The sequence below is a fragment of the Streptomyces sp. NPDC006339 genome (genome assembly GCF_040612775.1).
GTDB lineage: Bacteria > Actinomycetota > Actinomycetes > Streptomycetales > Streptomycetaceae > Streptomyces.
On record NZ_JBEXQW010000012.1, the window covers coordinates 1 to 57,671 of the forward strand.

Below are 57,671 nucleotides of genomic sequence, written 5' to 3' on the forward strand. Positions count from 1 at the left end.
GGTGCGGGCAGGTGCAGGTGCGGAACGCGCCCGCATGGGCGCCGTCCCGTGTGCCCACCCGTCCCGCCCCAGCGGGACGATTGCCCACACGGGCGCGGGGGCGGCGCCCCTCGGGCGGAGAGACCGGTTCGGCCTACCGTGGGCGCATGGGAAACGCCGTACGGTTGTCACCGCCCGCCTGGCTCACCGCCGGTCTCCGCCCCCAGCCCACCCCCATCCCCTGGCCCGCCGTCGCCCGCGCCGCCATCGCGCTCGCCGCGCCGCTCGCCGTCGGGCTGGCCGCCGGGCAGCCGGCGTACGGCGCGCTCGTGTCGATGGGCGCCCTCTCCGGCGTCATCGGCGACACCGCCGACGCGTACCGCATGCGGATCTTCAACATCGCCGTGCCCCAGCTCTTCGGCGCCCTCGGCGTCACCCTCGGCACCCTCGTCTTCGGCCAGGGCTGGCCCGCCGTCGCCGCGCTCACCCTCATCGCGCTCGTCTCGGGGATGATCTCCTCGATCGGCGCCGTCGCCTCCGTCTCCGGCCTGCTGCTCCTCCTCAACGCCGTCGTCGGCGCCGGCCTGCCGATGCCCGACCCGTGGTGGAAGGCCCCGCTCCTGCTCACCCTCGGCGGGGTCGTCGTCCTCGTCCTCACCCTGCTCGGCTGGCCCCTGCGCGGCGGCCGGCCGGAGCGCGCCGCGGTCGCCGGCACGTACCGGGCGCTCGCCGAGCTCTTCGAGGCCGCCGGCAGCGACGCGTACGACGACAGGCGGCAGGCGGTCACCGCCTCGCTCAACCAGGCGTACGACCTCGTGCTCGCCCGCCGCGCCCGCCAGCACGGCCGCGCACCGACCCTCGTGCGGCTGCTCGCCCAACTGAACGTGCTGATCCCGCTCCTGGAGGCCGCGCCCGCCGCCCACTTCGCGGCCCGCCGCTTCCACCGGCCGCTGCCGCCGGAGATCCCCGCCGCCGTACGCGCCCTCGCCGACGCGGTCGAGGAGGGCCGCACCGGCACCCCCGAGCTGAGCCTGCCCGAGGCCCACCGCCCCTCGGAGAAGGCCGTCGACGAGGCCCTGCGGTACGCGGCGACCGTCGTCCACAAGGCCGAGCCGCTCCCGTACAACGTCGACGACCGGCTCGGCCGGCCCGCCGCCCTGCGCGTACGGATGCGCCGCACCGCCCGCAACGTGCTGCTGTCCGGGGCCTCCTGGCGCTACGGCCTGCGGCTCGCCCTGTGCATCGGCCTCTCGCAGGCCCTGGTGTCGCTGATCGCCGTGCCCCGCTCGTACTGGATCGCGCTCACCGTCACGTTCGTCCTGAAGCCGGACTTCGGCTCGGTGTTCTCGCGGGCGGTGCTGCGCGCGTTCGGCACCGCCGCCGGACTCCTCGTGGCCGCGCCCGTCCTCGCCGCGGTGCCCCGGGGCTGGTGGGACGTGCCGGTGATGCTGGCGTTGGCCGCGCTGATCCCGGCGTTCTCGGCGAAGGGGTACGCCTTCCAGACCGCCGCCATCACGCCGGTGATCCTGCTCCTGTCCGACCTGCTCAACCACCAGGGCTTCCACCTGGTGCTGCCGCGCCTGTACGACTCGCTCATCGGCTGCGGCATCGCGCTGATCGCCGGATACCTGCTGTGGCCGGAGTCCTGGCACACCCGGGTCGCGGACCGGCTCGCCGACGCGGTCGCGGACACCGCCGCGTACGTCCGCCTGGCCTTCGCCCCGGAGGCGGACGGCGGTGACGCGGGCGGCGGTGACGCGGGCGCCCGGCACCGGGCCCGCCGCAAGCTGTACCGGGACATGTCCACCGTACGGTCGGAGTTCCAGCGCGCCCTGACCGAGCCGCCGCCCGCCGGCGACCTGGCCGCCGCCTGGTGGCCGCTGGCCATCGCCGTCGAGCGGATCGTGGACGCGACGACCGCCGCCCGGATCCGCGTCGACCACGGCGCCCCGGCCCCCGACCCGGCCGAGGTCGCCGCCGTGGAGGGGCAGTTGCGGGAACTCGCCGAGGGACTGCGCTCCAGCGACGTCCTGGTGGAGGTGCGGGCGGACCTCGGCGGCGACGAGAACGGCGTGCTGGCCGCCCTGCGCCAGGAGGTACGGGCGGCACGCGCCATCGCGACCCCCGACCGCGACCGGGAGCGAGAACGGGAGCGGGACCGCGACCGGCAGCGGGACCGGGACCGCGCGTCGGAGCCGTAAACCTCGCCAAAGGGGCGTACCGAAGCCCTTACCGGCGGTTGCGGAATCCAACCCTCCCACCGCCGTTACCGGATCCCACGCGTACGACTACGATGCGCTCGAATTCACCGTGATCCACGCCCCTCCCCCCGCCCCGAGCGACCTGGTGGCACGGTCACTTCACCCTGCGCCGTCCCTCCCCTCCCCCCTCCTCCCCCCTCCTCCCCACCTCGCCCCCACCCCTCCCGCGCCCCGAGGACACCGCCATGCGCACCACCCCCGGCAGAGGTCTCCAGCCCAATGCCCTCGGCACCTTCGACACCATCGTGATGGCCGTGGCGGGCAGCGCTCCCGCGTACTCGCTCGCCGCCACCACCGCCGTCCTCTTCGGCGCGGTCGGACTCGCCGGGCCCGCGGCGCTGCTGTACTGCGCGATACCCATGCTCGGCATCGTCCTCGCCTACGCCCGCCTCGGCCGGATCGACGTCAACGCGGGCGCCGGCTACTCCTGGGTGGGCCGCACCCTCCACCCGTTCCTCGGCTTCCTCTCCGGCTGGGCCCTGGTCTTCGCCGCCACCGTCTTCATGGTCGCGGGCTCGCTGCCCGCCGGCTCCCTCACGCTCTCCCTCTTCGACCCGGCCCTCGCCGAGAACACCGCGCTGTCCTGCGCGGTCGGCGCCGGCTGGTTCCTGATGATGCTGTGCGTCGTCCTCGGCGGCGCGCGCCTCACCGTCCGGGCCCAACTCCTCATGACCGGCGTGGAGATGCTGATCCTGGTCGTCTTCGTGCTGGCGGCGCTGCTGCACCGCGGACACGCCACCGCCTTCGACTGGTCGTGGTTCGGCCTCGGCCACTTCGGCGGCGCCTCCGGCTTCGCGTCCGGCGCGCTGATCGCCGCCTTCTACTACTGGGGCTGGGACGTCACCAGCAACCTCAGCGAGGAGACCCGGGACAGCCGCCGCACCGCCGGTCTCGCCGCCCTCGTCGGCATCGGCGTGGTCTTCCTCCTCTTCGAGGCGTTCACCGTCGCCGTCAACGTGCTGCTGACCGCCGAGCAGATCGAGCGGGGCGGCGCGAACGTGCTCGCCGTGCTCGGGCACGAGATCTGGCCGGGCGTCGGCGGCAAGCTGCTGATCCTGGCGGTGCTCCTGTCGACGGTCGCCACCCTGGAGACCACCCTCATCCAGGTCACCCGCTCCCTCTTCGCGATGGGCCGCGACCGCGCGCTGCCGGCGGCGCTCGGCACCGTCCACCGCCGCTGGAACACCCCCTGGGTGGCGATCGTGGTCGTCGGCGCCGCCGCGCTCGTGATGTTCGCGGCCGCTGCCGCCGCCGGCTCCGTCGAGCAGATCCTCGGCGACGCGGTGAACGCCATCGGGCTGCAGATCGCGTTCTACTACGCCCTCGCGGGGATCGCCGCCGTCGTCGCGTACAAGGGGCTGCTGCTGACCTCCGTACGGGACTTCGTCCTGGGCGGCGTGTGGCCGCTGCTCGGCTCGGCGTTCATGCTGTGGGCGTTCGTCGAGTCCCTCGGCGAGCTCACCACGGCCTCGCTCGTGATCGGTCTTGGCGGTCTGGCCGCCGGAGTCGTCCCGATGCTCGTGTACTGGCGCAAGGGCAGCGCCTACTACCGCCCGGCCCGGCTCGACGCGGCCCGGGTGCTGGCCGCCGCCGAGACCTTCGCCTCGCCCGACTCGCCGCGCGCGCGACGGGTCGACGAGTCGCTCGCGACCGACTTCTGACCCCACCCCTACGCGTCGTGCGCGGTGCCCCCGGCCGCTTAACCCGCCGACACCCGCCGACACCCGCTGACACCCGCTGACACCCGCTTCTGACGGTCACCACCGCACCTGAGGGAGGTACCCGGATGGCCGCGCTGCGCCGCCCGTCCCGCTCCGCCCGCTCGAACCGACAGGGCCGGTTCACGCCGGACTTCGACCCGGACTTCGGCGACCGGGCCCTCACCGAGGCCCGGCACGACATGGTCATCGGCCGCTGGCAGGGCGTACGGGACCTGCTGAAGGCGACCGGTGAGGACTGGCCACGCCGTACCCACCGGCTGCGGCTGCTCTCGCACGCCGCCGCCGGCAGCTCCACCGTCGAGGCGTGGCGGGCGGCCGAGCCGGGGAACCCGGACATGGCGGTGCTGCGGGCGGCGACCGAGGTGGTACGGGTCTTCGACGCGGCCATCGCGGCCGGCCGGGGCGCCGCGCTCGACCGGGGCAGGATCGACGCCTCCGTCGACGCCTGTCTCGCCGCGGCGGCGGCCGCGCCCGCCGACCCGATGCCGTGGGTGTCGCTGCTGTCGGTCGCCCGGCTGTACGAGGGCGGGGTGCCGCGCCGCCAGTTGCGCCACTGGTTCGACGAGCTGCGGCGCCGCGACCCGTACAACACCGAGGGCCACACGCAGGTCCTGCGCTACTGGTCGGCCCGGTGGCACGGCACGCACGGCGCGATGTACGACTTCGCGCGGGACGCGGCGGGCGTGGCGCCGCCCGGCTCGCCGCTGCCGATCCTGGTGCAGATCGCGCGGGTCGAGGAGTACCGCTACATCGCGGACGGGGCCCTGGGCCGGGGCCCGGTGCGCGGCTTCGACCAGCACTGGAAGCACGAGCTCGCGGTGACCGAGCTGCGCCGCACCCACGCCCGCTGGATCGGCGGCCGGGAGCCGGGTGCGCCGGTGCGCCCGGAGGAGGTGGCCGAGCTGAACTACCTGGCGCACGCCGCCTGTCACGCCGGCGAGGCCGGGGTGGCGCGGGATGTCCTCGGGCTGCTCGGGGACCGGGCGGCGTGGGTGCCGTGGGTGTACACGGGCGCGCCGGAGGAGCAGTTCACGCGGTTCAGCGAGGGACTGGGTGCAGGTGCGGGGGCGGGTACGGGGGCGGGTTCGGGGGCGGGTTCGGACGCGGGGGCGGCGGGCCCCGGGACGGGCCCGGGGGCGGGCTGAGGCCCGCCCCCGAAGACCCCGCGCGGGCGGGTCAGACGCCGATGTCGCGGCCGTCGGCGCGCCAGACGGCGACGACGGCCGGGCGGACGATCTTCCCCGGCCCGTCGGGCCAGGTGGAGGCCGGCTTCTCGACGGAGGCGCCGTCGATCTCGCCCGGGTGCTGCACGGCGACGACCACACGGCGGTCCTGGATGATCGGGCCGCAGGTCTCGGCGCCCCTCGGCACCGTCAGGAACTGCTTCAGCTCACCGCGCCGCTCACCGCGGGTGGCCACGCCGAACAGGCCGTCGTGCGAGCCGAGCTGGTTGCCGTCGGTGGAGATCCACAGGTTGCCGTGCGGGTCGAAGGCCACGTTGTCCGGGCAGGAGATGGGGCTGACGTTCTCCTTGGGGAAGCCCGCGAAGTAGGTGGCCGGGTCGTTCGGGTCGCCGGCGACGAGGAAGAGCCGCCAGGCGAAGCCGTCGCTCGCCGGGTCGTCCCAGTGCTCGGCGAGCTCCAGGACCTGGCCGTGCTTGTTGAGGTTACGCGGGTTGGCCTCGTCGGCGCCCGGGTTGGTGCCCTTGCCGCGGTTGGAGTTGTTGGTGAGAGCCACGTAGACGCGACCGGTGCGCGGGGACGGCTCGACGTCCTCGGGGCGGTCCATCTTGGTGGCGCCGACCTTGTCACCGGCGATCCGGGTGAAGACGAACACCTCCTCGGCGGTCATGCCTGGCACGTGCGAGACGGCCCCGTCGGGGCCGGCGGTGGCGAGCGGGATCCAGGTGCCGCTGCCGTCGAACTCGCCGTCGTTCGGGAGCTTGCCGGTGCCGTCGATGTCCTGGGGGCTGTCCCCCGTCAGCCTGGCGACGTAGAGGGTGCCCTCGTCGAGCAGGGTGAGGTTGTGCTCCCGGGCCTTGCGGGAGGAGCCCTTCATCATCCGCTTCGAAGAGACGAACTTGTAGAAGTAGTCGAAGCGCTCGTCGTCGCCCATGTAGACGACGGGACGGCCGTCGGCGGTCAGGCGCGGCTGCGCGGCCTCGTGCTTGAAGCGGCCGAGGGCGGTGCGCTTCCTGGGGGTGGAGTCGGGGTCGTACGGGTCGAGCTCGACGACCCAGCCGAAGCGGTGGACCTCGTTGGGCTCCTGCTTCAGGTCGAAGCGCTTGTCGAACCGCTCCCACTTGCGCTCGGAGGCGCCGGTGCCGACGCCGTACCGCTTGTCGGTCGCGCTCGACCCGTTGGCGAAGTACTGGTTGAAGTTCTCCTCGCCGTGGAGGGTGGTGCCCCACGGGGTGGTGCCGCCCGCGCAGTTGTTGAGGGTGCCGAGGACGGTGCGTCCGGCCGGGTCGGCCGAGGTCCTCACGAGCGCGCCGCCGGCGGCCGGGCCGGTCAGCTCGAACGCGCTGGTGGTGTGCAGGCGCCGGTTGAGGTGGTGCCGGGTGACGGGCGTCAGGCGGCCGGTGCGGTGCTCCTCCTGGACCACGACGACCGACAGGCCGTGCGCGGCCCAGGCGATCTCGACCTGCTCGCGGGTCGGGTTCTCCGCGTCGTAACCGCGGAACATCAGGACCTCGTCGGTGTACTCGTGGTTGGCCACGAGCACCTGACGGTGCGGCTCGCCGCGCAGCGGGAGGAGCGAGAGGAAGTCGTTGTTGTAGCCGAACTGCCCGGCCTGGGCGCGGGCGGTCTGGTTCTCCGGGTCGAAGGCCGGCGCGCCGCGCAGGATGGGCTCGCCCCAGCGGATGACGACGTTCTGGACGTAGCCGGAGGGGACGGTGACCTGGTCGGCGGTGTTGGGCGCGACGGCCTCGAAGCGCAGGCCGCGGGCGCCGGTGGGCTTGTGCGCGGGGTGGCCGGGGTGGCCGGGGTGCGCCTCGGCGGCGGGCGCGCTGCCGAGCACGGCGGCCCCGCCGGCGGCGGAGGCGACGGTCACGACGGCGGCGGCCCGCATCACGGAACGGCGCGAGAGCGCCCCGGCTATGACGTCGCCGACGTACGCGTTGTCACTGGTGTTGGGCACCTCCTGGAAGCAGGCGTCCCCGCACCGGAACCGGCAGGTCATGGCGGAACGGCCGCCTCCGTGTGAGTGGTTGCTCAGCATCGGCAGCAGTTTGCGCACTTCGTCCTCCATGGCTTCGGCTTTCGTCCGGCGGCGACGTTATGTGCGCTCATCTGCACGGTGGCGGCGATGGAGTGAACGCACGATGAATGCACGGCGTCCGGGGGCGCCCGGGTCGTAGGGCCGGGGGAGGGTGGCCGCTAACCTTACGTGTCCGCCCTGGCCAGGGATGAAGGACGCATACGCACCCAACTCATGCGAAGGGGTTCGCCCATGGGTATTCGGAGTTTGCTGCGCAAGGTATTCGGCCGCGACCGCGCGAACATCGCCGAACCGGACGTCCCGGCAACCTCCGTCCCGCCCCAGGCCGACGCCCCGGCGCCGGAATCGACGACGAGCGAGACGGTCTCGGCGGGCGCGGCGGCAGCGACGGAACGCCCGGCGGGAACCTCCTCCCCGGAGTCCCCCTCCGACCCCGCCGCGTCGGCGGCCGAACGCGCGGCGGCCGACCTGGTCGCGGCGGCCTTCGACAACCCGAAGATCCCACCGGCCCGCAGGGCGTCGTCGGCGGCTGAGCGGGGGGCGACGGCTGAGGGTGAGGCTGACGGGAAGGCCGAGCCCGCCGCTGGCGGCACGGCGGACGCCGAGGCTGAGGCGAAGGGCGAGCCCGTCGCCGACGGCGCGGCAGACGCCGGAGCTGACGCTGAGGTCGGGGCCGAGGTCAAGGCCCAGGACGAGGCTGGTGCGACGGAGGCGCAGGCCGAGCCCGCCGCCGATGGCACGGCGGACGCCGAGGCGGAGGCGGCCGCGGCGGCCGAGACCAAGGCTGAGGCGAAGGCCGAGCCCGCCGCCGATGGCACGGCGGACGCCGAGGCGGAGGCGGAGGCGGAGGCGGCTGCGGAGGCGGCTGCGGCTGCGGAGGCCGAGCCCGCCACCGACGCCAAGGCGGACGCCGAAGTCGAAGCGACTTCGGAGACCGAGGCAGAGGCCGCGGAGACGGTCACCGCCGACACCGCTGCGGAGGCCGAGGCGGCGGACGCCGACGAGACCTCGACCCGCGCCGCCGACGCGCCGGAGGCGGAAAGCGCCGCCGAAGCGAAGCCCGCTCCCGCCGCCCTGGAGGAGTCCGACGGCACGGTCGAGGAGTCGTCGGCCGTCGCCGCTGACGCGGAAGCCGCAGACGACGCGCCCGAGCCGTCGGCCGCCCAGAGCGCCGAGGCCGACGCGCGTGCGGACGCCTCCTCGGCGAAGGAGCCACGCTCCGAGACCGCAGAGGGAGACGACGCCGACGCGTCCGAGGACACGCCCCCGGCAGAGCCGCAGGCCGACGCTGACACGTCGGAGGACACCACCCCGGCGGAGCCGACGGCTGAGTCGGCCGCCCCGGCGAAGGCGGACGCGGACGCGGCCACCGCCGCCGACGACACCGCTGCCCAGCCCGCCCCGGCCGCGACGGGCGAGCCCGACGACGTCACCCAGCCGGAGCCCGCCCTGGCGGCATCCGCCGACGAGCCCGCTGCCGTGGCCGCCGAAGCGGACACCCCGGAGCCGGAGGCCACCGAGCCGGCCGCCGCCCAGAGCGGCGAGGCCGAGGCCGAGGCGCATGCGGACGCGTCCCCGGCGGGGAAGCCGCGCTCCGAGACCGCCGCCGACGCCGACGCCTCGGAGGACACCACTACGGCAGACGCGGACGCGCACGCGGATGACACCGCTGCGCAGCCGGAGCCCGCCCTGGCCGCGTCCGCGTCCGCGTCTGCCGGGCCGGGCGACTCCGCCGGCCCCGCCCTCACCCTCCCCCGCCTGAAGGCGGACGCACCCCACCTCGTCGACGCCTACAAGGCCGCCGGCGCGGTGCTCAAGAAGCAGGGGCTCACGGGGGCCCGTGCGGCCGTGTATCTCGTGGTGGACCGGTCGGGGTCGATGCGGTCGTACTTCAAGGACGGTTCCGTGCAGCGGCTCGCCGAGCAGACCGTGGCGCTCGCCGCGCACCTGTCGGAGGACGCCGCCGTCACCGCCGTCTTCTTCTCAACGGAGATCGACGGCACCGCCGAGCTCCGTCCCGCCACCACCACGCCCGACCGCGTCGAGACGATCAACGCGGGCCTCGGCCGGATGGGCCGCACGAACTACCAGTGCGCGGTCGAGGAGGTCCTCGCCCTGCACGAGAAGTCGGCGGACCCGACCCGGCCCGCCCTCGTCGTGTTCCAGACGGACGGCGCGCCGGAGTCGAAGACGGCCGCGACGCAGGCGCTGACGGACGCGGCGGACCGCCCGTACGCGACGCACTGGCGGTTCACGGTGTGGGGCGAGGAGGACACCAAGGCGTTCGACTACCTCCGTAAGCTCGCCACTCCCCGTACGGGTGTCCACTTCGCCGGCCCGGCCCCGGTCGAGACCCCGCACGCCGCGTTCTACCGGGGCCTGCTCGCCGACTGGTCCCTCTGACCGCACGCACCGCACGCACCGCACCGCACCGGGCCCCGGCGGGCTGACCGCCGGGGCCCCGGCTTTTAACCGTGTGAGGAGCGCTCCTCCCGGCCGTTAAAATTCGCACCATGGCGGCCACTGGATCAGAGAAGCAGGGAACGAAGGCGTTCTACGTCTCGACCCCCATCTACTACGTCAACGACGCTCCTCACCTGGGCCACGCCTACACGACCGTCGCAGGCGACGTGCTCACCCGCTGGCACCGCCAGCGGGGCGAGAAGGTGTGGTACCTCACCGGCACGGACGAGCACGGTCAGAAGATCATGCGCACCGCGGAGGCGAACGGGGTCACCCCGCAGGAGTGGTGCGACAAGCTCGTCGAGGAGGCGTGGAAGCCCCTCTGGGAGCACCTGAACATCGCGAACGACGACTTCATCCGCACCACCCAGAAGCGTCACACCGACCGCGTCCAGGAGTTCGTGCAGGACCTGTACGACAAGGGCGAGATCTACAAGGGCGGCTACGAGGGCCCGTACTGCGTGGGCTGCGAGGAGTACAAGCTCCCCGGCGATCTCATCGAGGCCGAGGACGGCACGAAGCTGTGCCCCGTCCACAAGAAGCCGGTGGAGATCCTCAAGGAGGAGAACTACTTCTTCAAGCTGTCCGCGTACGGCCCGAAGCTGCTGGAGTTCTACGAGGCGAACCCGGGCTTCATCCAGCCGGAGTCGGCCCGCAACGAGGTCGTGAACTTCGTCAAGCAGGGCCTGGACGACCTGTCGATCTCCCGCTCGACCTTCGACTGGGGCGTCCCGGTGCCGTGGGACGACAAGCACGTCATCTACGTGTGGATCGACGCGCTCCTGAACTACGCGACGGCGGTCGGCTACAACGAGAACCCGGAGAAGTTCGAGGAGACCTTCCCGGCGAACGTCCACCTCATCGGCAAGGACATCCTCCGCTTCCACGCGGTGATCTGGCCGGCGATGCTGATGGCGCAGGGCCTGCCGGTCCCGGGCCGGGTCGCGGCGAACGGCTGGCTGATGGTCGGCGGCGAGAAGATGTCGAAGTCGAACCTGACCGGCATCAAGCCGCAGGACCTGACCTCGCACTTCGGCGTGGACGCGTACCGCTGGTACTTCCTGCGGGCGATCGCGTTCGGCCAGGACGGCTCCTTCTCGTGGGAGGACTTCTCCGCCCGCTACACCTCCGAGCTGGCCAACGACTACGGCAACCTCGCCTCGCGGGTGGCGGCGATGGTCGGCAAGTACTTCGGCGGCGCGCTGCCGGCGTCGGCGGCCGACGGCGACGCGGAGAAGGCGATCCAGGAGGGCCTGGCGAAGGCCGTCGCGGTCGCCGACCGGAAGATCGGCGAGGAGCTCGACTTCCAGGCCGGCATCCTGGCGATCTTCGACTTCGTGAAGCAGGTCAACGGCTACATCACGGAGCAGGAGCCCTGGAAGGTCGCGAAGGACGAGTCGGAGGAGGGCCGGGCCCGCCTGGCGACCATCCTCTACACGGCCGCCGAGTCCCTCCGCGCGGTCGCGGTCCTGCTGAACCCGGTCATGCCGGAGACCTCCCAGAAGCTCTGGGACTCCCTGGGTGCCGAGGCCGCCCTGGGCGCCCTCGCCACCCAGCCCGTCCAGTCCGCCGCCACCTGGGGCCGGCTCCCGGCCGGCGCGACGGTCACGAAGGGCGCGGTGCTCTTCCCGCGTCTGGAGGACCCGAAGAAGGACTGACCCCCTCGGTCCCACCGACAACCGAAGGCCGCCGCCCCCACCGGGGACGGCGGCCTTCGCCGTCCCCGGCGACCTGACAGACAACCGTTCCTCCGTTGCGACCGGAAACGCCGCCCTGTCAGCATCGTGAGCTCACACATCCGTGGGCGAGCGGGGGGACGGGGACGCGCGTGCGGACAGAAGAGACGACGACGTCGGAACGGACGGCAGCGGAAGCCCGGCACGACTTCGCTGTGCTGCTCGGAGAGTTCCGGCGCACAGCAGTGCTGGTGCCCGAGGATCCGCACGGAGCCCTCTGGTCGGCCGAGCACGGCGGCGTGCGCTGGATCTGCGCGTTCTCGAACGAGGAGACCCTCGCACGCTTCGCACACGCACAGGCCGAGCCCGGCCGCGAGTGGACCTACCACACCGTCCTCGGTGCCCGGCTGCTCGACGTCCTCGTACCGAAGCTGGCGGCGCTGGGAACGCCGGCGGGCGTGGCCCTGGACGCGGGCAGTGCGGACGGGGCGTTGTTCCCGCCGGTCGAGGGGATCGTGCCCGACGCGGCGGTCGTGGATCTCGGGGGGAGTGAGCGATGAGCGGTGACGATCCGGATCTCCAGGCGTCCGACGACGCGCTGGCACAGATCGCGAAGGGGATCGACAAGGCGCACGGGGAACTGAAGGGCCTGTCGATCGGCCAGGTGGCCGTCACCGGCCGCGGCTTCTCGAGGCTCGCCCTGAGCGGCGTGCAGCTCGGACATCAGGGGCTGGCCGAACAACTGCAGACGTTCTGCGAGCGGTGGGGCTGGGGAGTGCGGGACCTCATGCAGAAGGCGAACGGGTTCACGGCGGCGCTGGGGCTGTCCGCCGGAGCCTTCGGCGAGCAGGAGCGGTACGTCGAGGACACGTTCAAGATCGTCATGAACGCGGGCAACGGCAACCCTCATCTCTCCGAGGACGAGGTCAAGAAGAAGAGCTGGGACGAGCTCGAGCGGCAGTCCCCGTTCGACGGCGCCGACTGGAGCCCGGAGTCCTTCTCCCAGGCGCAGGGCAACGTCGAGCAGACCTGGCGCGACACCGCGTACGACGTCCGGGACGGGATCCTCGGCCCGCGGGTGGAGGCGCGCATGCGCGAGCAACCGGCACCCGCGGAGGAAGCGGACGGCCGGGCACAGGAACCGAACCGGGGGGATCGCTGACCGATGCCGGACTGGGGAGGGCTGTTCGACAAGGGTGCCGATGCCGTCGGCGACGGCATCGACTGGGGCAAGCGCAAGATCGGCGAGGGCGTCGACGCGGCGACGGACATGGCCGGTGACGGCCTGGAACGCGTGGGCGCCGAGGGCTGGGCGGACAAGGTCGAGGACTGGGGTGACGGCGCCGCGTCGTACCTCGGGGCGGGAGTGAGCGAGGCCGAACTCGGGCAGACCGACGACCCGGACGAGCTGATCCACGGCAAGCCCGGGGACATCACCGCCACGGTGACGAACCTCCGTGACTTCCAGTCCGCCTTCGACAGCGTCGGCAAGGGCCTCAAGGGGCTGGACTCCGACCGCTGGAAGGGCGAGGCGGCGCGGGCCTTCCAAGAGGAGTTCCGGGCCCTGCCGCCCGACTGGCTGCGCGCGGCGGACGCCTTCGGCGCCGCGGCCGGTGCGCTGGAGGCGTACGCGCACACGGTGACCTGGGCCCAGAGCAAGGCGCGCGAGGCGATCGAGCTCCACAGGGACGGTGACGACGCGACTCGGGCGGCCGCCGCCGCGTACGAGAAGAAGTACGACGCCTACCGGGCCGCCTTCCACAGCGACCGTCCGCTGCCGGAACCCGCCCCCTACACCGACCCGGGCGAAGCCCACCGTGCTCGCGCCCGCGACCTGCTCGCCGACGCACGACGCCAGCGCGACGAAGCCGCGGAGCGGGCGAAGTCGGCCCTGGCCTCCGCCCTGGCCTCCGCCCTGGCCCACGCCCCGGCGGAGCCGTCCGCGGCGGACCGCCTCGGCATGGACGTCGCGGACCACGCCCTGGGCATGAGCACGGAGCTGCTCCATGTCGCGGGCGGCGTCACGAAGGGCGTCGTCGGCCTCTCGAACTACCTCCGGGCGACCAACCCGCTGGACCCGTACAACGTGACGCACCCGGCCGAGTTCTACCAGAACGCCACCATGACGCTGGCCGGTCTCGCGTCCACCGCCGCCCACCCGGACCGGGCCCTGAAGAACGCCTGGGAGACGGCGAAGGGTGACCCGAGCGAGTTCGTGGGCCGCCTGATACCGGAACTCGTCGGCGCGAAGGGCGCGGGGGGTCTGAAGAGCCTCACCCGGCTGAGGGACGTCGACGGACCTTCGTCCGGCGGAGGCAAGGGGACGGCCCGCGCCCAGCAGTCGGAGGCGCCGGAGCCCACCTCGCGCCAGGGGAACGAGAGGCCGGAGTGCAACGACCCCGTCGACATGGCCACCGGCCGGGTCACCCTCCCCCAGACGGACCTCGCCCTGCCCGGCGCACTGCCGCTGGTCCTCACCCGCTACTTCGAGTCCTCCTTCCGCGCGGGCCGCTGGTTCGGACCCGCGTGGGCGAGCACGCTCGACCAGCGCCTGGAGATCGACGCCCAGGGTGTGGTGGAGCTGTGCGAGGACGGCAGCATCCTCGCCTACCCGCATCCGGCGCCCGGCGTCCCGGTGCTGCCGACGCACGGCATCCGCCGCTGGGCACTCGACCGGAGCCCCACCGGCGACACGTACACGGTGACCGACCCGGAGACGGGCGTCGTCCGCCGTTTCGCCACCACCGCCGAAGGGGACGAGGCCGTCCTCGTCCAGATCGACGACCGCAACGGCAACTGGATCACCTTCGGGTACGACGCGGAGGGCGCACCCACGGAGGTCGTGCACCACGGCGGGTACCGGCTCCGTCTGACCACGGCCGGGGGCCGGGTCACGGCCCTGCACCTGGGCGAGCAGGAGGTCCGCCGCTACGGCTACACCGACGGCCATCTGACCTCCGTGGCCGACTCCGCGGGCCGGCCGCTGTGCTTCGGCTACGACGAGCAGGGCCGGATGACGTCGTGGACGGACAGCAACGGCCACCGCTACGACTACGTCTACGACGAGCGCGACCGCTGCGTCTTCCAGTCCGGTCGCGACGGAGTCCTGGCCGGCCGCTTCACCTGGGGCGACGGCGAGACGACCTTCACGGACGCTCTCGGCCGCACCACCCGCTTCGAGGTGGACCACCGCGGCAGGGTGACCGCCGAGACGGGACCCGACGGCGGGGTCACCCGCTTCACGCACGACGCCCGGGGCAGGCTGCTCTCCCGGACGGACCCGCTGGGGCACACCACCGTCTTCGCCTATGACGAGGAGGGCCGGCTCACCTCCGTCACCCGCCCCGACGGGCGGACCACGTCGGCGGAGTACGACGGTCTCGGGCTTCCGGTCCGGGTGCGGCGGGCGGACGGCACGACGATCCGCCAGACGTACGACGAGCGGGGCAACCGGACGTCGGTGACGTCTCCCTCGGGCGGGCGCACCGTGTTCTCGTACGACGACCGTGGGCGTCTCACCTCCGTCACGGACCCCCTGGGCGCCGTCACCCGCGTCCGCACGGACGAGCGTGGCCTGCCGGTCGAGGTGACGGACCCGCTGGGTGCGACGACGACGTACGCACGCGACGCCTTCGGCCGTACGGTCCGGATCACGGACGCGATGGGGGCGCAGACCCGACTGGAGTGGACGCCCGAGGGCCGCCTCACCCGCCGGACCCACCCGGACGGGGCGGTCGAGTCCTGGACGTACGACGGCGAGGGCAACTGTCTGACCCACACCGACCGCATGGGCGGCACCACGGTCTACACGTACGGCGACTTCGACGTCCTCGCCTCCCGCACCGACCCGGACGGGACGCGCTACTCCTTCACCCACGACGCCGCACTGCAACTGGTCCGGGTCACCAATCCCCAGGGCCTGACCTGGGACTACACCTACGACCCCGCGGGCCGTCCGGCCACGGAAACGGATTTCGACGCGCGGACCCTCACCTACGCGTACGACGGGGCGGGCCGTCTGGTGGCCCGTACGAACGCGCTCGGGCAGCGGGTGGCCTTCGAGCGGAACGAGCTCGGTCAGGTCGTCCGCAAGGACGCGGACGGCACGGTCACCACGTACGAGTACGACGTCTTCGACGAGCTGGCGGTCGCGGTGAGCCCGGACGCGACGCTCACCCGGCTGCGCGACCGGTACGGTCGGCTCCTCTCGGAGACCGTCAACGGCCGCACCGTCGCCTTCACCCACGACTCCGTGGGGCGCCGGACGGGTCGCACGACACCGGGCGGCGCGGTCAGCGCGTGGTCGTACGACGCGGCCGGCCGCCGCACCGAGCTCACCACGTCCGGCAGGACGCTGTCGTTCGCGCACGATGCGGTGGGCCGCGAAATCGCCCGTGCCGTCGGCGACTTCACCACGCTGACGTCGGCCTTCGACGAGGCGGGCCGGCTGACCGCGCACGAGGTCGCGAGCCGGGGCCGCCGGCTGCAGCACCGGGCGTACCACTACCGCGCCGACGGGAACCTGATCGGCATCGACGACCAGCTCGCCGGCCCGCGCCGCTTCGACCTGGACGCGGCCGGCCGGGTGACCGCCGTGCACGCCGACCGCTGGACGGAGCGGTACGCCTACGACGAGGCCGGCAACCAGACGTCGGCCGACTGGCCCCGCGACCCGGACGCGACGGGCCCCCGCGCGTACACCGGCACCCGCATCACCCGGGCGGGCTCGATCCGCTACGAGCACGACGCACAGGGCCGGGTCACGCTCCGGCAGAAGCCCCGCCTGTCGAAGAAGCCGGACACCTGGCGCTACACCTGGGACGCGGAAGACCGCCTGACGTCGGTCACCACTCCCGACGGCACGGAGTGGCGGTACGTGTACGACCCCCTGGGCCGCCGCATCACCAAGCACTCGGAGACGGAGACCGTCCACTTCACCTGGGACGGCACCACCCTGTGCGAGCAGTCCACCGAGACCCTCACCCTCACCTGGGACCACGACGGCCTGCGCCCCCTCGCCCAGACGGAACGCCGCCGCGACACCGACGAGTCCCGCTTCTTCGCCATCGTCACCGACCTGATCGGCACCCCGACCGAACTCGTCGACGAGTCCGGCGACCTGGCCTGGCGCGCCCGCACCACCCTCTGGGGCACCACGTCCTGGACCCGCACCGCCACGGCCTACACCCCGCTCCGCTTCCCGGGCCAGTACTTCGACCCGGAGTCCGGCCTCCACTACAACTACTTCCGCTACTACGACCCGGCGTCGGCACGGTATGTGAGCCAAGACCCCCTGGGCCTGACCCCGGCCCCGAACCCGGCGACGTATGTGGACAACCCGCATACGTGGGCGGACCCGCTGGGGTTGTCACCCGATGAGTGCCCGAAGAAGGGAGACAAGGGAGGGAAGAAGTCCCGCGAAATCCACCAGGTCTTCGACACCTACACGGACGCACGTCGGCACGCCAAGGAGATGGCTGGCCTCGGAGATGACCAAGTGCCCTTCGTACAGGAAATCGGCCCTCACGCCGGAAGAGTGACCGGTATGCAAAGCCCGGACGGAACGCGCGGGTGGCGAATCGATTTTGATGAAGAAAAGCCTGAGAAGGGATTTCACATCAACTGGTGGGTACGGATCGGAAGGAAAAGGAGTGATCTATGGAGGACTGGAGCGAATACAATCGACGGAGGAACCGAGGACGATTACCTTGCCATCCTTGAACATTACCCGCACACATGAGGATCAGGCGAACCGCATGCACACAAGAGCAGAGCACATCATCGAATGGCTAGCTGCCCACAAACATTGGGTCCTCGACGCAGAACGGTCCGGGGAGTTCAATCACCTCCTCAGCACATTCCCCTGGACGACCAGCCACATCAGGTGGTCGAGCGTGCCCCACACGCGGATCGAGCTCTCGGATGACGCTGCTTCGGAGACCTTCTGGGAGCAATTTCGGACGACGCCCGTAGGGCGGCACCAGTACGTCTTCCTCATGTACGCCGCGCACGAACCCGGCATTGTGTGCAGCGCGCGCGACGCCCTCCCCGATCTGGATCTCCTCTATTCGGGCGCCCCGGGCCCGCGATACTTCTGCGGTGCAGACCTCCAAGACGGTCACCCGAAGCTCCGCTTCACGGATTTCGCCGAGTACGACGGACTAGACCTCGTCAGGGCCTACGTTCCCGGCGTGTGAGCTCCTTCCCGTAATGCATTCAGAACAGCCCCCTTGATGACTGCGGCTGTCGAGGAAGCGGACCGAGCGTGGCCACAATGACGGCTGCGTGGTCGACGTCCTCCTCGGCCGGGTCGGCGCCGGGGTGGAGCTGGACGTGCGGTCGGACGGGGTGCGGCTGCGGGCGGTCGCGGAGATCGCGTACCTCGCGCGGATCTCCGCCTACGCGTCCGTCGGGTGAAGCAGCACGGCGAAGGGCCCGGAACCGTACGGGATACGGCTCCGGGCCCTCCTCACATGCGTGGGCTGATTACCGCGCCGCGTCCGGGTGGACCGCTTCCGTCACCGGGCGGGTGCCCTCGACGACCTTGGTCTCGGCCGGCTTGCGCAGGGCGATGTGGAGCTCCTTCAGGCGGGACTCGTCCAGCTCCGTCGGCGCGCCCATCATCAGGTCCTGGGCGTTGCCGTTGAGCGGGAAGGCGATGGTCTCGCGGATGTTGGGCTCGTCGGCGAGGAGCATGACGATGCGGTCGACGCCCGGGGCGATGCCGCCGTGCGGGGGGGCGCCGAAGCGGAAGGCGCGGAGCATGCCCGCGAACTCCTGCTCCACGGTGTCGCGGTCGTAGCCCGCGATCTCGAAGGCCCGCAGCATGATCTCGGGCTCGTGGTTCCGGATCGCGCCGGAGGACAGCTCCACGCCGTTGCAGACGATGTCGTACTGCCAGGCCAGGATGTCCAGCGGGTCCTTCTCCTCCAGGTCCTTCATGCCGCCCTGCGGCATGGAGAACGGGTTGTGGGAGAAGTCGATCTTGCCGGTTTCCTCGTCCTTCTCGTACATCGGGAAGTCGACGATCCAGCAGAAGCGGAACACGCCCTCCTCGAAGTGGCCGGCGCGCTTGGCGGCCTCGACGCGGACGGCGCCCATGATCTTGGAGACCTCGTCGAAGTCACCCGCGCCGAAGAAAATGGCGTGGCCGGGCTTCAGGCCGAGGCGCTCGACGAGGGCCTTGACGTTGTCCTCGGTGAGGAACTTGGCGATGGGGCCGGTCAGCGCGTTCTCCTCGCCGACGCGCACCCACGCCAGGCCCTTCGCGCCCTGCTCGACCGCGAAGTCGCCCATGGAGTCGAAGAACTTGCGCGGCTGGTCGCCCGTGTCCGGCACCGCCAGGGCGCGCACGTGCTTGCCGGCGAACGCCTTGAACTCGGAGCCCTCGAAGACGTCGGTGACGTCGACGAGCTCCAGCTTGGCGCGCAGGTCGGGCTTGTCGGAGCCGTACTTGAGCATGGCCTCGCGGAACGGGATCCGCGGGAAGGGGGAGGTGACCGGGCGGCCGCCGCCGAACTCCTCGAACAGCTCCGTCATCAGTTTCTCGATCGGCTGGAAGACGTCCTCCTGCTCGACGAAGCTCATCTCGACGTCGAGCTGGTAGAACTCACCCGGCGAGCGGTCGGCGCGGGCGTCCTCGTCACGGAAGCAGGGCGCGATCTGGAAGTAGCGGTCGAAGCCCGAGATCATCAGGAGCTGCTTGAACTGCTGCGGGGCCTGCGGCAGCGCGTAGAACTTGCCCGGGTTCAGGCGGGACGGGACGACGAAGTCACGGGCGCCCTCGGGGGAGGTCGCGGTGAGGATCGGGGTCGCCATCTCGTTGAAGCCGAGGGCCACCATCTTCTGGCGGATCGCGGCGATGACGGCCGAGCGCAGCATGATGTTGCGGTGCATGCGCTCGCGGCGCAGGTCGAGGAAGCGGTACTCGAGCCGCCGCTCCTCGTTCACGCCGTCGTCGGTGTTGATGGTGAAGGGGATCTGCTGGGCCGCGCCGAGCACCTCGACCTCGGCGGCCTCGATCTCGATCTCGCCGGTGGCGAGGTCGGGGTTGACGTTCTCGGCGCCACGGGAGACGACCTTGCCGTCGACGCGGACGACGGTCTCCTTGGTCAGCTTGTCGAGGACCTCGGCCGCCGGGGTGCCGGGGCGGGCGACGAGCTGGGTGATGCCGTAGTGGTCGCGCAGATCGATGAAGAGGATGCCGCCCAGGTCGCGCCGATTGTGCAGCCAGCCGCTCAGCCGGACGTCGGTGCCGACGTCAGAGGCGCGGAGCTCGCCGCAGGTGTGGGACCTGTACCGATGCATCGTCGTTCATCCAGTCTTCGGGATCAGGGGAAAACTCTTGACGGAGTCAAGGGTTTCCAAGCCTACCGGGCCACCCAAGATCGCGATTCGAATACTCTCGGTGGCGACCTGCTGTCCGATATTCATAAAGTAGGGCAATGCGCACCGAGGACGTCCTGGCCGCGATCGCGACCGGCCTGTGGCGCTGGGACAACGCGTCCGGGATCGTCACCCTCGACGCCGAGGCGGCCCGGCTCCTCGGGCTGCCCGCCGAACCCGTGCGGCTCACCGAGGCGGCGGTGCGGTCCCGCTTTCATCCGGTCGACTGGAACGAGATCGACGGCGTGGTCAACCTCGCCGTCGCCGAGGGCACCCTCGCCGAGGCCCGGCTGCGGATCATGGACGGGCAGGGCCGGGTGCTCCGTACCGTACGGAGCAGGTCGAAGCCGCTGATCGAGGGAGACGACTACCAGCTCGTCGGCACCCTCCAGGAGGTCGCCGAGCCGCAGCCCGGCACCGCCGCCCGCACCCCCGTCACGGGTGACTGGCGCCGCTCCCGCGAGGCATTCCTCCTCGACGCGGGCCGGGCGCTCGCCGAGGCCCGGTCGACGGCGGAGGTGCTGCGGGTCGCGGCGTCGCTGTCGATGCCCGGCTTCTCGCCGGACGGGCTCGCCGTCTTCGGCATGTCGGGCGACCGGCTCACCGTCATCGGCCACCACGGGCACGGCGACGGCGACGAGGGCCCCTTCACGTCGATGACCCTGGACACCGACTATCCGGCCGCCGAGGTGGTGCGGACCGGGCGGGCGCTCTACCTGCCGACGCCCGAGGAGTACGCGCGCCGCTTCCCGATGACCTGGCCGCTGGCCCAGCGCTTCGGCCGCCGCTCCTGGGCCTTCGTGCCGCTGGTCGTGGCCGGCCGGACGATGGGCGCGTGGATGGCGGCGTTCAAGCATCCGGTGGCGTTCACGCCCGACGAGCGCTCCGTCCTGACGACGGTCGCCCGGATGCTGGCGCAGGCCCTCGCCCGCGCCGGGGTCGCCGAGTCGGAGCGGGAGCTGTCGCTCGGCCTCCAGCGGACGATGATGCCGGTGCTCGGCCCCGGCATCCCGGGCATCCGGGTGGCCGCGCGCTACGTCCCCACGGGCGGCGGTCTCCAGGTGGGCGGCGACTGGTACGACATGATCCGGCTGCCCGGCGGGGCGGGCGCCGGCCGGATCGCCCTGGTCATCGGCGACGTGCAGGGCCACGACGTGCGGGCGGCCGGGCTGATGGGGCAGTTGCGGATCGCGCTGCGGGCGTACGCCTCCGAGGGGCACGGCCCGGACGCGGTGCTCTCGCGCGCCTCCCGCTTCCTCCACGGGGTCAACGACGGTGCCGACATGGGCGCCGGCGCCGAGGAGGACGGGGGCGGGCCCCGGTTCGCGACCTGCCTCTACCTGGAGGTCGACCTGGGCACGGGCACGGTGGAGATCGCCCGGGCCGGGCATCCCGATCCGGCGGTCCGGATGACCGACGGAACGGTTCTCCTGCGGCCCACGGCCGGCGGGCTGCCCCTCGGCATCGACCCGGACAGCGACTACCCCACCACCCGGCTCACCCTCGAACCCGGCGAGACCCTGATGATCTGCACCGACGGACTCCTGGAGACCGGCGGCCACGACCTCGACAGCGGCTGGGAACGGGTCAGGAAGCTCCTGGAGGCCGACGACGGCGAGGACCTGGAGGCGCTCGCCGACCGGCTCGTGGAGGCCGTCCACGGACCCGGCTCGCACCACACCACGGGCCCGCTCGCCGACCGCCGCGAGGACGACATCGCCGTCGTGCTGCTCTCCCGCCAGGGCAGCGCCGTACGCGAGGCCCCGCGCCGCACGATGATGACCGTCGCCCAGGCCGAGCCGGAACGCATCGCCGCCGCCCGCGAACAGGTCCGCCAGCTCCTGCACGACTGGAAGGACGACGACCAGGTCGACTCCGCGGTCCTGATGGTCTCCGAGATGGTCACCAACGTCCTGGTCCACACGGACGGCGACGCCCTGCTCGTGGCCGAGGTGGTCTGCCTGGAGGACGCGCGCCGGCTGCGCGTCGAGGTGGCCGACACCAGCGACGACCTGCCGCACCGGCGGCACCCGGGCGAGATGGCGTCCAGCGGGCGCGGGCTGATCCTCATGGAGATGCTGGCGCACGCGTGGGGCGTGGACCCGCGCGGCGAGGGCAAGGCGATCTGGTTCGAACTGCACGAGCCGCCGTCGGGGCAGGGGTGCGGCACGTAGCGCCGCCCTGCCGGGTCGCCCGGCCCTGCTGAGCCGCTCGGCCTTCGGGGTGCCGCACGCAGCGCCCTGCCGCGCGCGGGCACGAGCCGGGGCGCAGACTGGTGACGTACGGCCGCCGGGGGGACCACGGAGCTCGTCATGGACACCCACAAGGTCGGCAGCGACACCACCGTCATCGCCGACAGCCTCGAAATACCGGGCATGGGCCACATCCCCGTCAACGCCTACGTCCTCACCGCCCGCGAACCCGTCGTCGTCGACACCGGGCTCTCCCTCTCCGACCGCGACTTCGTCGCCACGATCGGCGAGGTCGTCGACCCCGCCGACATCCTCTGGATCTGGCTCACCCACCCCGACCGTGACCACACGGGCGGCATCTTCGACCTGCTCGTCGCGGCGCCCAGGGCGCGGGTGGTGACCACGTTCATCGGCGCCGGGATCATGACCACCGAGCGCCCGCTGCCGATGGACCGCGTGTACTTCCTCAACCCCGGCCAGTCCCTCGACGTCGGCGACCGTTCGCTCCACGCCTTCCGGCCGCCGCTGTTCGACAGTCCGGCCACGGTCGGCTTCTACGACGACCGGACCCGGATCTGCTTCAGCTCCGACTGCTTCGGCGGACCGGTGCCGACCGCCGAGCTCGCCGAGAGCGGGCACGCGAGCGACCTCAAGCCGGACGAGCTGCGGGCGGCGCAGCTTCTGTGGGCGACGCTGGACAGCCCGTGGGTGCACGTGGTGGACCCGCTGAAGTACGGCATGTGGGTGGACCAGTTCCGGGAGATGAACCCGGAGATCGTGCTGAGCACCCATCTCCCGCCCGCCGTGCGGATGGTGGACCGGATGATCGAGACGCTCACGATGGCGCCGGACGCGGACCCGTTCATCGGCCCCGACCAGGCCGCCCTGGAAGAGATGCTGAGGTCCTTCCAGCCCGGAGGCATGCCGGCCGCGACGACCTGAGGGGTCAGGGCCCGGCCCGGGGACCGGGCCCGGCCGCCCCGGTGCCGCCCTCGGCCCCGGCGGCGCCCGCCCCGTCCCCGTACCGCGCCCGCAGCTCGCCGATCACCCCGAACACGGCCGCCGTCAGCGGCACGGCGAGCAGCATGCCCAGGATGCCGGCGACCGACGCCCCGGCCGTGATGGCGATCATCACCACGGCCGGGTGCATCTGCACGGTCCGGCTCTGGATGACCGGCTGGAGGACGTGGCCCTCCAGGACCTGCACGGCGAGGACGACGCCGAGCGCCCACAGCGCGATGACGAAGCCGCGGTCGGCGAGGGCGACGAGGACGGCGACGGCGCCGGAGAGGACGGCGCCGAGGTACGGGATGTAGGCGCCCACGAAGACCAGGGCGCCGAGCCCGACCGCGCCGGGCACGCGCAGGATCAGCAGCCCCACGGTGATGAAGGTGGCGTCGATGAGGGCGATGAGCGTCGTGCCGCGCATGAAGCCCTCGACGGCCTCGAACGCCCGCCGGCCCATCGCCTCGACCGTGTCACCGGTGGACGCCGGGGCGAGGGAGCGCAGCGCGCCGACCGCCCGGTCGGAGTCGCGCAGGAAGAAGAAGACCAGGAGCAGCGCGAGGACGGCGGTGGCCATCATCTCGCCGACCACGCTGAGCCCGGAGATCACCCCGGAGGCGGCGGTGCCGCCGAACCTCTGGAGCAGCTCCTTGGAGTTCGCGGCGAGGTCGTCGAGCGAGGTGCCGGCCGCGCCGAGGTGCTCGGCGATGTCCTGGGCCGCCCGGCGCACGGAGGAGACGATCTGGTCGCCGGTCTCCAGGAGCGCGGCGACCACGATGTACGTGGCGCCGCCGACGACCAGCAGGACGGCGAGGACGGTGAGCCCGGCGGCGACCGACCTCCGCACCTTCATGCGCAGCAGCCGCCGGTGGAGCGGGCCGAGCAGCGCGGTGCCGAGGAGCGCGAGCAGGACGGGGGTGACGGCTGTCTTGAAGGTGACGCACAGCCAGACGAGCACCGCGGCGACCCCGGTGACGAGCAGGGCGACGGCGCACCAGGCGGCGGTGCGCAGCACCCCGTCCGGAAGCAGCGGCCGGGGCGGTCGAGGCGGTCGTTCGGTGGGCACGCGTCCACCGGACCACGCCGTGCGGCGTGGCGTCGCGCGCTGGACGCCGTACGGGTGACGCGGCGTCAGCCCGTACGGCTCCGGCTCCCGTACCGGACGGTCCCGCTCCCGCTCCCGCTCCCGCTCCCGGCGAACGGTCCCGTACGGCTCCGGGCTCGCGCGGCCCGGTCCCGTACCGTACGGCCCCGGCCCCGGCCCAGGTCCCGGCCCCGGACTACTCGCCCATGCCGTGCACGGCCGGGATCGTGCCGAGGCGGCCCGCCTGGAAGTCCTCGAACGCCTGGCGGAGTTCGGCCTGGGTGTTCATGACGAACGGGCCGTAGTGCGCCATCGGCTCGCGGATCGGACGCCCGCCGAGGAGGACGACCTCCAGGTCCGGGGTGTTGCCGTCCTGCTTGTCGTCGGCGCGGACGGTGAGCCGGCCTCCCTTGCCGAAGACGGCGGTCTGGCCCGTGTGGACCGGGCGCCGCTCCTCGCCGACCGTGCCGCGGCCGGCCAGCACGTACGCGAGGCCGTTGAAGTCCTCGCGCCACGGCAGGGCGATCTCGGCGCCGGGCCGCAGGGTGGCGTGGATCATCGTGATGGGGGTGTGGGTGATGCCCGGGCCCTGGTGGCCGTCGAGCTCGCCGGCGATGACGCGCAGCAGCGCGCCGCCGTCGGGCGAGGTCAGGAGCTGGACCTGGCCGCCGCGGATGTCCTGGTAGCGGGGCGCCATCATCTTGTCGGCGGCCGGCAGGTTGACCCACAACTGGAGGCCGTGGAAGAGGCCGCCGCTGACGACGAGGTGCTCCGGCGGGGCCTCGATGTGGAGGAGGCCGGCACCGGCGGTCATCCACTGGGTGTCGCCGTTGGTGATGGTGCCGCCACCGCCGTTGGAGTCCTGGTGGTCGAAGACGCCGTCGATGATGTAGGTGACGGTCTCGAAGCCGCGGTGCGGGTGCCAGGGCGTGCCCTTGGGCTCGCCGGGGGCGTACTCCACCTCGCCCATCTGGTCCATCATGATGAACGGGTCGAGGTACTGGTAGTTGATGCCGGCGAAGGCGCGGCGCACCGGGAAGCCCTCGCCCTCGAAGCCCGAGGGTGCCGTGGTGACGGCGAGCACGGGGCGGGCGGCGGCGTCCGCGGGGGCGGCGACGCGGGGCAGGGTGAGCGGGTTCTCGACAGTCACGGCAGGCATGACGGACCTCCTAGTGCGACCTTGTACGACCACTTTAGTTGAACGATGAACTTCCTGCCACCCGGAACGCGGAACGCCCGGGAGGAATTCCTCCCGGGCGCTCTCTCCGCCACGTCACGAGCCCCGCTCAGCCGTACATGCGGCGCATCGCGTAGTCGACCATCTGCTCCACGGCCTTGGCGTCGAAGACCATCCGGTGGTCGCCCTCCATGTCGAGGACGAAGCCGTAGCCGGTCGGCAGCAGGTCGATCACCTCGGCACCGGTGATCACGAAGTACTTGGACTCCTTGCCCGCGTAGCGCCGCAGCTCCTTGAGCGAGGTGAACATGGGGATCACCGGCTGCTGGGTGTTGTGCAGGGCCAGGAAACCGGGGTTGTCGCCGCGCGGGCAGTAGACCTTCGAGGTCGCGAAGATCTGCTGGAAGTCCTCGGCGGAGAGCGTCCCGGTGGTGAAGGCCCGCACCGCGTCCGCGAGCGAGGGCGGCGAGGGCTCCGGGTACAGCGGCGGCTGCTGCTGTCCGTAGCCGCCGCCCTGCATGCCCTGCATGCCCTGCATGCCCGGCTGCCCCTGCGCCGCGTAAGGCTGCTGCGGAGGCTGACCGTACTGCGCTTGCGCACCCGGGGTCTGCTCGTAGCCGTACATGCGGGCCAGCCTATCGACCGCCGGGGGTCCGCCGGGACCCCTCCCCGCCCGCTACCGCGGCGTGACCTCACGCGTCAGGCGCGAGGTCCAGGGGCAGTAGACGAGCCCGGGCAGGAAGGCGCCGCCCGCCTCGTCGAGGTGGTCCTCGACGTACGGGAGGGTCGCGTCGCAGACCTCGATGGCGACATCGAAGAAGTCCACCGTCTCCGGGCGGAAGTGGAAGCTCCAGCGCGGGTTGTACGCGGCCTGGGACTTGGCGATCCGGCCGACGAGGTGCGGCCGCTCCGTCGTCTCGCCGTTCACGAGCGCCCGGGCGTGGGCGATCTTCTCCGGGTCGTCGAGCCGCACCACCGCCCGCTCCCGCGTGATGTCCGTGAACTCGAAGTAGGCCGGGTCGGCCGCCTCGGCCGTCACCGGAGCGGAGGTGGCCGCCCCGGTCACCGCCATCAGCAGACCCGCGGCAAGGGCACCGAGCTTCGCGAACGAACGTCGCATCACAACACCTTCCGTGAACAAGAACGACACGTCGATCACGGAATGTAGCCCTCCGGTTACGCGACACACGGAGGGTGACGGCGAGGTGTCCCCGGAACGACCGAGCGCCGTCGATTCGGGTTGACGCACGTGATTGACGCACGCAGATGACGCACGCGATTGACGTCACAGATGTCCCGATAGGGGTTGCCCTTATTACCGGTGGGTAGCATCATCGTAGAGAGCGTGGGCTACTCACGGGTAGCCACCGGTTAGACATCCGCCTCCCCGAGCCTTTACGGAGCCGTCGCCATGGGGCACTACAAGTCGAATCTCCGCGACATCGAGTTCAACCTCTTCGAGGTGCTCGGCCGCGACAAGGTGTACGGCACCGGTCCGTTCGAGGAGATGGACGTCGAGACCGCCAAGAGCATCCTGGACGAGATCCGCCGCCTCGCCGAGAACGAGCTCGCGGAGTCCTTCGCCGACGCCGACCGCAACCCGCCGGTCTTCGACCCGGAGACCAACACGGCCCCGGTCCCGGCGTCCTTCAAGAACTCCTACAACGCCTTCATGGAGTCCGAGTACTGGCGCCTGGGCATCCCCGAGGAGATCGGCGGCACCGTCTCCCCGCGCTCGCTCATCTGGGCCTACGCGGAGCTGCTGCTCGGCTCGAACCCGGCCATCTGGATGTACTCCTCCGGCCCGGCCTTCGCCGGCATCCTCTACACCGAGGGCAACGAGGCGCAGAAGAAGATCGCCAAGATCGCCGTCGAGAAGCGCTGGGGCTCCACCATGGTGCTCACCGAGCCCGACGCGGGCTCGGACGTCGGCGCCGGCCGCACCAAGGCCATCCAGCAGGAGGACGGCTCCTGGCACATCGAGGGCGTCAAGCGCTTCATCACCTCCGGTGAGCACGACATGGAGGAGAACATCCTCCACTACGTCCTCGCCCGCCCCGAAGGCGCCGGCCCCGGCACCAAGGGCCTCTCCCTCTTCCTCGTCCCCAAGTACGAGTTCGACTGGGAGACCGGCGAGCTCGGCGCCCGCAACGGCGTCTACGCCACCAACGTCGAGCACAAGATGGGCCTCAAGGCGTCCAACACGTGCGAGATGACCTTCGGCGACAAGCACCCCGCCAAGGGCTGGCTCATCGGCGACAAGCACGACGGCATCCGCCAGATGTTCCTCATCATCGAGTTCGCCCGCATGATGGTCGGCACGAAGGCGATCTCCACCCTCTCCACGGGCTACCTCAACGCCCTGGAGTACGCCAAGGAGCGCGTCCAGGGCACCGACCTGGCGAACTTCATGGACAAGACCGCCCCCAAGGTCACCATCACGCACCACCCCGACGTCCGCCGCTCGCTCATGACGCAGAAGGCGTACGCCGAGGGCATGCGCTCCCTCGTCCTCTACACCGCCACCATCCAGGACGAGATCGCGATCAAGGAGGCGGCCGGCGAGGACGCCAAGGCGCTCCACGGCCTGAACGACCTGCTCCTGCCGATCGTGAAGGGCTACGGCTCCGAGAAGGGCTACGAGCAGCTCGCCCAGTCGCTGCAGACCTTCGGCGGCTCCGGCTTCCTGCAGGAGTACCCGATCGAGCAGTACATCCGGGACGCCAAGATCGACACCCTCTACGAGGGCACCACGGCCATCCAGGGCCAGGACTTCTTCTTCCGCAAGATCGTCCGCGACCAGGGCGCGTCCCTGAACGCCCTGGCCGAGGAGATCAAGAAGTTCCTCGCCCTCGGCACCGGCGGCGACGAGCTCGCCGGCGCCCGCGACGCGCTCGCCAAGGCGGCCGTCGACCTCGAGGGCATCGTCGGCGCCATGCTGACCGACCTCACCGCCACCGGCGAGGATGTCAAGAACATCTACAAGGTCGGCCTCAACACCACCCGCCTGCTCATGGCCTCCGGCGACGTCGTCGTCGGCTACCTGCTGCTGCGCGGTGCCGCCGTCGCCGCCGAGAAGCTCGCGGCCGGCGCGTCCGGCAAGGACGTCGCCTTCTACCAGGGCAAGATCGCGGCCGCGAAGTTCTTCGCCGCCAACGTCCTGCCCGGCGTCTCCACCGAGCGCGTCCTCGCCGAGAGCGTCGACGGCTCCCTGATGGACCTGGACGAGGCCGCGTTCTAGTACCGCACAGGTACGCGACATCGTCCGCGCGAGGAACGGCTCGCTCCCGGGGAGGGGAGCGGGCCGTTCCGGTTTTTTGTGGCTCGGTTCACCTCCGGGGCGCTTGAGCCGGACTCACAGCCCCGTACGTGCTCGCCCCGCTCGTTCCTCGCGGGGCTGCGCGCGTTCGGGACTGTTCCCCCGGCGCGCCCCTTCGGCTCACTCGCCGAGGCGGTCGGGGGCGCCGCCGGGCCCTCGGGGTCATCGCCCGTCTGCCGAATCATCGGCCCGGCTCGGGGCAGCGCCAGAGGTGCTCGGGGTCATCGCCCCGTCCTCCGTTCGTCCGGAGACGGATACCCCCCGTCCGCATGGCGGTACCTGCGTAAGGTGAACGGCATGAGTAGCGCACCCTCCCGCTTCGACCGCGGCCACACCGATGACCTCATGACCTTCCTCGCGGCCTCGCCCTCGCCGTACCACGTCGTGGCGAACACCGCGGAGCGGCTGGAGAAGGCCGGCTTCCGCAAGGTCGAGGAGACCGATGCCTGGGACGGGACGACCGGCGGCAGGTACGTGGTCCGCGGCGGCGCGATCATCGCCTGGTACGTGCCCGAGGGCGCCGCCCCGCACACCCCGTTCCGGATCGTCGGCGCCCACACCGACTCCCCGAACCTGCGGGTCAAGCCGCAGCCGGACTTCGGTCGCGAGGGCTGGCGGCAGGTCGCCGTCGAGATCTACGGCGGACCGCTGCTCAATAGCTGGCTGGACCGCGACCTGGGCCTGGCCGGCCGGCTCACGCTGCGGGACGGGAGCCACGCGCTGGTGAACGTCGACCGGCCGCTGCTGCGCGTGCCGCAGCTCGCCATCCACCTGGACCGGCAGGTCAACGAGGGCATGAAGCTGGAGCGCCAGCGCCACATGCAGCCGATCTGGGGCATGGGCGAGGTGCGCGAGGGCGACCTGATCGCGTACGTCGCCGAGGAGGCGGGCGTGGACGCGGAGGACGTGGCCGGGTGGGACCTCATGGTCCACGCCGTCGAGGCCCCGGCCTACCTCGGCCGCGACCGCGAGCTCGTCGCCGGCCCGCGCATGGACAACCTCATCTCCGTGCACGCCTGCGCCGCCGCCCTGGCCGCCGTCGCCGCGCACGGCGACGACCTGCCGTACATCCCGGTCCTCGCCGCCTTCGACCACGAGGAGAACGGCTCCGAGGCCGACACCGGCGCCCACGGCCCGCTGCTCGGCACCGTCCTGGAGCGCTCGGTCTACGCCCGCGGCGGCGGTTACGAGGACAAGGCCCGCGCCCTCGCCGGCTCGATCTGCCTGTCCTCCGACGTCGGCCACGCCGTGCACCCCAACTACAGCGAGCGCCACGACCCGACGCACCACCCGCGCCCCAACGGCGGCCCCATCCTCAAGGTCAACGTCAACCAGCGCTACGCCACCGACGGCAGCGGCCGGGCCGTCTTCGCCGCCGCCTGCGAGAAGGCGGGCGTGCCGTGGCAGTCGTTCGTCTCCAACAACGACATGCCGTGCGGGACGACGATCGGCCCGATCACCGCCGCCCGGCACGGCATCTCCACGGTCGACATCGGCGTCGCCTGCCTGTCGATGCACAGCGCCCGCGAACTCTGCGGCTCCGACGACCCCCACCACCTCGCCAACGCGCTGGTGGCCTTCCTGGAGGGCTGAGCCGGCGGAGGGTCAGCCGTCCATGCCCGCCAGGATCAGCGGGAGGCGGGCGGTGCCGGTCGAGGTGACGCGGACCGGGACGCCCCAGTCCTGCTGGTGGACGTGGCAGGCCGGGTACTCGTTGGCCGGGTCGTCGTCGCAGGAGGCGGCCATCGCGGAGACGTGCAGGACGCCCTCGGTGACGGACGGGTTCAGGTCGAGCTCGCGGAACAGGTCCGTGCCCGTGCCCTCGCCCGCGAGCAGGAGCTCCGGCGGGGTGGAGGAGACCAGGAGCCGGGTCGAGGGGCCGTAGCGCTCGTCCAGCTTCTGGCCCTTCGGGGCCTGGAAGACCACGTCGAGGCGGAGCCGGCCCGGCGCGACCTCGGTGGGCTCGCGGCGGGTGCGGTGGGCGACCGACTCGACCTGGACGGCCTCCTCGGGCAGCCGCAGCCGGGTGAGCCGGTGGCGGGCCGACTCGACGACCACGACGTCCTCGCCGACGACGACCGCGTCGCTGGGCTCGCGCAGATCCGTGGCGAGGGTGGTGACCTCGCCGCTCGCCGGGTCGAAGCGGCGCAGCGCGTGGTTGTACGTGTCGGAGACGGCGACCGAGCCGTCCGGCAGGGCGGTCACGCCGAGCGGGTGCTGGAAGAGCGCCTGCTCGGCGGCGCCGTCGCGGTGGCCGAAGTCGAAGAGACCGGTGCCGACGGCGGTGTGGACGTGCCCGTCCGTGTCGATGAAGCGCAGCGCGCTGGTCTCCGAGTCGGCGATCCACAGCCGGTCGGGGGTGGCCGCGAGGCCGGACGGCTGGGCGAACCACGCCTCGGCGGCGGGCCCGTCGACCAGGCCCTCGTTGGTGGTGCCGGCGGCGACCCCGACGGTCCTCGTCTCCGGGTCGTACGTCCAGATCTGGTGGACGCCCGCCATGGCGATCCACACCTTGCCCTGCCACCAGGCCACGTCCCACGGCGAGGACAGGTCGACCTCCAGGGCGGGCCCGGAGGTGGGGGAGCCCTGCCACCACTGGCGGCCGGTGCCGGCGATCCGCTCGATCGCGCCGGTCTCCGGGTCGAGCAGCTTCAGCGCGTGGTTCACGGTGTCGGCGACGACGACCTTCCCGTCGGGCAGCAGCGCGAGGCCCTGCGGCTCGCGGAACTCGCCCTCGCCGCCGATCCGCCGCACCACGCTCTCGCCGTCCGCCGCCAGCTCGACGAGCTGGTGCCGGGTGGTGTCGGAGACCAGGAAGGTGCCGGCCGGCAGCAGGACCGCCTTGCCGGGGAAGCGCAGGTCGGTCGCGACCGGCTCCGGCGGCACATAGGGCCCGTCGCCGCGGCGCAGCGTGCCCTTCGCCTCGTGCTCGGCCTCCAGCTCCTCGACGAGCGTGCGGATCGCGTTGGCGTGGCCCTCACCGGCGTGCTGGGCGACGACATAACCCTCCGGGTCGATCACGACGAGGGTCGGCCAGGCCCGTACGGCGTACTGCTTCCAGGTCGCGAGCTCCGGGTCGTCGAGGACGGGGTGGTGGACCTCGTACCGCTCGACGGCGTCGACGACGGCCTGGTGCTCGGCCTCGTGGACGAACTTGGGCGAGTGCACCCCGATGATCACCAGGGTGTCGCGGTGCTTCTCCTCCAGCTCGCGCAGCTCGTCGAGGACGTGCAGGCAGTTGATGCAGCAGAAGGTCCAGAAGTCGAGCAGAACGATCTTTCCCCTCAGATCGGTGAGGGTCAGATCGTCTCCGCCGGTGTTGAGCCAGCCGCCCTTGCCGATGAGCTCGGGGGCGCGGACACGAGCGCGGCGGGTCGCGGGCGCGGGCGCGGAGTCGTCGTTCATGGCTCAAGGGTGCCGCACGGATCGGCGGACGGGTGAAAGAGGGGTCCGGGCGGGGTGGGTGACGCGTGTCCTGCCCAGGGCATGTGCGAGTGGCATGGCGAGCATGGCATGCGGACCGATCATCGGACTTTTCGGCCATCCCGGCCGCCCGGCCCGCCGACCGTACGACAGTGACCGTGCCGTACGGCCGCCGCCCGAACGCCAGGAGGTGCCCGTCATGCGGCTGCGGCACACCCCGCTGTTACTGCTGCTGCTCCTGCCCTCGCTCCTGCCCGGGGCGGCACCGACCGCGCGGGCCGGCGGTGCGGGGGACGGCGCCCTGGAGATGGCGGTCACCGTGAACACCGTCCCCGGGACGGGGGTTCCGGTGCGGGCCGGGGCGGTGGTCGTGAAGCGCTACCGCCTGGCCAACCGGGGCGAGGCCGACCTCCACCGGGTGCGGGTCACCGACCCGGGCGTGCCGGGCGGCCGGGTCCGCTGCCCGGCGCCGCCGCTCGGTGCCCTCCGGTCGGTCCAGTGCACGGCTCGTTTCCGGGCCCTGCCCGGCCACCACACCGGGACGGCCCGCGCGACCGGCGAGATTCCCTCCCTCGCCCGGCACCTCACCGCGACCGCCCGTTCCGGGTACGAGGGCGTCGCCGGCGCCCTCGCCCTGACGGAGGCGGTACGGGTGACCGGCCCCGGGCAGGCGGTGGTGCGGTACACCGTCGCCAACCCGGGCAACCGGCCGGTCCACGGCGTCCGGCTCACCGATCCGCCCCTCGGCTCCGTGCCGGGCGGCATCGTCTGCGGGACGCGGCGGTCCCCCACCCTCCCGCTGCTCGCCCCGGGCGCCTCCGCCGACTGCACGGCGACCGTACGGCGACCGCCCGGGACCTATCGCAGTGCGGGGCTGGCCTCCGGCAGCGACCGGGTCACGACGGTCGGCGAGCGCGGCGAGCGCCTCCCCGCCCCGCTCCTCACCGCCCGCGCCTCGGCCGCCTTCCGGCTGGACGCCGTGCCGCGGGCCCTGCCGACGAGACCGGGGGGCGCGGCGGGGGCACCGGGTACGGCTGGTGTGGCAGGTGCGCCGGGTGTGGCGGGGGTGGCGGGGGCTCCAGGGGTGGGGGGTGCTGGTGCCGCTGCCAGGACTGCGGGGGCGGCGGGTGCGGCTGGGGCGGCTGGGGCCGCGGCGGCGGGGGCGGCGGGTGTTCCGGGGGCCGCAGCGGCGGGGGCCGCCGCCGGAGCCGCCGGCGTCGCCCCCGGACCGGCCGCCCCGCCCGCTTCGCCGGCCGCAGCGGCCGCAGCGGAAGCGGCGGAAGCGGCAGCGGTGGCGGAAGCCGTGGCCGCGGCTGCTGCCGCACTGGTGGAGGCCGCCCTCGAAGCCGCGGCGGCCGTCACGGATCCGGGCGCGGCCCCGCCGCCGGGCGCCCGGCCACCCGGAGCCGTACCGCCACCCGGTGCCGTGCAGCCGCCTCCCGCCGTACGGCCGCCTCCCGCCGTACGGCCGCCCGCCGCCGTACAGCCGCCCCGTGCCGTACAGCCGCCTCCCGCCGTCGGCGAGGTGCCGGGCCGGACGCCTGCCGAGGTAGCGCCCCAGGTACCCGCCGAGGTGCCGGCCGCACGGCGGCCCGAGGCGGTGGCCGGGGAGGAGGGGCTCCTGCCCCGCCTGCACCGCCGCTACCGCGAACTCCCCGAACTCGGCATCGTCCTGACGCTGCTGCTGATCCTCATCCCCGCCGCGGTCGCCGCGGCCCTGCTCGGCTCCCGCCGCCACTGAGAAAGCCTGCTGAGAGATCACATGGTCCTGCTGGAAACCCTCGTCGTGGTCTTCGCCGTCGCCGTGGTCGCCGCGCTCGCCGTCATCGTCAAGACCAAGCTCTTCCCGCGGCGGGAGGGCGATCTGCCGCGCGAGGACGTCGCCGAGTACATCTCGATGATGGTGTCGGTCTTCTACGCGCTCGTACTCGGCCTCTGCCTCGTCTCCGTCTGGGACAACCGTGCCACCGCCGACGACCGGGTCCAGACCGAGGCCAGCGCCCTGCACCAGACCTACCTCCTGGCCGAGGCGCTGCCCGCCGGTCAGCGGCAGCCGGTGCGGGACGCGGCCCGCGCGTACGCCGCCCACGTCGTCGGCGTCGAATGGCCCCGGATGGCCGAGCGCGAACCCCTCGGGCCGGAGGGCTGGGTGCTGCTCGACCGGCTGCGCACCGCCGGTGAGCTCACCGGGCGCGGCACCATGGCCCAGCAGATCGCCGCCCAGGAGATGCTGGCCCAGATCGGCTACGTCGACGACGCGCGCCGGGGCCGGGAGGCGGCGGCGCAGGAGCGCCTCTCCGCGGTCCTGTGGACGGGCCTGATCATCGGCGGCGTCCTGACCGTGGGCTTCATGTTCCTCTTCGGCCTCGAACGCAACACCACCCACGTGATCCTCGTGATGGGCCTGTCCGGCTTCATCGCCTTCACCGTCCTGCTCATCCACCAGTTGGACGCGCCCTTCGGCCCCACGCTCGGGGTGACCGCCGACCCCTTCACCCGCTACTTCCCGCGGTGACGGGGAAGGCATTCCGGTATGAAATACCTGGTACGGGACAAGATCTTCGCGATCGGCGACGACTACTGGATCGAGGACGAGCACGGCCGGCGGGCCTTCCTCGTCGACGGCAAGGCGCTGCGGCTGCGCGACACGCTGGAGCTGAAGGCCCCCGACGGGCGGGTCCTGATCACGCTGCGGCAGAAGATGTTCAGCCTGCGCGACACGATGACGATCGAGCGGGACGAGCAGCCGCTGGCCACGGTCCGGCGCAAGCGCCTCTCGCTGCTGCGCAACCACTTCCGGGTCACGCTCGTCGAGGGCACCGAACTGGACGTCAGCGGGCGGATCCTGGACCGGGAGTTCGCCGTCGAGTACGAGGGCGAACTCCTCGCCCACATCTCGCGCCGGTGGCTCCACGTCCGCGACACCTACGCCGTCGACGTGGTCCGCGACGACACCGACCCGGCCCTGCTCATCGCCGTCGCGGTGTGCGTGATCCGGATGGCCGAGCGGGAGCGGGAGGACTAGGCCGCGTCTTTCGGAACGTGCCGGGTCCGGCTCGGGGGGGTACAGGCCGTCTCGGGAGCGCGGGGTTCAGGCCGTCTCGGGGGGCGCGGCCCGCACGCCGAACCACTGCTCGGCGCCGTACTCCTCGAAGCGCTCCACCTCGATGAACCCCAGCTTCGCCGCGAGGCGCATCGCGCGCGTGTTGGCGGTTCGGGTGCAGAGCACCACCGGCTCGCCGGGGTGCGCGCCGGCGAACCAGGCGAGGGCCGCCTCGCACGCCTCGGCGGCGTACCCCTGTCCCCACGCCTCCGGCAGGAAGAGGTAGCCGAGCTCGGCCTCCCCGCCCTCGGGGCGGACGTGTCCCGGCCGCCCCGCGTCGCGGCGGTCGAGCGTGGTCATGCCGATCATCACTCCGTCGCGCTCGACCACGAAGAGGCCGGGGCGGCGCCCTGGCACCTCCGGCATCGCGCGGTCGAGCTCGTCCCGCGGCCGGGCACCCCCGGTGTAGGCGCCCACCTCCGGCGACGCGAACAGCTCGACGAACGCCGCCCGGTCCCGGGCCTCCGACGCGCGCAGCACGAGCCGCTCGGTCGTCAGGGGGGCGGGCGGCCAGGCGGCGGGCCCGGACGCGGGTGCGGTTGCGGTCATGGCGGGCAACCTATCGGCCGTACGAGTGATCCGAAAGGAGTGGGCGCGGCGCCCGGAGGGGAATCGGCCAGAACGTGAAGAACCGGCCATCCGACGGGCCGGGCACCCCACCGGACCTCCCGGCGGCGCCGGGACCGACGCCCCGGCCCCCCGCCGCCTAGAGCGTCTTGCCCAGCGCCTGCTCCAGGTCCTCCCACAGGTCCTCGACGTGCTCGATGCCGACGGAGAGGCGGACCGTGCCCGGGGTGATGCCGGCCGCTTCGAGGGCCTGTTCGTCGAGCTGGCGGTGGGAGGTGGAGGCGGGGTGCATGACCAGGGTCTTCACGTCGCCCAGGGACACGCTGAGCGAGGCGACCCGGACCGCCTCGACGAAGATCCGGCCGGCGTCCCGGCCGCCCGACAGGTCGAGGGAGACGACCCCGCCGCCGCCCCTCGGCAGCAGCCGGGCCGCCACCTCGTGGTCCGGGTGTCCCGCGAGCGCGGGGTGGCGGACGGCGGTCACCGCCGGGTGGGCGGCGAGGCGGCCGGCGAGCTCGGCGGCGGTCGCGCTCTGGCGCTCGATGCGCAGCGGCAGCGTCTGGAGGCCCCGCAGGGTCAGCCAGGCGGCGAAGGGGTCGGTGACGGCGCCCTGTTCGACCGCGTAGTGGCGGATGCGGCGGTGCAGCTCCGCGTCCTTGAAGACCGCGACGCCGCCGAGGACGTCGGCGTGGCCCGCGAGGTACTTCGTCGCCGAGTGCACGACGACATCGGCGCCGTACTCGATCGGCCGGCACAGCAGCGGCGAGGCGAAGGTGTTGTCGACGACGGACGGCACCCCGACCTCGCGGGCGGCGGCGATCAGCGCGGGCAGGTCGGAGACCCGGGTGGTGGGGTTGGCGATGGTCTCCAGGTAGAGCAGCCGCGTCTCGGGGCGCAGGGCGGCGCGCACCTCGTCCGCGTCGGTGCCGGAGACGTAACTGACCTCGACGCCCCAGCGCGCGGCGAGGTCGGTGAGGACCGCGTAGGTGCCGCCGTAGAGGCAGCGCTGGGCGATGACGTGCCCGCCGGTGGAGAGCAGGCCGAGCAGCACGCCGTTGATGGCGCCCATGCCGGAGGCGTACGAGAGGGCGTCGGCGCCGCCCTCCAGGCGGGCGACGGCCGCCTCCAGGGAGCGGACGGTGGGGTTGCCCATGCGGCTGTAGAGGAAGGCGTCGGGCGAGGAGAACGCCTCGGCGAGGGCGTCGGCGCTGTCGAAGGCGAAGACGTGACCCTGGTGGATCGGCACGCCGAGCGGCCGGCTGCCGCGGATCTCCGGCTGCGGGGCGTGCACGGCGAGGGTCTCGGGACGGGTCTCGGGGCTGGCCTGGGAGCGGATCTCGGGACGGGTCTCGGGGCGGGCCTGGGAGCGGGCCTCGGTGCGGGCGGTGTCCGGGCGGGCGGTGGACGAACGGGGCTGCGTGTCGGCGCTCATGACGCCCAGTCTGTGGACGGAGGGCTTGTGCCCCCAGGACCAATCCCGGCGGATTGGTCTGCCGATGGATCCAATGACACCCACGGTGGGCGAGCTGGTCGCCTGGCTCGGCCGCTGGTCGGCCGGGCGCGGGCCGCTGTATCTGCTCCTCGCCGCCCGCATACGCCAGTTGATCGACGAGGGACTGCTCCCGCCCGGCGCTCCGCTGCCGCCCGACCGCCGGCTCGCGACGGCGCTCTCGGTGGGCCGGACGACCGTGGTCGCCGCGTACGAGACGCTCCGCCAGGAGGGCCGGCTGGTCCGCCGCCAGGGCAGCGGCACCCGCGTGGCGCCGGCCGCGCTCACGCCGCCCGGCCCCCGGGTGACGGAGACCTCCAACCCGATGTTCCTGCATCTGCTCGACCCCACCGCCGACGACGTCATCCTGCTGAGCTGTGCCGCGCCGCCGTCCCCGCCGCGCGCCCTGGCCGAGGCGTACGCCGGTCTCGTCCTGCCGGCCTCCGACCTCGGCTACCACCCGGCGGGACTGCCCGCGCTGCGGGAGGCCGTCGCCCGGCGGTACGAGGAGCGGGGCGTGCCGACCTCGGCGGCGCAGATCCTGGTCACCACCGGCGCCCAGCAGGCGATCGGCCTGCTCACCCGGCTCCTCCTGGCGCCCGGCGACGGGGTGCTCGTGGAGGCGCCGACCTACCCGGGGGCGCTGGAGCTGTTCCGCGAGGCGGCCGCGGTGCCGCACCCGGTGGCGGTGGGCCCGGACGGCCTGGACGTGGCGGAGGCGGCCCGCCTGATGGAACATCACCGGCCCGCCCTGGCCTATGTGATCCCGCACCTGCACAACCCGACCGGCTCGGTCCTGCCGCCGCTGCCCGGCCGGCGCCTGGTGGCAGCGGCGGAGTCGTACGGGGTCCCGCTGGTCGAGGACGAGGTGCTGAGCGAGCTGGGCTTCGAGGACCGCCCGGGGCCGCCGCCGCTCTCCTCGTACGGTACGGAGGTCATCGGCGTCGGCTCGCTCAGCAAGGCGGTCTGGGGCGGCCTGCGGATCGGCTGGGTGCGCGGCCCGGCGCCGCTGGTGGCGCGCCTCGCCCGGCTGAAGGCCCTGCACGACCTCGGCAGTGACGTTCCGGCGCAGTTGGTGGCGGCCCGGCTGCTCGGTTCCTTCGCCCCGCTGGTCCGGGCGCGCGTGGCGGAGCTGCGCGCGGGTCACGATCTGCTGCGCGCCGAGCTGCGCCGCCGCCTGCCCTCGTGGAGCTGCCCGCCGGCCGCGGGCGGCCAGACCCTGTGGGTCGAGCTGCCGTACGGCGACGGGGTGTCCTTCGCCCAGATCGCGCTGCGCCACGGGGTGGCCGTGCTGCCCGGCTCCACCATGGACGCGCTGGGCGGCAGCGCGCGGATGCTGCGGCTGCATTTCCTGCTGCCGGCCGAGGAGTTGTCGGAGGCCGTGCGCAGACTCGCGGAGGCGTGGGCCGCGTACGCGCCCGAGCCGGAGGCCCCGGCCGCAACGCGGACCGTCTCGCGGCCGGGGTCGCGGCCCGGGCCCCGGCCCGCCGCCCTCAACGCCCTCACCGTCTGAAGGAGCCGCGTCCGTCCACAGCACCGCCGGGACGTGGGCGGCGGCCCGCTACAGCACCCGGTCCTTCAGGGCCGGGAACTGCTCGCGGGTGGCCGTGACCTTCGCCGGGTCGAGGGTGACCCGGCGAATCTCCTCGTCGGGGCCGGCCTCCGCGAGGACCTCGCCCCAGGGGTCGACGACGAGCGAGTGGCCGGCCTGCTCCACCCCCGCGTGGGTGCCGGCGGTGCCGCAGGCCAGGACGTACGCCTGGTTCTCGACGGCCCGGGCCCGGGCGAGCAGCGTCCAGTGGCCGAGGCGCCGGGCGGGCCAGCCGGCCGGGATCACGAAGGCGTGCGCGCCGGCGTCGACCAGGCCCCGGAAGAGCTCGGGGAAGCGCAGGTCGTAGCAGGTGGCGACGCCGGCGGTGAGGTCCGGAAGGTCGACGGTGACCAGCGCGTCGCCGGCCGCCATCATCACCGCCTCGCCCTTGTCGAAGCCGAAGCGGTGGATCTTCCGGTAGCGCGCGGCGAGTTCGCCGTCGGGGGAGAAGACCAGCGAGGTGTTGTAGAGGGCGCCGGCGGCCGCCTCGACGATCGAGCCCGCGTGCAGCCAGACCCCGGCGTCCCGCGCGGCGGCGGCCATCGCCTCGTGGGTGGGTCCCTTGAGCGGCTCGGCCTCGGCGACGAAGTCCTCGTAGGCGAAGGCGCCCGTCGTCCACAGCTCCGGCAGGACGACCAGGTCGGCCGCGCCGCGCTCCTCGCGGACCAGGCGGGCCACCCGCGCGCGCCGCTTTTCGACCGTCTCGTCCGAATTCACCGCGATCTGGATCAGTGAGGCGCGCACACTACCACCGTCCTGGCATTCGAGCCGTCGACTCCGGCCTACGATCGTCACACGAAAGCACTGCCGGGGTGCCTTCGGGCAGCGTAACTTAGCGACCGAGCCTCCCACGAGTCATGTTTTCAGCCCGCCAGCTAGCCAGCCCGCGCACCGCAGAACCGCCGAGGGGTCCCGTGACCGTCCATCCCAGCCTCCAGAACTACGCCGACGCCTGGACCCACTCCGTGGAAGCGATAGCCGAGCTGGTGCAGCCGCTCGTCGAGGGCGAGTGGAACCGCGCCACACCGTGCCCCGGCTGGTCGGTCCGCGACATCGTCTCGCACGTCATCGGCATGGAGACGGAGATGCTGGGCGACCCGCGCCCGATCCACAGCCTGCCCCGCGACCTCTTCCATGTGCGCACCGACTTCGCCCGCTACATGGAGATGCAGGTCGACGTGCGGCGGCACCACACCGCGCCGGAGATGACGGCCGAGCTGGAGTACGTCCTGATCCGCCGGGCGCGTCAGCTCCGCAACGAGAACCGCTCGCCCGACACCCTGATCCGGGCCCCGCTCGGCGCCGAGCAGACCCTCGAACTGGCCTACCGGATGCGGGCCTTCGACTGCTGGGTGCACGAGCAGGACCTGCGCACCGCGCTCGGCGTCCCCGGCAACCTGGACTCCCCCGGCGCGTACATCACCCGTGACGTGCTCCTGGAGGCGCTGCCGCACGTGGTGGCCAAGGAGGCGGGGGCACCGGCGAGTTCGGCCGTCGTCTTCGACGTGAGCGGCCCGGTGGAGTTCCTGCGGACGGTACGGGTCGACGCCGAGGGCAACGGGTCGGTCGACGGCGCGCCCTCGCTCGGGCCCGCGGTGACGCTGGCGACGGACTGGGAGACGTACGTCCGGCTGGCCTGCGGCCGGGTCCGGCCGGCCGAGGTGGCCGACCGGGTGAAGACCGAGGGCGACGAGGATCTGGCGCGGGCGATCCTGGACCACTTCGCGGTGACCCCGAACTAGGCGGGTGTACGGGCTCCGGGTCGGAATCGCGGCCCGGCGTCGGCGCGGCGACGGCCCGGCGACGGCCAGGCGGGTCAGGCGGGTCAGCGGGCGGCGACCAGCAGGGTGAAGGCGGCGATGATGACGCCGACGCGGACGTGGTGGTAGCGGCGCCAGCGGTGCAGTTGCCGCTTCCAGTCGGCGGGCCGGTCCTCGGGCGTCCAGGTCTTGTTCCGGTTGTTGATCGGGACGAGCAGCAGCACCGACATGACCACGCTGACGACCAGCAGGCCGGCGGCGGTCAGGACGAGCCCCGCGCCGGGGTGGTGCCACCCCGCGACGGCCCAGATGACGCTGAGGACGAGCGAGCCTCCGTACCAGTACGGCATGAGGGCGCCGAGCATCCGGCCGCCGTGGGCGTGGCCGAGCTGGGCGCTGTCCTCGGGCAGCGCGTCCAGGATCCGGTTCATGACGAAGGCGACGGAGAACTCCACCCCCACCATCAGGCCGACGAGGACGGTGGTGACGACTTCGAGCGTGCCGAGCGGGCCAAGTGTGCCGAGCATGACGATCCCTCCGTTTTCTAGCATTGCTAGGTGATGAGGCAACGCTAGACCTGTCCCCGCTCGAATGTCTAGCAGTGCTAGCATCTCTTCATGTCGGTCAAGGAACGCAAGGAACGCGAACGGGCGGAGCGCGAGCGCCTCATCGTGACGACGGCCCGCGAACTCGCCGAACAGCAGGGCTGGGACGCCGTCACCACCCGCCGGCTCGCCGAGCGCATCGAATACAGCCAGCCCGTCCTCTACAGCCACTTCCGCGGCAAGCGGGAGATCATCGGCGCCGTCGCCCTGGAGGGCGCCGCCGAACTGGCGGCGGCGGTGCGGGCCGCGACCTCCGCCGAGAGCGAGCCGCGCGCCCGGGTCGCCGCCCTGGCCCGCGCCTACCTCGACTTCGCCGCGCGCCACCCGGCGGTCTACGACGCCCTGTTCCAGCTCGACGGCGGCCTGACGTACGCGCGGGAGGACACCCCCGAGCCGCTGAAGGACGGCTTCGCCGCGCTGAACGAGACCCTGGGCGAGGTCGCCGGGGACGGCGTCGAACCGGGGCTGTTCACCGAGGCGTTCTGGGCGTCCCTGCACGGCCTGGCGACCCTGACCCGCGCGGGCCGCCTGCTGCCCGAGTACGCCGAGCGGAGGGTGGAGCTGCTGGTGGACCGGCTCGCCGTGACCTGACACCCCGTGGCGGCCCTGACCTGAGACCCCGTGGCGGCCGCCTGCCCCCGGACCGGGACCGGCCGGCCCCGGCCGGGCCCCGGGTCACGCCGGGACGTGCACGGCCTCCACGCGGCTGGCGACCAGCCGTTCCCGCTCCCGGCGGGCGGTCCGCGCCTTGAGGCGGAGGATCTGCACGACGCCGAGGGCCTCCAGGACGAAGACGGAGGAGAACGCGATCCGGTAGTCGTCGCCGGTCGCGTCGAGCAGCACGCCCACGGCGAAGAGCGTCGTCATGGAGGCCACGAAGCCGCCCATGTTGACGATGCCGGAGGCCGTGCCCTGCCGCTCCGGCGGGTTCGCGGGGCGGGCGAAGTCGAAACCGATCATGGAGGCCGGGCCGCAGGCGCCGAGGACCGCGCAGAGGGTGATCAGCAGCCACATCGGCGCCCGGTCGGCGGGGTACGCGAGCGTGCTCGCCCAGAGCAGGGCCGTGACGGCGATGGTGCCGAGGGCCAGCGGGGCGCGGGCGGCGTGGTGCCGGGCGATGATCTGCCCGTAGACGAGCCCCACCACCATGTTCGAGAGCACGACCAGGGTCAGCAGCTCCCCGGCGGTCCCCCGGTCGAGCCCCTGGTCCTCCACCAGGAACGGCATCCCCCACAGCAGCAGGAACACCATCGCGGGGAACTGGGTGGTGAAGTGCACCCACATGCCGAGCCGGGTGCCGGGCTCCCGCCAGGACTCGGCGATCTGCCGGCGGACGAACGCGGCGCCGGCGTGGGTGGCGGGCGCGGGCTCGTGGCCCTCGGGGTGGTCCTTGAGGAAGAGCAGCAGGAGCACGAGGACGAGGACGCCCGCGGCGGAGCTGCCCGCGAAGGCGGCGGTCCAGCCGACGCCGTGCAGGAGCCGGGAGAGGACGATCGTGGAGACGAGGTTGCCGGCCATGCCGACCAGTCCGGCGAGCTGCGCGACGAGCGGCCCGCGGCGGGCGGGGAACCAGCGGCTGCCGAGCCGCAGCACGCTGATGAAGGTCATCGCGTCGCCGCAGCCGAGCAGGGCGCGGGAGGCCAGCGCCATGCCGTACGAGGGGGAGAGGGCGAAGCCGAGCTGGCCGAGGGTGAACAGCAGGACGCCGAGGGTCAGCACCTTCTTGGTGCCGAGCCGGTCGACCATGAGGCCGACGGGTATCTGCATGCCGGCGTAGACGAGCAGTTGGAGTATGGAGAACGTGGACAGGGCGGAGGCGTTGACGTCGAAGCGGTCGGCGGCGTCGAGTCCGGCGACGCCGAGCGAGGTGCGGAAGATGACGGCGACGAAGTAGACCGCGACGCCGACGCCCCAGACGAGGGCGGCCCGCCGCCCGCCGGGCGGGTCCCCCGGCAGGCTGACCGCCGCGCCGTACGCGTCCCGGCTCATCGCTCCTCACCCCGGACCAGCACCTTGACCCAGCTCAGGTGCTGCCGCACGCAGTGCGCGGCCCCCTCGGCGTCCCCCGCCCTGATCCGCTCCAGGATCTCGGCGTGCTCGGCGATGTTCTTGGCGATCCGGTCGGGCTGCGACTGCATCACGGCCACGCCCATCCGCAGTTGCCGGTCGCGCATCTGGTCGTACAGCCGGGCCAGGATCTGGTTGCCGGCGTGCTGGACGATCTCGGCGTGGAAGCAGCGGTCGGTCACGGCGACCGCGGCGAGGTCCCCGGCCTCGGCCCGCCGCTTCTGCTCCTCCAGGAGCTCTTCGAGCCGGGCGGTCAGCGCGGGCGGCGCGGGCACGGCCCGCCGTACCGCGAACTCCTCGACGAGCAGCCGGGTCTCGACGACGTCCGCGATCTCCTGCGCGGACACGGCGAGGACGAGCGCGCCCTTCTTGGGGTACAGCTTGAGCAGCCCCTCCATCTCCAGCTTGAGCAGGGCCTCGCGCACGGGCGTCCGGGACACCCCGACGGCCTCCGCCAGCTCTCCCTCGGTGAGGAGGGTCCCGCCCTCGTAACGGCGGTCGAGCACGGCCTGCTTGACGTGCATGTAGACGCGGTCGGCCGCGGGCGGCTGTCTGGTGCGGGTGGGTGCGACGGCGGGCATGCGCACAGCTTAGATACAACAGGGGTGCAACAGACAGGCGCGTCCGCGATGCGGACGGGCCCGCCGGAGGGTCAGCCGCTCCCGGGCGGGCGGGGCGGCATCAGATCGCTGTCGCTCACGGTGTACGTCAGCGGCGGGTAGACGAAGTCCGTCTCGTCGTTCTCGCGGCGCCGCAGCCGGAAGAACTCCCGCCGCTGCTCCTCGTCGGCCGCCGTGAGGCGCGCTCCCCCGGGGAGGTACACCTGTCCGTCGCGGTGGCGGACGAGGGTCTTCGACAGCCGGAAGGTCACGCCCAGCCAGGGGTTGTCCGGTGCCTGGGCGGGCGCGTCCCAGACGATCCGGTGCCGCAGGCGCCGGTTCGTCCCGACGGAGAACGCCACGACGCCGTGGTGGGCGAGGGGGATCTCGTACGTCTCCGCGCCGGGGTCCTTCGTCTCGAAGACCAGCTTCCGCGACGGGGCCGCCGAGGGATCCCGGTAGCAGGAGAAGACGGCGATGAAGGAGTCCTCGGCCAGATCGAGGGCCTGGTCGGAATGGGCGCCCATCCTGCGGTAGGCGTTCGTGTAGGTCTCGACCAGGGCGTTGTCGAAGTCGCCGGGAAGGCCCGCGTGTTCCCGGATCCGTCGCGCCAGCCGTTCGTGCACCGGAAGGAAGGGCTGCGCCGGGCTGCCGTACCGCGTGGTGGTCCGTACGAGGGGCACGGCACCCGTCTCGTCGATCCTGGTGAGCACGGCGCCGCGCCGGCCCTTTCCCAGGTCCTCGAGCCGGACCGACGCGGAGAGCTCCGCGAAGAGGTCCTCCCCGGCCGGCAGGGCGCAGGAGACGATCTCGTCCGCGATCCTAGATCCGAGGGGCAACGTAGTCTCCCGCGTTCATGCTGAAGAGGAACCTCTCGCCGTAGTCGATGAAGGACGAGGTCCTGTTCTCCTCGGCGTACAGCTTGCGCAGCTCGTCCATGCCGGCCGGCGTGGGCGGCTCCAGCCTGACCAGGCCGCCGGCCGTCCTGAGGTAGGTGTGGCCGTTCCTGTGCACGGCTTCGGTGCTCGAACAGCGCACCACGTATCCCAGGCGGGTCGGGAGCAGTTCGGCGTCCAGCGCGGCGGGCCGGATCTCGTGGGTGTACAGGCGGTTGGTGGACAGCGGCATGAAGAACACCGAGCCGGGGTGGAGGGTCAGGCCGAATTCCGGGGGGAGTGCGGCGCCGTCCCGTCCCGTGGCCGGCTCCTTGAGCCGGAACCGGAGCCGGGTGAGCGCGCTGACGCCCTTCACGCCGTGGTCGAAGGGGTCCCCGGCGAGGGGCCGCAGATGGTCGAGCCCGTCGTAGAAGGTGCAGAAGGCCATGATGCCGTTGACGGGCATGTCCTTGGTCTTGTCGGCGTGGGAGGAGATCCTGGCCTTGGACTGTCTGCGCTCCGGTGTGGCACGGGTGTTGTGGTAGATCTGCGCGAGCACGTGATTGAGCGGTGCCTGGCCCCGGAAGACGACGGCGGCCTCGCGGTTCAGCTCCTCGACGATGCCGGTGTCGGTCGGCCGGAAGCCCTCGGTCGGCCCGGAGAAGTTCGTGGAGCACCGGAGCAGGCGGAAGCGCAGCGCGTCGCCGTCGCGGGTGACGGGGGTCAGATAGATGCCGCTGCGGTGGGCGGTGCCGGGCTTGGTGGACTCCGTCAGGGACTGGAACGCGTGCTCCGCGCGGATGCGTCGGAAGTGGTCGTCGCCGGGTTCGAAGAAGCGGCGGTAGTACACCCCGACGCCGTGGACGCGGAGCGGAACGCGCCCGAGACCGACGGAGGTCCAGGGGGCGCCGGCGTCGGCGTCCTCGCGGTGGCCGTGGGACAGCTCCCGGACGACGCACACCCGGTCGGCCGTGCGCAGAGGCCCCCCGGCGAGCGCGGTCGCCGCGGATATGTCGCCGCACAGGTAGACGGTCTTCCCCGCGAGGTCGGGCGCGGCGGAGGCGAGGTCCTCAGGGGTGAGGACGGTCCCGAGGAAGTCCGTGATCCGGTCGTCGTCGTGCAGCGCCGGAGGCGCGACCAGAAGAGTGCTCGCCCCGTCGATGCGGGCTTCCGCCGGCTCGGTCGTGTGCATCGCGTGGTCCCCGTCCTTCGCGCGTCGTCGGTCGGCCGCAGCCTACGGGCGAGAGCCGCGTCGGCCCCAGCCCACGGCGAGAGCCGCGAAACGCCCGGCCGGGGACATCGCGTCCCCGGCCGGGCGTTTCACGTGAAACAACGTCGGGCCTCAGCCCCAGGTGATGAGCCGCTTCGGCTGTTCCAGGATCGCGGCCACGTCGGCCAGGAACTTGGAGCCGAGCTCGCCGTCGACCAGGCGGTGGTCGAAGGAGAGCGCCAGGGTGGTGACCTGGCGGGGCTTCACCTTGCCCTTGTGGACCCAGGGCTGGAGCTTGATCGCACCGACCGCGAGGATCGCGGACTCGCCCGGGTTGAGGATCGGCGTCCCGGTGTCGACGCCGAAGACGCCCACGTTGGTGATGGTGAAGGTGCCGCCCTGCATCGCCGCCGGGGTGGTCTTCCCCTCCCGGGCCGTGGCGACCAGCTCGCTCAGAGACCGCGACAGCTCGGGCAGGGTCTGGGCGTGCGCGTCCTTGATGTTCGGCACGATCAGACCGCGCGGCGTGGCCGCGGCGATGCCCAGGTTGACGTAGTGCTTGAGCACGATCTCCTGGGCGGCCTCGTCCCAGGCCGCGTTGATGTCCGGGTTGCGCTTGATCGCGACCAGGACCGCCTTGGCGATGAGGAGCAGCGGGTTGACCCGCAGGCCGGCCATGTCCTTGTCGGACTTGAGCTCCTCGACCAGCTTCATCGTGCGCGTGATGTCGAAGGTCACGAACTCGGTGACGTGCGGCGCGGTGAAGGCCGAGCCGACCATCGCCGCCGCCGTGGCCTTCCGTACGCCCTTGATGGGGATACGGGTCTCCCGGGCGCCCGCCGACGGCGCGGTCGCCGGAGCGGCCGCGGCGGAGGCCGGAGCCGGGGTCGCGGCGGGAGCCGGGGCCTCGGCGGCCGGGGCCGGTGCCGGGACGGTGGGCGCCGGGGCGGCCGCCTTGTGGACGTCCTCCCGGGTGATGATCCCGTCCGGGCCGGTCGGGGTCACCGTCGCCAGGTCCACACCGAGGTCCTTGGCGAGCTTGCGCACCGGCGGCTTGGCCAGCGGGCGGGCGGCGGTGGCGACACCGCCGTGCCCGTTGAGCTGATCCGGTACGGAGACGGCGGCCGTGGCCGTCCGGCGGGCGCGGCGCTTGGTGGAGCTCGCGGCCACGCCGTAGCCGACGAGGACCGGCTGCCGGCCCTCGGCCGCGGGCTCCTCGGCCGGGGCCTCCACGGCGGCCGGGGCCGGGGCCGAAGCCGGGGTCTCGACGGGGGCCTGGGCCGGGGCCTCGGCCGGGGCCTGCGCCGCGGCGGCCGGGGCGGCGGCGCCGCCCACGTTCACCGAGATGATGACCTGGCCGACGTCGACCGTCGTGCCCTCGGGGAAGAGCAGCTCGTGGACCGTGCCGTCGAACGGGATCGGCAGCTCGACGGCCGCCTTCGCCGTCTCGACCTCGCACACGACCTGTCCGTCGGTGACGGTGTCACCCGGCTGGACGTACCACTTGAGGATCTCGGCCTCGGTGAGGCCCTCGCCCACGTCGGGCATCTTGAATTCGCGGATCGTCACGGTGCTCTCCTCAGTACGCCAGCGAGCGGTCGACGGCGTCGAGCACGCGGTCCAGGCCCGGCAGGTACTCCTCCTCCAGGCGCGCCGGCGGATACGGCGCGTGGTAGCCACCGACCCGCAGGACGGGGGCCTCCAGGTGGTAGAAGCAGCGCTCGGTGATCCGGGCGGCGATCTCCGCGCCCGAGCCGAAGAAGACCGGGGCCTCGTGCACCACGACCAGCCGGCGGGTCTTCTCCACCGAGGTCTGGATGGTGTCGAAGTCGATCGGCGAGATCGACCGCAGGTCCAGGACCTCGACCGACCTGCCCTCGTCGGCGGCGGCCGCGGCGGCCTCCAGACAGGTCTTCACCATCGGGCCGTACGCGGCGAGCGTGAGGTCGGTGCCCTCGCGGGCCACCCGGGCCTTGTGCAGCTCGCCGGGGATGGCCTCGGTGTCGACCTCGCCCTTGTCCCAGTAGCGGCGCTTGGGCTCGAAGAAGATGACCGGGTCGTCGCTCTGGATGGCCTGCTGGAGCATCCAGTAGGCGTCGGAGGAGTTCGCCGGGGTGACCACCTTGAGGCCAGCGACGTGCGCGAACAGCGCCTCGGGCGACTCGGAGTGGTGCTCGACGGCGCCGATGCCGCCGCCGTACGGGATACGGATGACGACCGGCATCTTCACCGTGCCGAGCGAACGGGCCCGCATCTTCGCCAACTGGGTGACGATCTGGTCGTACGCCGGGAAGACGAAGCCGTCGAACTGGATCTCCACGACCGGCCGGTAGCCGCGCAGCGCGAGGCCGATGGCGGTGCCGACGATGCCGGACTCGGCGAGCGGGGTGTCGACGACCCGGTCCTCGCCGAAGTCCTTCTGCAGACCGTCGGTGATCCGGAAGACGCCGCCGAGCTTGCCGACGTCGAGCCCCATGATGACGACCTTGGGGTCGGTCTCCAGGGCCTTGCGCAGCGACTCGTTGAGCGCCTTCGCGAGGGGAAGCTTCTGAACAGCCATGATTACTCGGCCTCTCCGTCCGCGAAGGATGCCTGGTAGGCGGCGAACTGCGCGCGCTCCTCGTCGACGAGCGCGTGCCCGTCCGCGTACACGTTGTCGAAGATCGCCATGTGCTCCGGTACGGGCATGGCGCGGACGACCTCGCGGACGTGCTTGCCGAGCGCCTCGCTCTCGGCCTCCAGCTCCTCGAAGAAGGCCGTGTCGGCGAGACCCTCGCGCTCCAGGTACGCCTTGACGCGCAGGATCGGGTCCTTCGCCTCCCACGCCTCGCGCTCCGCGTCGCGGCGGTAGCGGGTCGGGTCGTCGGAGGTGGTGTGGGCGCCCATCCGGTAGGTGAACGCCTCGATGAGCGTCGGGCCCTCGCCGCGGCGGGCGCGCTCCAGGGCGGAGCGGGTCACCGCGAGGCAGGCGAGGACGTCGTTGCCGTCCACGCGGACGCCGGGGAAGCCGAAGCCGCGGGCGCGCTGGTAGAGCGGGACGCGGGTCTGCTTCTCGATGGGCTCGGAGATGGCCCACTGGTTGTTCTGGCAGAAGAACACGACGGGGGCGTTGTAGACCGCCGAGAAGACGAACGACTCGTTGACGTCGCCCTGGCTGGAGGCGCCGTCACCGAAGTACGCGAGCACGGCCGAGTCCGCGCCGTCCTTGGCGATGCCCATGGCGTAGCCGGTGGCGTGCAGGGTCTGCGAGCCGAGGACGATCGTGTAGAGGTGGAAGTTGTTGCTGTTGGGGTCCCAGCCGCCGTTGTTCACGCCGCGGAACATGCCGAGCAGGTTGGTGGGGTCGACCCCACGGCACCAGGCGACGCCGTGCTCGCGGTAGGTGGGGAAGACGTAGTCGTCGTCCCGCAGGGCCCGGCCGGAGCCGATCTGGGCGGCCTCCTGGCCCAGCAGCGAGGCCCACAGGCCCAGCTCGCCCTGGCGCTGCAGGGAGGTGGCCTCGGAGTCGAAGCGGCGGGTGAGGACCATGTCGCGGAACAGGCCGCGCAGCTCCTCGGCGCTCAGGTCGATGTCGTACTCGGGGTGCTGGACGCGCTCACCCTCGGGCGTCAGCAACTGAACGAGCTCGGGCTCGGCCGGCGACGCCGCCTGGCCCTTCTTCGCGCTCGCGGCGCTGGTGGTGCGCTTGGCGCCGCTGCTGCGACGCGTCGTCTTGCGCGCGGCAGTGCTCTCCACGGTCACGTGCGTGCTCCTCCGTCGGTCCGGCCTCCGGGTTCGCCGGTGAGGCCTGGGGTCCCCCCTACCAGTGGTAAGGGGAGGCTCCGCCTTCTCCGTACCCTTCGCACGGGGTGGGTGCGACGCGGCCGGGGTCGGGCGTGACAGGTGCCCCGGCGAGCGCCGTCATAGGCACGTTACCCACAGTGCGGCATTCCTGCGAAACCCCATTTGACCTGCGATTTTGCTTGGATTTCCAAGTAAATCGAGAAAAGGGGCACGCACCGCTGGTCAGCGCATGGGACAACGGCCCGACGCCGTCGTCGGAACACCCGGCACGTTATCCCGGTCACCCCGGGCGCGGGAAGAGCCAATATGTGAGACTGACGCCGTGCGCGAAGAAGGAAAAATCCGGGTATTCCTGCTGGACGACCACGAAGTCGTCCGGCGCGGCGTCCACGAGCTGCTCTCCGTGGAGGACGACATCGAGGTGGTCGGCGAGGCCGGCACGGCGGCGGACGCCCTGGTCAGGATCCCGGCGACGCGTCCCGACGTGGCCGTGCTCGACGTGCGGCTGCCGGACGGCAGCGGCGTCGAGGTGTGCCGCGAGGTCCGCTCGCAGGACGACGCGATCAAGTGCCTGATGCTCACCTCCTACGCGGACGACGAGGCCCTCTTCGACGCGATCATGGCCGGTGCGTCCGGTTATGTCCTCAAGGCCATCCGGGGCAACGAGCTGCTGAACGCCGTCCGGGACGTCGCGGCCGGCCGGTCGCTGCTCGACCCGGTGGCCACCGCCCGGGTCCTGGAGCGGCTGCGCGACGGCAACGGCCCGAAGGGCGACGACCGGCTCGCCCACCTCACCGAGCAGGAGCGCAGGATCCTCGACCTGATCGGCGAGGGCCTGACCAACCGGGCCATCGGCGAGCGGCTCCATCTCGCCGAGAAGACCATCAAGAACTACGTCTCCAGCCTGCTGTCGAAGCTGGGCATGGAGCGGCGCTCCCAGGCCGCCGCCTTCGTGGCGAGAATGCAGGCGGAACGCCACTGACCCGGCGCGGGCCGCGGCGAGCGGCCCTCATGCGGGACCCATTCGGGACCTATGTCCCTGCCGGCCGGGGCGGGGGCCCCTTTTCGGGCCGGTGCCGGTGGCGAAGGGTGGAATCCATGTCCACCGAGGAGATCCGCGCCATCGAACTCTTGAACCGGGTGTCGTACGGGCGGGTGGCCACCAGCATGCGGGCGATGCCGTTCGTCGCCCCCGCCCGCCACGTCGTGGCCGACGGAGGCGTCCTGCTCCGGCTCCACCGGGGGCTCGGCTACCACCGGGCCTGCGACGGCGGCGTCGTCGCGTACGGGGCGGACAACCTGACCTCCGGTGCCGAGAGCCTGTGGTCCGTCCAGGTCACCGGCACCGCCGTGATCGTCGAGCCGACGCGGGAGCAGCTCGCCGCCTTCGGCCCGGCACCCCGGTCCGTGGACGGCCGCCCGTTCGAGCCGGTCTACATGCGCGTCGAGCCCCGGTTCGTCACCGTGCACACCTTCGACCACGCCACCGGCGAGCACGCCGCGCACGGGCCCGCCGGGGGCGGGAACGCCTCGGGTGAGCGCGCCGCCGACCGGGCCCGGGAGGCACACTCCTGGGAGCGACACCTCCACCACGTAGCGTGATCTAACATCTGGCGAGTGCCGCGCTCATCTGTACCGCTCGCTCCCGCTCCCCGCGTCGCGCCCTGCCTCGCCCTCCCCGCCGCCCGGCCGGCCGAGGCCGCCGTCGTGCCGCGCCCCGCGCCGCCCGCGGTGCCTCCCGTGGGCGCCCTGCTGCGGCGTTACGCCGACGCGGGCGAGCCGCTGTCCTGCCAGCCGGTCGCCCAGGGCCTGCTCAACCGCGGCTACCGGCTCGCGACCACCCGCGGCGCCTACTTCCTCAAGCAGCACCTGGACGCCCGCACCGCCGACCGGGACACCATCGCCCGCCAGCACCGGGCCACCCAGCGCCTGCACGCCCTCGGCCTGCCCGTCGCCCCGCCGCTGCCCGACTCCGCCGGCCGCACGGTCGCCGTCATCGGCGGCCACTGCTACGCCCTGCACCCCTGGATCGACGGCCGGCACCGCGACGGCGCCCAGCTCACCCGGGCCGGCTGCCGGCGCCTGGGCGCCCTCCTCGGGCACGTCCACACCTGCCTGGAGCGGGTCATGGAGCCCGCGCCGCCCGGCCCGCCGTGGCCCGCCACCACCCGGCCCGCCGGCCGGGGCCCGGGCCGGCCCACCGACGGGGACGCCGGCCAGGACACCGGCCACGAGAGCGCGCGCCCCGAGGACACCTTCCGGCTCATCGACGAACTGCTCCGGCTGGTCCGGGCCCGCCGGCCCCGCGACGGCTTCGACGAGCTCGCCGAGCACCGGCTGCGGGAGCGCCGGGTGCTGCTCGCCGCCCACGCCCACCGGCGGCCGCCGGCCGCCGCGGCGACCGGGTGGGTGCACGGCGACTTCCACCCCTTCAACCTGCTCTACCGGGGCGCCGAGCCGGCCGCGATCGTCGACTGGGACCGCCTCGGGGTCCGCCCCCGCGCCGAGGAGGCCGTCCGGGCCGCCGCCATCTTCTTCGTACGGCCGGCCGGTGAGCTGGCCCTCGACAAGGTGCGGGCGTACGCGCGCGCCTACCGGCGGGCGGCGGGGGCGGACCGCGCCGAGCTGGCCGCGGCGGTCGACCGGGTGTGGTGGGAGCGCCTCAACGACTTCTGGACCCTGCGCTGGCGCTACCAGTTGCACGACCGCAGGGCCGATCCGCAGTTCCCCGCGGTGTCGGCCCTGGCGGTGTGGTGGACCCGTGAGTACGAGGCGGTGCGCGACGCGTTCACGGGCTGAGGGTCAGCCGGTGCCGTTGCCGCTGCCGGTCCCCGTGCCGCTGCCCGTGGTGGTGCCGGTGCTGGTGCCCGTCGACGTCCCGGTGGACGTGCCCGTGGTGGTGCCGGTGCTGGTGCCCGTCGAGGTCCCGGTGGACGTGCCCGTCGAACCGCCGTCGCTCGAACCCTCCGTGGAACCCTCCGTCGAGCCCTCGGTGGAGCCTTCCGTGGAGCCCTCGGTCGAACCCTCGGTGGAACCCTCGGTGCCGGTGCCGCCGTCGGTCGTGCCCGTCGGGTCGGTCGACGGCGTCGGCTCGGTCGACGGCCGGTACGGCGGCCGGGTCTTCGGCGGGTAGGTCTGCTGGTTGCCGCCGCCGGTCGACGAGTCCGGGCTGCCGGTCTCCTGCGAGGGCTCCTCGGACGGGGTCGGGGTCTCCTTCGTCGTGGACGGGGAGTCGGTGACCGCCGGCGGCTTGGTGTTGCCGCCGTCGCCCTTCTGGCCGGCCTTGTCGAGCGCGTACACCACGCCCGCGACCATCGCGACCAGCGCGAGCGCCACGAACAGCAGCATCTTGCCGCGGCCGCCCTTGTGGCCGCCCGCGCCCTGCGGGCCGTAGCCGCCGTCCTGCCCGTAGCCGCCGTAGCCGCCGTCGTCCGGGTTCACCGGCGGCAGGATCGGGCCCTGGGAGGTGTCGTGGTGCATCGGGTGGCCCATGACGGCCGTCGCCGCCGCGCCGCCGGGCGGCGTGTGGAAGCCGTCGTGGGCCTCCACCGGCCCGGTGTTCCACATGCCGGTGTGGCCGCCCTGCTCCTGGAGCATCTGCAGCCCGTACTGGACCAGGCCGCGCATCTCCTCGGCGCTCTGGAACCGGTCGTCCGGGTCCTTCGCGAGGGATCGCATGACCAGGCCGTCGAGCTCCGGCGGCGCCCCCTGGGCGACGTCGGACGGCGGGACGGGGGTGTCCTGGACGTGCTGGTAGACCACGGACAGCGGGGTCTCCCCGGTGAAGGGGGGCCGCAGGGCCAGGAGTTCGTAGAGCAGACAGCCCGTCGCGTACAGGTCGGAGCGGTGGTCGACGGCCTTGCCGAGCGCCTGTTCGGGGGAGAGGTACTGCGGCGTGCCCATGACCATGCCGGTCTGGGTCATCGTCGACTGCGCGCCGTGCAGGGCGCGCGCGATGCCGAAGTCCATGACCTTGACGGCGCCGGAGTGCGTGATGATCACGTTCGCCGGCTTGATGTCCCGGTGCACGATGCCGTGCTGGTGGGAGTAGGCGAGCGCCTCCAGGACGCCGGAGACGATGATGAGCGCCTGCTCGGGACCGGGCGCCTCGGCGCTGATCAGCAGGTCGCGGATGGTGCGGCCCTCGACCAGCTCCATGACGATGTACGGCACGGACTGGCCGTTCACCAGGTCCTCGCCCGAGTCGTAGACGGCCACGATCGCGTGGTGGTTGAGGCCGGCGACCGACTGCGCCTCGCGCGTGAAGCGGGCCTTGGAGACCGGGTCCTCGGCGAGATCGGCGCGCAGCAGTTTCACGGCGACCGTGCGCCCCAGGCGCACGTCCTCGGCCGCGAACACCTCGGCCATGCCGCCGCGGCCCAGACGGTGGGTCAGCCGGTAACGGCCGTCGCCGACGACTCCGCCGACGCCCCACGACTCGGCGGAAGCGTCCGGCACACCGCCACCTGCTCCGGATTCGGGTGCCATCAGTCCTCGCCGTCGTCTCTCGTGCCGTCTCCAGTCGTCACGCTACAGGCTCCGTACGACATCACGGTCCGCGTCACCGTCCGTGAGGGACCGGCCGTGCGGCGCCCGGCACATACGCCTGTGCAAATCCGATGCCGTTCCTGTCACGGTTCGGGGACACGATCTGCGCGGAGGGTCACGGATCGGGCACCGAACCGGTGCCCGGCTTGACGTGTCACTGCCCTCGGGCAGACTTGGCCAGGAAATTCCGGATCAGCGCCGCCACGCGCGCGTAGGGGGAAGCACGAGATGAGCCAGGACGGCGCACAGGGCCGCTATGCGGGCGGTTCGGTCGCGAACGGCCGCTACCAGCTTCGCGACCTTCTCGGCGAGGGCGGCATGGCGTCGGTGTACCTGGCGTACGACAGCGCGCTCGACCGCCAGGTCGCCATCAAGACGCTGCACACCGAACTCGGTCGCGAACAGTCCTTCCGCGAACGGTTCCGGCGCGAGGCGCAGGCTGTTGCGAAGTTGTCGCACACGAACATCGTCTCGGTCTTCGACACCGGCGAGGACACCCTCGACGGCGCCGTCATGCCGTACATCGTCATGGAGTACGTGGAGGGCCAGCCGCTCGGCTCGGTGCTCGCCGCGGACATCCAGAGCCTCGGCGCGATGCCGGCCGACAAGGCGCTGAAGGTCACCGCCGACGTGCTCGCCGCCCTGGAGACCAGCCACGAGATGGGCCTGGTCCACCGGGACATCAAGCCGGGCAACGTGATGATGACCAAGCGCGGCGTGGTCAAGGTCATGGACTTCGGCATCGCCCGCGCCATGCAGTCCGGTGTCACCTCGATGACCCAGACCGGCATGGTCGTCGGCACCCCGCAGTACCTGTCGCCCGAGCAGGCCCTCGGCCGCGCCGTGGACGCCCGCTCCGACCTGTACTCGGTCGGCATCATGCTCTTCCAGTTGCTGACGGGGCGTCTGCCGTTCGACGCGGACTCGCCGCTCGCCATCGCGTACGCGCACGTCCAGGAGGAGCCGCCGCTGCCGTCCTCCGTGAACCGCTCGGTCACGCCCGCGATGGACGCCCTGGTGGCCCGCGCCCTGAAGAAGAACCCCAACGAGCGTTTCCCCAGCGCCGCCGCCATGCGCGACGAGTGCCTGCGGGTGCTCTCCGCCGGCCAGACCGGTGCGCCGATGATCGTCGCGGGCGGTCCGGTGAACAGCGGCTCGGGCGTCGGCTCGGCGGTCTTCCCGCCGGTCGGCCAGACCCCCCCGCCGTCCGCGCACGGCCTCCAGACGCCGTACCAGCCGACCCCGCAGCCCGGCCCGTACGGCGCGCCGACCCCGGCGCCCTCGTACGGCTACCCGCAGCAGGTGCCGACCCCGCCCCCCTCGCCCGTCTACCAGACCCCCGCCCCGATGCCCACGCCCGGCCCGTACACGGTGCCGCAGCAGCAGGCCGCACCGGTCGTCGCGGGCGGTGGCGGCGGCTCGTCCGCGAACCGGACGAACAAGATCCTCATCGGGGCGGTCGGCCTGCTCGCCGTGATCGGCGTGATCGTGGCCGTGTCGCTCATGAACAAGACCCCGGAGGGCGGCGACACGGCGGGCGGCGACCCGACCACGACCACCGTGCCCGGCCACAAGGGTCCGGACCTCACCAAGGTCATCGAGACCAAGAAGTGCACGGAGCCGCAGGAGTCGAGCAAGGACCCGAACAAGTTCGTGGTCCCGAACTTCACGTACAAGAACATCAAGTCCGTGAAGGAGTGCCTCCAGAAGGCCGGCTGGAAGGTCGCGGCCGAGTCGTCGATCGACGAGGCCACCTACGGCCAGGGCACGGTCATCACCCAGTACCCGCGCCAGGGCACGGACATCTCCCCCGAGGACGCCGAGTTCACCTTCCAGGTGTCCACGGGCAACCCGCCGCAGCAGTAGCGTCCCCCGGACGACCCGTCCGGGTCGTCCGGGATGCCGGGCCCGTCCCCTCATGTGACGCTGAGTCGAACGACTCGGCGGCTCGGTACGGGAGGGGGTCACCCGGTGACTCCAGGACCACGTTCTCACCCGCTCACGCGCGCGCGGGGGCCCGCGGCGGTGGCCGTGGCCGCGCTCGCCTCGGTGGCGTTCGGGACGCCCGCCTGCGCGGCGGGGGTACACGGACCGGCCGCGTACGGGACGGCCGGGCACGCCTCGGTCGCGTACGGGGCGGGGGCGCACGGGCCGGTCGCGTACGGGCCCGAGGGGGCGCCCGCGGCCACGAGGAGCGCCGGCGCACCGCGGCCGACGACCGCCGTGCGGCGCCCCTTCGCACCGCCCCCCGCCACCACCGCTCCGCGCCCCGGCCCGGCCGCCTCCCGTCCGGCCACGGCGTCCGCGACCCGCTCCCCCGCGCCTCCGGCGCCCGCGCCGCACGCCCCCGCCGCGTCGGCGTCCCCACCCTCCTCGCCGCCGTCCTCGTCCTCCTCCGCGTCCCCCGGCGCCTCCTCCGCCGCGCCCGGGCCGTCGGGGCCGGCGGGGCCGTCCGGCTCGGCCCCGGCGCCCGCGCCCAGCGGCTCGGCCTCGCTCGCGGGGCGGCCGGCGGGGGAGGGCCGGGAGCGTCCCGGCAGGCCGCCCGACGCCCCCGCCTCGCCGTCCGTGACGAGCCCGCAGGACCCCGCTCGTATCAAAACGGCAACAGAGGAGGAGCCCGCGACGGAGCCGGAGGAGGTGGTCGAAGCGGTACCGGAGACGGACGCCCCGGCCGCCGAGACCTCGCCCGCGGGTGTGCCCGAGGCGGCCCCACGGGGTGGCCACGGAGCCGCCGTGGACCTCTCCGACCGGCGGATTCCCGTGCTCACGCTGGGCGTGGGACTCGCTCTGGTCGGTCTCGGCATCGGCTTCCTCGGGGTGCGGATGCGGCGCCGCTGAGCGCCGCGCGCCGCGCCAGGTCCCCCTTGAGTCGGACCTCCGGGGTCCGACTCAGGACGCTTGTCGGCGGCGACTTACTCGGTATACATACTCGGTATGTCCATCCGCCACGGCCTTCTGGCCCTCCTCGAACGCGGCCCGCGCTACGGCTCGCAGCTCCGTACGGAGTTCGAGTCCCGCACCGGCTCCACCTGGCCGCTCAACGTGGGGCAGGTCTACACGACGCTCAGCCGCCTCGAACGCGACGGCATGGTCGTCCAGGACGGCGAGGACGAGGCCGGCCACGCGCTCTACGCGATCACCGACCGGGGTCGCGCGGAGCTGCGGAGCTGGTTCGAGAACCCCGTCGACCGCACCAGTCCGGCCCGCGACGAGCTGGCCATCAAGCTGGCCATGGCCGTCGGGGCGTCCGGGGTCGACATCCGTGACGTCATCCAGTCCCAGCGCCGGCACACCGTGAAGGCGATGCAGGACTACACCCGGCTCAAGGCGCAGGCGATCACCGCCGTCGAGAAGAGCGGGGCCCGGGAGCGCGACGAGGTCGCCTGGCTGCTCGTCCTGGAGCAGTTGATCTTCCAGACCGAGGCGGAGGCGCGCTGGCTCGACCACTGCGAGTCCCGTCTGATCCGGCTCTCGGCGACCGCCGCGACCGCCGTGACCGCCGCAGCCGCGGAGGGCACGGAGCTCGCGGAGGCCACGGAGGCCACGGCGCCACCGCCCGTGACGTCC

Annotated in this window: 46 protein-coding genes (1 of these 46 running past the window's edge); 26 read left to right on the top strand and 20 right to left on the bottom strand. The window is 72.8% G+C overall.

Features of this window, described 5'->3' with window-relative positions:
* Positions 1-146 precede the first annotated feature (146 nt).
* From ABZ135_RS11885 to ABZ135_RS11895, 3 genes are all read left to right on the top strand, one after another.
* Positions 147-2,180, top strand: coding sequence for an FUSC family protein (locus tag ABZ135_RS11885; protein ID WP_356694454.1), 2,034 nt, complete (start codon positions 147-149; stop codon positions 2,178-2,180).
* A gap of 245 nt (positions 2,181-2,425) precedes the next feature.
* Entirely contained in the window at positions 2,426-3,901 is a 1,476-nt protein-coding gene (locus ABZ135_RS11890; protein ID WP_356694456.1) for an APC family permease, read from the top strand.
* A 125-nt stretch (positions 3,902-4,026) separates the two neighbouring features.
* Positions 4,027-5,106: a hypothetical protein gene (locus ABZ135_RS11895; protein WP_356694458.1), complete on the top strand. Its 1,080-nt coding sequence runs from the start codon at positions 4,027-4,029 to the stop codon at positions 5,104-5,106.
* Positions 5,107-5,137: 31 nt separating this feature from the next.
* On the opposite strand, the gene ABZ135_RS11900 is transcribed toward ABZ135_RS11895, so the two are convergent.
* Positions 5,138-7,201, bottom strand: coding sequence for a PhoX family protein (locus ABZ135_RS11900; RefSeq protein WP_356694768.1), 2,064 nt, complete (start codon positions 7,199-7,201; stop codon positions 5,138-5,140).
* Positions 7,202-7,414: 213 nt separating this feature from the next.
* On the opposite strand from ABZ135_RS11900, the gene ABZ135_RS11905 reads away from it, so the two are divergent.
* The 7 genes from ABZ135_RS11905 (at position 7,415) to ABZ135_RS11935 (ending at position 17,739) form a co-directional block, all read left to right on the top strand.
* The gene (locus ABZ135_RS11905; protein ID WP_356694460.1) at positions 7,415-9,586 is read left to right on the top strand and encodes a VWA domain-containing protein; all 2,172 of its coding nucleotides are present in this window, start codon (positions 7,415-7,417) and stop codon (positions 9,584-9,586) included.
* 110 nt (positions 9,587-9,696) lie between these two features.
* A complete protein-coding gene (gene metG / locus ABZ135_RS11910) occupies positions 9,697-11,304 on the top strand; it encodes a methionine--tRNA ligase (RefSeq protein ID WP_356694462.1) in 1,608 nt (535 codons plus the stop codon).
* A 170-nt stretch (positions 11,305-11,474) separates the two neighbouring features.
* A complete protein-coding gene (locus ABZ135_RS11915) occupies positions 11,475-11,882 on the top strand; it encodes an SseB family protein (protein ID WP_356694464.1) in 408 nt (135 codons plus the stop codon).
* Positions 11,879-12,484, top strand: a complete 606-nt coding sequence (locus tag ABZ135_RS11920) for a hypothetical protein (protein WP_356694466.1) — start codon at positions 11,879-11,881, stop codon at positions 12,482-12,484. The genes ABZ135_RS11915 and ABZ135_RS11920 overlap by 4 nt, the downstream gene beginning before the upstream one ends.
* 3 nt (positions 12,485-12,487) lie before the next feature.
* Positions 12,488-17,062: a putative T7SS-secreted protein gene (locus tag ABZ135_RS11925; RefSeq protein ID WP_356694468.1), complete on the top strand. Its 4,575-nt coding sequence runs from the start codon at positions 12,488-12,490 to the stop codon at positions 17,060-17,062.
* Complete coding sequence (locus tag ABZ135_RS11930; protein WP_356694470.1) at positions 17,040-17,519, top strand: hypothetical protein; 480 nt, start codon at positions 17,040-17,042, stop codon at positions 17,517-17,519. Before ABZ135_RS11925 ends, ABZ135_RS11930 begins: the two co-directional genes overlap by 23 nt.
* Positions 17,520-17,607: 88 nt before the next feature.
* Positions 17,608-17,739 (top strand): hypothetical protein, encoded by a 132-nt coding sequence (locus ABZ135_RS11935; RefSeq protein WP_356694472.1) that lies wholly within the window; start codon positions 17,608-17,610, stop codon positions 17,737-17,739.
* Positions 17,740-17,808: 69 nt separating this feature from the next.
* Here the strand turns inward: ABZ135_RS11935 and aspS are convergent, their stop codons facing one another.
* On the bottom strand, positions 17,809-19,629 hold the full coding sequence (aspS, locus tag ABZ135_RS11940) for an aspartate--tRNA ligase (protein ID WP_356694474.1): 1,821 nt from the start codon (positions 19,627-19,629) through the stop codon (positions 17,809-17,811).
* A 137-nt stretch (positions 19,630-19,766) separates the two neighbouring features.
* Between aspS and ABZ135_RS11945 the strand changes: the two genes are divergently transcribed.
* Positions 19,767-21,881 (top strand): SpoIIE family protein phosphatase, encoded by a 2,115-nt coding sequence (locus ABZ135_RS11945; RefSeq protein ID WP_356694476.1) that lies wholly within the window; start codon positions 19,767-19,769, stop codon positions 21,879-21,881.
* Positions 21,882-22,019: 138 nt separating this feature from the next.
* A complete protein-coding gene (locus tag ABZ135_RS11950; RefSeq protein WP_356694478.1) occupies positions 22,020-22,841 on the top strand; it encodes an MBL fold metallo-hydrolase in 822 nt (273 codons plus the stop codon).
* 4 nt (positions 22,842-22,845) lie between these two features.
* Here the strand turns inward: ABZ135_RS11950 and ABZ135_RS11955 are convergent, their stop codons facing one another.
* The 4 genes from ABZ135_RS11955 to ABZ135_RS11970 form a co-directional block, all read right to left on the bottom strand.
* Complete coding sequence (locus ABZ135_RS11955) at positions 22,846-23,970, bottom strand: AI-2E family transporter (RefSeq protein WP_356694480.1); 1,125 nt, start codon at positions 23,968-23,970, stop codon at positions 22,846-22,848.
* A 214-nt stretch (positions 23,971-24,184) separates the two neighbouring features.
* Entirely contained in the window at positions 24,185-25,147 is a 963-nt protein-coding gene (locus ABZ135_RS11960) for a pirin family protein (protein ID WP_356694482.1), read from the bottom strand.
* A 127-nt stretch (positions 25,148-25,274) separates the two neighbouring features.
* A complete protein-coding gene (locus tag ABZ135_RS11965; RefSeq protein WP_356694484.1) occupies positions 25,275-25,790 on the bottom strand; it encodes an SseB family protein in 516 nt (171 codons plus the stop codon).
* Positions 25,791-25,841: 51 nt separating this feature from the next.
* Positions 25,842-26,285 carry a calmodulin-binding protein gene (locus ABZ135_RS11970; RefSeq protein ID WP_356694486.1) on the bottom strand — a complete coding sequence of 148 codons (444 nt, stop codon included), beginning with the start codon at positions 26,283-26,285 and terminating at the stop codon, positions 25,842-25,844.
* A gap of 291 nt (positions 26,286-26,576) precedes the next feature.
* On the opposite strand from ABZ135_RS11970, the gene ABZ135_RS11975 reads away from it, so the two are divergent.
* Complete coding sequence (locus ABZ135_RS11975) at positions 26,577-28,406, top strand: acyl-CoA dehydrogenase (protein WP_356694488.1); 1,830 nt, start codon at positions 26,577-26,579, stop codon at positions 28,404-28,406.
* 375 nt (positions 28,407-28,781) lie between these two features.
* Positions 28,782-30,077, top strand: a complete 1,296-nt coding sequence (locus ABZ135_RS11980) for a M18 family aminopeptidase (protein WP_356694490.1) — start codon at positions 28,782-28,784, stop codon at positions 30,075-30,077.
* A 12-nt stretch (positions 30,078-30,089) separates the two neighbouring features.
* Here ABZ135_RS11980 and ABZ135_RS11985 read toward each other — a convergent pair whose 3' ends face one another.
* Complete coding sequence (locus ABZ135_RS11985; RefSeq protein ID WP_356694492.1) at positions 30,090-31,889, bottom strand: thioredoxin-like domain-containing protein; 1,800 nt, start codon at positions 31,887-31,889, stop codon at positions 30,090-30,092.
* Between the two features lie 217 nt (positions 31,890-32,106).
* Here ABZ135_RS11985 and ABZ135_RS11990 point away from each other — a divergent pair, with 217 nt between their 5' ends.
* Genes ABZ135_RS11990 through ABZ135_RS12000 form a run of 3 tightly spaced genes read left to right on the top strand, consistent with a single transcriptional unit; the run spans position 32,107 to position 34,932 of the window.
* Positions 32,107-33,648: a hypothetical protein gene (locus ABZ135_RS11990; protein ID WP_356694494.1), complete on the top strand. Its 1,542-nt coding sequence runs from the start codon at positions 32,107-32,109 to the stop codon at positions 33,646-33,648.
* A gap of 21 nt (positions 33,649-33,669) precedes the next feature.
* The gene (locus ABZ135_RS11995) at positions 33,670-34,422 is read left to right on the top strand and encodes a hypothetical protein (protein WP_356694496.1); all 753 of its coding nucleotides are present in this window, start codon (positions 33,670-33,672) and stop codon (positions 34,420-34,422) included.
* 18 nt (positions 34,423-34,440) lie between these two features.
* Positions 34,441-34,932 carry an LURP-one-related family protein gene (locus ABZ135_RS12000; protein WP_356694498.1) on the top strand — a complete coding sequence of 164 codons (492 nt, stop codon included), beginning with the start codon at positions 34,441-34,443 and terminating at the stop codon, positions 34,930-34,932.
* A 66-nt stretch (positions 34,933-34,998) separates the two neighbouring features.
* Here the strand turns inward: ABZ135_RS12000 and ABZ135_RS12005 are convergent, their stop codons facing one another.
* Complete coding sequence (locus ABZ135_RS12005) at positions 34,999-35,559, bottom strand: GNAT family N-acetyltransferase (protein WP_356694500.1); 561 nt, start codon at positions 35,557-35,559, stop codon at positions 34,999-35,001.
* A gap of 157 nt (positions 35,560-35,716) precedes the next feature.
* Complete coding sequence (locus ABZ135_RS12010; RefSeq protein ID WP_356694502.1) at positions 35,717-37,009, bottom strand: aminotransferase class I/II-fold pyridoxal phosphate-dependent enzyme; 1,293 nt, start codon at positions 37,007-37,009, stop codon at positions 35,717-35,719.
* A gap of 73 nt (positions 37,010-37,082) precedes the next feature.
* Between ABZ135_RS12010 and ABZ135_RS12015 the strand changes: the two genes are divergently transcribed.
* Positions 37,083-38,579: a PLP-dependent aminotransferase family protein gene (locus ABZ135_RS12015; protein WP_356694504.1), complete on the top strand. Its 1,497-nt coding sequence runs from the start codon at positions 37,083-37,085 to the stop codon at positions 38,577-38,579.
* A 48-nt stretch (positions 38,580-38,627) separates the two neighbouring features.
* Here the strand turns inward: ABZ135_RS12015 and ABZ135_RS12020 are convergent, their stop codons facing one another.
* Positions 38,628-39,401 carry a carbon-nitrogen family hydrolase gene (locus ABZ135_RS12020; protein ID WP_356694506.1) on the bottom strand — a complete coding sequence of 258 codons (774 nt, stop codon included), beginning with the start codon at positions 39,399-39,401 and terminating at the stop codon, positions 38,628-38,630.
* Positions 39,402-39,571: 170 nt separating this feature from the next.
* Between ABZ135_RS12020 and ABZ135_RS12025 the strand changes: the two genes are divergently transcribed.
* A complete protein-coding gene (locus ABZ135_RS12025; RefSeq protein WP_356694508.1) occupies positions 39,572-40,399 on the top strand; it encodes a maleylpyruvate isomerase family mycothiol-dependent enzyme in 828 nt (275 codons plus the stop codon).
* Positions 40,400-40,482: 83 nt separating this feature from the next.
* Here ABZ135_RS12025 and ABZ135_RS12030 read toward each other — a convergent pair whose 3' ends face one another.
* Positions 40,483-40,944: a DUF1772 domain-containing protein gene (locus ABZ135_RS12030; protein ID WP_356694510.1), complete on the bottom strand. Its 462-nt coding sequence runs from the start codon at positions 40,942-40,944 to the stop codon at positions 40,483-40,485.
* A 90-nt stretch (positions 40,945-41,034) separates the two neighbouring features.
* On the opposite strand from ABZ135_RS12030, the gene ABZ135_RS12035 reads away from it, so the two are divergent.
* Positions 41,035-41,613 (top strand): TetR/AcrR family transcriptional regulator, encoded by a 579-nt coding sequence (locus ABZ135_RS12035; RefSeq protein ID WP_356694512.1) that lies wholly within the window; start codon positions 41,035-41,037, stop codon positions 41,611-41,613.
* A gap of 84 nt (positions 41,614-41,697) precedes the next feature.
* Here the strand turns inward: ABZ135_RS12035 and ABZ135_RS12040 are convergent, their stop codons facing one another.
* The 7 genes from ABZ135_RS12040 to pdhA form a co-directional block, all read right to left on the bottom strand.
* A complete protein-coding gene (locus tag ABZ135_RS12040) occupies positions 41,698-43,011 on the bottom strand; it encodes an MFS transporter (RefSeq protein ID WP_356694514.1) in 1,314 nt (437 codons plus the stop codon).
* A complete protein-coding gene (locus ABZ135_RS12045; protein WP_356694516.1) occupies positions 43,008-43,670 on the bottom strand; it encodes a GntR family transcriptional regulator in 663 nt (220 codons plus the stop codon). Before ABZ135_RS12045 ends, ABZ135_RS12040 begins: the two co-directional genes overlap by 4 nt.
* 71 nt (positions 43,671-43,741) lie before the next feature.
* Positions 43,742-44,527, bottom strand: coding sequence for a hypothetical protein (locus tag ABZ135_RS12050; protein WP_356694518.1), 786 nt, complete (start codon positions 44,525-44,527; stop codon positions 43,742-43,744).
* Complete coding sequence (locus tag ABZ135_RS12055; RefSeq protein ID WP_356694520.1) at positions 44,511-45,755, bottom strand: hypothetical protein; 1,245 nt, start codon at positions 45,753-45,755, stop codon at positions 44,511-44,513. Before ABZ135_RS12055 ends, ABZ135_RS12050 begins: the two co-directional genes overlap by 17 nt.
* 150 nt (positions 45,756-45,905) lie before the next feature.
* Positions 45,906-47,321, bottom strand: a complete 1,416-nt coding sequence (locus ABZ135_RS12060) for a dihydrolipoamide acetyltransferase family protein (RefSeq protein ID WP_356694770.1) — start codon at positions 47,319-47,321, stop codon at positions 45,906-45,908.
* A 31-nt stretch (positions 47,322-47,352) separates the two neighbouring features.
* Positions 47,353-48,333, bottom strand: coding sequence for an alpha-ketoacid dehydrogenase subunit beta (locus tag ABZ135_RS12065; RefSeq protein WP_356694522.1), 981 nt, complete (start codon positions 48,331-48,333; stop codon positions 47,353-47,355).
* A gap of 2 nt (positions 48,334-48,335) precedes the next feature.
* On the bottom strand, positions 48,336-49,514 hold the full coding sequence (pdhA, locus tag ABZ135_RS12070; protein WP_356694524.1) for a pyruvate dehydrogenase (acetyl-transferring) E1 component subunit alpha: 1,179 nt from the start codon (positions 49,512-49,514) through the stop codon (positions 48,336-48,338).
* 364 nt (positions 49,515-49,878) lie between these two features.
* Between pdhA and ABZ135_RS12075 the strand changes: the two genes are divergently transcribed.
* The 3 genes from ABZ135_RS12075 (at position 49,879) to ABZ135_RS12085 (ending at position 52,355) form a co-directional block, all read left to right on the top strand.
* Entirely contained in the window at positions 49,879-50,538 is a 660-nt protein-coding gene (locus ABZ135_RS12075; protein WP_356694526.1) for a response regulator transcription factor, read from the top strand.
* A gap of 116 nt (positions 50,539-50,654) precedes the next feature.
* Positions 50,655-51,158 carry a pyridoxamine 5'-phosphate oxidase family protein gene (locus ABZ135_RS12080; protein WP_356694528.1) on the top strand — a complete coding sequence of 168 codons (504 nt, stop codon included), beginning with the start codon at positions 50,655-50,657 and terminating at the stop codon, positions 51,156-51,158.
* A gap of 105 nt (positions 51,159-51,263) precedes the next feature.
* Complete coding sequence (locus ABZ135_RS12085) at positions 51,264-52,355, top strand: phosphotransferase (protein ID WP_356694772.1); 1,092 nt, start codon at positions 51,264-51,266, stop codon at positions 52,353-52,355.
* 3 nt (positions 52,356-52,358) lie between these two features.
* Here ABZ135_RS12085 and ABZ135_RS12090 read toward each other — a convergent pair whose 3' ends face one another.
* A complete protein-coding gene (locus tag ABZ135_RS12090; RefSeq protein WP_356694530.1) occupies positions 52,359-54,044 on the bottom strand; it encodes a protein kinase in 1,686 nt (561 codons plus the stop codon).
* A gap of 288 nt (positions 54,045-54,332) precedes the next feature.
* On the opposite strand from ABZ135_RS12090, the gene ABZ135_RS12095 reads away from it, so the two are divergent.
* Positions 54,333-55,970, top strand: a complete 1,638-nt coding sequence (locus ABZ135_RS12095) for a protein kinase (RefSeq protein WP_356694532.1) — start codon at positions 54,333-54,335, stop codon at positions 55,968-55,970.
* A 125-nt stretch (positions 55,971-56,095) separates the two neighbouring features.
* Here ABZ135_RS12095 and ABZ135_RS12100 read toward each other — a convergent pair whose 3' ends face one another.
* The gene (locus tag ABZ135_RS12100) at positions 56,096-56,701 is read right to left on the bottom strand and encodes a hypothetical protein (RefSeq protein WP_356694534.1); all 606 of its coding nucleotides are present in this window, start codon (positions 56,699-56,701) and stop codon (positions 56,096-56,098) included.
* Positions 56,702-56,741: 40 nt separating this feature from the next.
* On the opposite strand from ABZ135_RS12100, the gene ABZ135_RS12105 reads away from it, so the two are divergent.
* Positions 56,742-56,942 (top strand): hypothetical protein, encoded by a 201-nt coding sequence (locus tag ABZ135_RS12105; protein WP_356694536.1) that lies wholly within the window; start codon positions 56,742-56,744, stop codon positions 56,940-56,942.
* Positions 56,943-57,038: 96 nt separating this feature from the next.
* Positions 57,039-57,671 carry the 5' portion of a PadR family transcriptional regulator gene (locus ABZ135_RS12110; protein ID WP_356694538.1) on the top strand. The gene runs 21 nt beyond the window's last position, so only the first 633 of its 654 coding nucleotides appear in the window; it begins with the start codon at positions 57,039-57,041; the stop codon falls past the right edge of the window.

What these genes read in the sequence shown, in the direction of transcription:
- metG (WP_356694462.1), top strand. Translation starts at nt 9,697, where the DNA reads ATGGCGGCCACTGGATCAGAGAAGCAGGGAACGAAGGCGTTCTACGTC.
- ABZ135_RS11970 (WP_356694486.1), bottom strand. Translation starts at nt 26,285, where the DNA reads ATGCGACGTTCGTTCGCGAAGCTCGGTGCCCTTGCCGCGGGTCTGCTG.
- ABZ135_RS11905 (WP_356694460.1), top strand. Translation starts at nt 7,415, where the DNA reads ATGGGTATTCGGAGTTTGCTGCGCAAGGTATTCGGCCGCGACCGCGCG.
- ABZ135_RS12055 (WP_356694520.1), bottom strand. Translation starts at nt 45,755, where the DNA reads ATGCACACGACCGAGCCGGCGGAAGCCCGCATCGACGGGGCGAGCACT.
- ABZ135_RS12080 (WP_356694528.1), top strand. Translation starts at nt 50,655, where the DNA reads ATGTCCACCGAGGAGATCCGCGCCATCGAACTCTTGAACCGGGTGTCG.
- ABZ135_RS12040 (WP_356694514.1), bottom strand. Translation starts at nt 43,011, where the DNA reads ATGAGCCGGGACGCGTACGGCGCGGCGGTCAGCCTGCCGGGGGACCCG.
- ABZ135_RS12060 (WP_356694770.1), bottom strand. Translation starts at nt 47,321, where the DNA reads ATGCCCGACGTGGGCGAGGGCCTCACCGAGGCCGAGATCCTCAAGTGG.
- ABZ135_RS12045 (WP_356694516.1), bottom strand. Translation starts at nt 43,670, where the DNA reads ATGCCCGCCGTCGCACCCACCCGCACCAGACAGCCGCCCGCGGCCGAC.
- ABZ135_RS12015 (WP_356694504.1), top strand. Translation starts at nt 37,083, where the DNA reads ATGACACCCACGGTGGGCGAGCTGGTCGCCTGGCTCGGCCGCTGGTCG.
- ABZ135_RS11990 (WP_356694494.1), top strand. Translation starts at nt 32,107, where the DNA reads ATGCGGCTGCGGCACACCCCGCTGTTACTGCTGCTGCTCCTGCCCTCG.
- ABZ135_RS11895 (WP_356694458.1), top strand. Translation starts at nt 4,027, where the DNA reads ATGGCCGCGCTGCGCCGCCCGTCCCGCTCCGCCCGCTCGAACCGACAG.
- ABZ135_RS11975 (WP_356694488.1), top strand. Translation starts at nt 26,577, where the DNA reads ATGGGGCACTACAAGTCGAATCTCCGCGACATCGAGTTCAACCTCTTC.
- ABZ135_RS11920 (WP_356694466.1), top strand. Translation starts at nt 11,879, where the DNA reads ATGAGCGGTGACGATCCGGATCTCCAGGCGTCCGACGACGCGCTGGCA.
- ABZ135_RS11945 (WP_356694476.1), top strand. Translation starts at nt 19,767, where the DNA reads ATGCGCACCGAGGACGTCCTGGCCGCGATCGCGACCGGCCTGTGGCGC.
- ABZ135_RS11925 (WP_356694468.1), top strand. Translation starts at nt 12,488, where the DNA reads ATGCCGGACTGGGGAGGGCTGTTCGACAAGGGTGCCGATGCCGTCGGC.
- ABZ135_RS12000 (WP_356694498.1), top strand. Translation starts at nt 34,441, where the DNA reads ATGAAATACCTGGTACGGGACAAGATCTTCGCGATCGGCGACGACTAC.
- ABZ135_RS12035 (WP_356694512.1), top strand. Translation starts at nt 41,035, where the DNA reads ATGTCGGTCAAGGAACGCAAGGAACGCGAACGGGCGGAGCGCGAGCGC.
- ABZ135_RS11950 (WP_356694478.1), top strand. Translation starts at nt 22,020, where the DNA reads ATGGACACCCACAAGGTCGGCAGCGACACCACCGTCATCGCCGACAGC.
- ABZ135_RS11980 (WP_356694490.1), top strand. Translation starts at nt 28,782, where the DNA reads ATGAGTAGCGCACCCTCCCGCTTCGACCGCGGCCACACCGATGACCTC.
- aspS (WP_356694474.1), bottom strand. Translation starts at nt 19,629, where the DNA reads ATGCATCGGTACAGGTCCCACACCTGCGGCGAGCTCCGCGCCTCTGAC.
- ABZ135_RS11965 (WP_356694484.1), bottom strand. Translation starts at nt 25,790, where the DNA reads ATGTACGGCTACGAGCAGACCCCGGGTGCGCAAGCGCAGTACGGTCAG.
- ABZ135_RS11885 (WP_356694454.1), top strand. Translation starts at nt 147, where the DNA reads ATGGGAAACGCCGTACGGTTGTCACCGCCCGCCTGGCTCACCGCCGGT.
- ABZ135_RS12005 (WP_356694500.1), bottom strand. Translation starts at nt 35,559, where the DNA reads ATGACCGCAACCGCACCCGCGTCCGGGCCCGCCGCCTGGCCGCCCGCC.
- ABZ135_RS11985 (WP_356694492.1), bottom strand. Translation starts at nt 31,889, where the DNA reads ATGAACGACGACTCCGCGCCCGCGCCCGCGACCCGCCGCGCTCGTGTC.
- ABZ135_RS12010 (WP_356694502.1), bottom strand. Translation starts at nt 37,009, where the DNA reads ATGAGCGCCGACACGCAGCCCCGTTCGTCCACCGCCCGCCCGGACACC.
- ABZ135_RS12030 (WP_356694510.1), bottom strand. Translation starts at nt 40,944, where the DNA reads ATGCTCGGCACACTTGGCCCGCTCGGCACGCTCGAAGTCGTCACCACC.
- ABZ135_RS11890 (WP_356694456.1), top strand. Translation starts at nt 2,426, where the DNA reads ATGCGCACCACCCCCGGCAGAGGTCTCCAGCCCAATGCCCTCGGCACC.
- ABZ135_RS12095 (WP_356694532.1), top strand. Translation starts at nt 54,333, where the DNA reads ATGAGCCAGGACGGCGCACAGGGCCGCTATGCGGGCGGTTCGGTCGCG.
- ABZ135_RS12065 (WP_356694522.1), bottom strand. Translation starts at nt 48,333, where the DNA reads ATGGCTGTTCAGAAGCTTCCCCTCGCGAAGGCGCTCAACGAGTCGCTG.
- ABZ135_RS11995 (WP_356694496.1), top strand. Translation starts at nt 33,670, where the DNA reads ATGGTCCTGCTGGAAACCCTCGTCGTGGTCTTCGCCGTCGCCGTGGTC.
- ABZ135_RS11960 (WP_356694482.1), bottom strand. Translation starts at nt 25,147, where the DNA reads ATGCCTGCCGTGACTGTCGAGAACCCGCTCACCCTGCCCCGCGTCGCC.
- ABZ135_RS12090 (WP_356694530.1), bottom strand. Translation starts at nt 54,044, where the DNA reads ATGGCACCCGAATCCGGAGCAGGTGGCGGTGTGCCGGACGCTTCCGCC.